This is a genomic window from Streptomyces sp. TSRI0281 (assembly GCF_001905125.1).
Lineage (GTDB): Bacteria > Actinomycetota > Actinomycetes > Streptomycetales > Streptomycetaceae > Streptomyces.
Map to the genome: position 1 here is coordinate 1 of NZ_LWLE01000012.1, position 57,546 is coordinate 57,546.

Here is a 57,546-nt window from a genome sequence, read left to right on the forward strand (position 1 = left end):
CCAGTGGGTCAAAGTTCGACCGCCCAAACTGGGTCAGGATTCAGCCGCCGCCGACACTTGTCCCACCATCCCCAGGCGACGCCGGACTGCCCACGGCGAGCAGCTGTGTACCCGGCCTCGAACTGGAGGGCGCCGGTGATGGCTACCGTGCGATCGTCGGCGTCGGGGAGGAACCGTTCGAGGTAGCAGAGTGCCTCCATCGTCATGGCGTCCGCCGCGTCGAAGTGGGACGGCCCGGTATCCCGGTGCGCCTGCGCGGCCAGCCACGCGGCCACTCCGATTGCGTGCGGGTCCTCGGACTCCTGCGCCGCAACCATGCCTCGCTCGGCCACACGCCACAACAGGGCACTGTCGGGCTGGTAGGCGACGAAGAACTGCGACAGCGAGTACACCTCGGACAGGACCGCCTGAGCTGCCCGACGCTCAGCTGCCGTGTCCGTTTGACGTACGGCCAGTTGGGCGTCTCGGATCAGGCCAGGCAGCAGCTCCCCGATGACCTCTCGGTGGTTCGCCGCCTGGTGGCGTGCTGCCCATGCCGTCGCCAGCCGGGCTGCCAGATGCGCGGTTGACGGTGCCTGCCGGTCGCTGCCCAGCGTCAGTGTGTTCACCGCGGCCCGGACTGCTCCGAGCCTGGGGTGGCCCGGACCGATGAACAGTTCTGTCGGCGTGGACTGGTCGCCCGTCAGGTCGGACAGGTCGCGGACACGCAGCAGCTCGGCGATACGCAGCACGATCGGGAGCTTGGGCATCTGGAGCTGCCCTGTCTCCACCTGCTTCACCCATGAGGGCGACATACCGAGCAGCCCGGCAATAACCGGACGGCTCAGCCCGCGTCGGGTGCGGAGAATTTGCATGCGCTGACCGAATCCCATCGGGTCGGTGTACGGGTCCGGGGTAGCATCATTCGGCATGGCCTTGCCCCTCTCTGAACAGCTCGTCACTGTCAGGGTATGGGGCAAGGCCCTTTCTGTGTGCCGGTCCCAGCGGCTGCCTGGTCGGGGCCGTACCGCAGGCCATCACCGACCACGCAGGTGCCACCGGGCAGAACTGGCACAAAGTCGAGCAGGCGCTGAAGCGCGTGGTCCGGCATCAGGAGCCCCCAGCCGACGCCTGACGCGCGAAAGAGCCCCCTCCGCCCGAAGGCGGAGGGGGCAACCCCGCAGTGCGGGGACCATTTGACCTGCATACCCGAGCTGTCGCCGAAGGTGGGACCATCCCCGCACGTACGGGGACCACTCAACAAGAAAGCGGGTAGCAATACCGTTGATGGGACCATCCCCGCGCCTGCGGGGACCACAGTTCCTGACCTGCGGGTTTTACGCACCCAGACCACAAGAACCGGTGACGGACCACCCCCGCCTGCGCGGGAAGAACGACCGTAGCCACCGGCCGCCAGGACCACTCCCCGGACCACCCCCGCCTGCGCGGGAAGAACGTCGCTTCCACGGGCCGGATGAACGGCTACAGCGGACCACCCCCGCCTGCGCGGGAAGAACGTGAGCGGCGGGGTGCGGTCCATGGTCTGGCCCGGACCACCCCCGCCTGCGCGGGAAGAACAGTTCGACTACGTGTAGAGCCGTGCACCGGCGCGGACCACCCCCGCCTGCGCGGGAAGAACACCAGCGCGTCGTACGGTGCCCGCCGTTCCGGCGGACCACCCCCGCCTGCGCGGGAAGAACCGCCAGCTCGTCGACGGCTTCGAGGCCCAGGGCGGACCACCCCCGCCTGCGCGGGAAGAACTCCGGCGGTGACCAGGTCGGCGGCGACGTTCACGGACCACCCCCGCCTGCGCGGGAAGAACTGGGCCGAGCGCCAGGCCCGCGCCCTCGTGCCCGGACCACCCCCGCCTGCGCGGGAAGAACGCCCCGGCCACGCTGACGACCAGGCCGCCCGGCGGACCACCCCCGCCTGCGCGGGAAGAACGCGGACTGTTCGGTCTCGGTGTCGGCGGCGAGCGGACCACCCCCGCCTGCGCGGGAAGAACCGACGAGGACGAGAAACTGCCCCCGCCGGTGTCGGACCACCCCCGCCTGCGCGGGAAGAACGCCGTGTACGCCGTCGCCCTCAACGAGGACACCGGACCACCCCCGCCTGCGCGGGAAGAACGCGACCGGGGTGAGGACCACGGCCAGCTCGAACGGACCACCCCCGCCTGCGCGGGAAGAACGCGCCGCACGGAGCGTGCGGCGCCTTTGAGGTCGGACCACCCCCGCCTGCGCGGGAAGAACCCGAACTGGTCGTGCCGCCACCCCACCCGGGGCGGACCACCCCCGCCTGCGCGGGAAGAACCCGTCGCAGACCAGCGTGGCCGCCGGACAGATCGGACCACCCCCGCCTGCGCGGGAAGAACTCATGACCGGGTACGGCGGTCTGGTCGACAACCGGACCACCCCCGCCTGCGCGGGAAGAACGCGAACTGGAGGTCGGCGCCTTCCTCGCTGTCCGGACCACCCCCGCCTGCGCGGGAAGAACGTGTCCGAGCTCCAGACGGCCGAGGGGATCGCCGGACCACCCCCGCCTGCGCGGGAAGAACCGGAGGATGGCCAGGCGTTCGCCACCTGGCCACGGACCACCCCCGCCTGCGCGGGAAGAACATCGGTCGGAACCAGGCAACTGGATCCTCCACCGGACCACCCCCGCCTGCGCGGGAAGAACTCCTCCTGGAGCAGCAGTTCAGCACGCACGAACGGACCACCCCCGTCTGCGCGGGAAGAACTCCGGGTCAAGGCGGACCCACAGGATGCGGCGCGGACCACCCCCGCCTGCGCGGGAAGAACGTCCTCACCAACTGCATGGTCCTCACCGAGGGCGGACCACCCCCGCCTGCGCGGGAAGAACGCCGCCTCCCTCCACACCTGCCACGCCGGATGCGGACCACCCCCGCCTGCGCGGGAAGAACATCCTGCGGGACCTCCTCCCCGTGGTGACACCCGGACCACCCCCGCCTGCGCGGGAAGAACGCCATGGCCTCCGGCCAGCCGTCACCCTCGGACGGACCACCCCCGCCTGCGCGGGAAGAACTTCGTGCGGTCCAGCGTCCAGGCGTCCCCGACCGGACCACCCCCGCCTGCGCGGGAAGAACTTTGGCCCCTCAGTCGTGATCGTCTGGGGGGCCGGACCACCCCCGCCTGCGCGGGAAGAACGCCATCCCAGCGCGGCTACGCGGTCCCCAGAGCGGACCACCCCCGCCTGCGCGGGAAGAACTCGAGAGTGGCGCGCACCTCCCGGACATGCAGCGGACCACCCCCGCCTGCGCGGGAAGAACTGGTTGATCGCTTTGGCCATCGCCAGGATGTCCGGACCACCCCCGCCTGCGCGGGAAGAACAGGACCGACGCCAGTCCGCGATCGAACGCGAACGGACCACCCCCGCCTGCGCGGGAAGAACTCATCTCACTGCTCCTCAAGTCTCCCGACGCGCGGACCACCCCCGCCTGCGCGGGAAGAACGATGCCCATCCTCCGTACAGCGTCTCTGAACTCGGACCACCCCCGCCTGCGCGGGAAGAACCCTTTACGAGCTGCGGGTTTTCAGAGGCTTTGCGATCTCTTGACTTGGTCGCCGCTGGCTCATACCGGTCAGTGTGTCAGAGGTCGGTGATGGAATGCCCAGGTCTGACCGATGAGCTTGGCGGAGGGGGAGCGATGGTCGATGTTCGGGTGTGGGGGAAGGAGCACGGGCTCGTGGAGCCCTATCCACTGATTGGGCATCTGCTGGATACCGGGGTGGTGGCCGGGGCACTGTGGGATGGGTTCCTGGCTAGGTCGCAGCAAGAGGCGATCGTGGGGGAGCTGGGGGTCGAGTCGGACGAGGCGCGGTCGTTGGTCGCGTTCTGGGCCGGGTTGCACGATGTGGGGAAGATTCAACGAGGGTTCCAGTTTCAGCGGGATGCGCTCAGGCACGCGTCGTCTGCGGCGCTGCTGGCCGATGATGCGTTCGCGAGCCGTCTGGCGGGGGACAACGGTTCCTTGTCGCTGAGGCATCAGGTGGCGAGTGCGCGGGTATTGCCTTCGCTGCTCGCGGGGCAGGGGTACCCAGAGGGCAGTGGGCGGGCTGCGGGCCGGTTGGTGGTGCGGGTGGCGCAGATGCTGGGCGGGCATCACGGCCGGTATCCGCAATTGCCGCAGACGCGAAACGTGTTCGATCCGCTCAGAGATCTTCCGGAGCTGGGTGCCGGGGGCTGGGCGGTGCAGCGGCGAGAGCATGCGGTGGCGCTACGGGAGGTGTTGGGGCATCCAGCGGTAGTGCCGGACGGTGCGGGGCTGTCGGTACAGGTGGCGGTCGTGGTGGCGGGGCTCGTGGTAGTGGCGGACTGGTTGGCCAGTCAGGACGACTTCGTGTTGCGGCAGCAGACCGTTGCCACCGCCGATGGCGGGCTGGGTACGTTGGACGCGTTGCGTGCGCACGCTGCCCGTGCGGCGGCGGAGGCGCCGGCCCTGTTGAGGGGTGCTGGCCTGGACCGTGCACGGTTCACCGTAGGAGGCTTCCGGCAGCGCTTTCCGGAGATCGAGCAGCCGCATCCGTTGCAGGTCAGTGTGGACACGGAGTTGACGGAAGCGGGAGTGTTCGACGGCGGGCCGGGTGTCCTGCTGGTGACGGCGCCGCCGGGTGAGGGTAAGACCGAGGTCGCGCTTGCCGCGGCTGCCTCGATGGGCCGGGCGGCGGGGTGCCCAGGGGTGGCGTTCCTGCTCCCGACCAGGGCGACAGCCGATCAGCTCTACGGACGGGTGGCTGCGTTCGGTAGAGGAAATCTGCTGGGAGACGCGGCGTTGACGCTGCTGCATGGCGCCGCCGATCTGAATGAGCAGTACGCGCCGGATGAGCTGCCGGAGCCGCGGACACTGACCGACGAACATGACGTATCACAGAGCGGGGTGTCGCTGTCGGCGGGCCGGTGGCTGCGCACGCGCGGCCGGGGATTGCTGGCTCCGCTGTCTGTCGGCACGGTCGATCAGGCGCTCATGGCGGTGCTGCCGCTGCGGCACAACGCGCTGCGGCAGTTGGGCCTGGCCGGCAAGACGGTGGTAGTCGATGAGGCGCACGCGTACGACGCGTTCACCCATGCACTGCTGCTGCGGCTGTTGGTCTGGCTCGGAGCCATGCGGGTCCCGGTGATCCTGCTGTCGGCGACGCTGACCGGGCGTACGGCCGCCGGAATGGCCGAGGCATATCTGACAGGCGCCGGACGGAAGCCGGGTTCGTACGAGCTGGCCGCGCCTTCGTATCCGGGCTGGCTGTACGCAGACGCCGCCACCGCCGCAGTCACGCTGCCGGGCGGGCCGATCGGCACCAACCGGCCGTCCAGGCTCGATATCGACCTGCTGCCCGTGGCCCATACCTATGATCCCGCAGTCGGGGGCGGCCGACTGGCAGCGCTACTCCGGGAGCTGAAGCCCGTTGTGGACGCAGGTGGTTGTGTGGCCGTGATCTGTACGACGGTCGGCGAGGCTCAGCAGACGTTCAGCGCTTTCCGCGACCACCTCCGCCAGCGGTACGGGCCGGAATATCAGGGCTGGGACGACCGGGTGGCATACGCAGACGAACCTGCGAGCCCGGCACGAGGCACCTCGTCGCAGGTGGGACCCAAGCTGCGGCTGTTGCACGCGCGGTTCCCGGCCCGGCGCAGGAGTGCGATCACCCAGGAGGCCGAAAAGTGGTTCGGACGTGTGGGCAAGGAGGGCGTGCGGCGTCCCGCACCGCCGCGCGGCGCAATCCTGGTGGCCACTCAGGTGATCGAGCAGTCCTTGGACATGGACTTCGACCTGATCGTTTCCGACCTCGCACCGATGGCACTGTTGCTGCAGCGGGCTGGACGGGTCTGGCGGCACCGGACGACCGCTCCGTACCGTCCGTCGTGGAGCCGTGGCCCACGGCTGGCGGTACTCGTCCCGGTTGATGGCAACGGGCTGCTCCTCGTCCCGAAGTCGTGGGGTGACGTGTACGCACCATCGCTGTTGCGTCGCACTCTCGAATCCCTCGAAGCCAGGGCGGGAAAGCCCGTCGACGTGCCCGGCGATGTCCAGGAACTCGTCGACGGCGTCTACGACGCGGAATTCGCGTCCAAGACCCCCGAACTCCTGCTGAAGGAGGACATCGATCGGCTTACCGAAACCATGGCGCGCGAGGGACTGGCGAAGCTGGTGACCATCCCGAAACCGGGCGATGTCAGCTCACTTGAGCAACTCACCAGCAGCGACGCCGATGAAGACATCATCGCGACGCGGCTGGGCGTGGACGCTGTCCTGACCCTGCCCGTATTCGAGGACGCCGAGCAACGGCGATGGCTGGACGAAAATCACCGTGTGAGGTTCCCGGAAGACGGTGACGCCTCGGGCGGACGCTTCTCCAGGGCCCTGGTGCGTGAACTTCTGGGCTACGTCGTGCCCCTGGCACACGGCGACTGGCGACTGGCCTGCACGGCCGCCAACGAACCACCGGCCGGGTGGCAGGACGAACCCAAGCTCGCAGGAGTCGTCCTGCTGCCGCACACCACCGGCCCGGACGGGCCGGCCGGGCCCGCACTGGGCAAGCGGCGACTGACGCTCCACCACGAGTTGGGTCTGGTGACCGAGCGGCTCGCCTGACAGGCAAGAGATCCAGGCCGCTCTATCAGATCGGGGCACACCCATAAGCGCCTTTCCCAGGATTGCTCAACTCACCTTGTTTTAAGCGTGATCGGCGCTACCGTCGATATCGGCGCAGGCCAAGGTCTGCTGCGGGTCTACCGGCATCCAGTCATGGGGACCCGTAGTGCGCCGCCCGCCACGGATCCACCTGGCACCCCGTCATGGGGACCCGTAGCGCCCCGCTCGCGCGGGGAGCGGCCTCAGCGGTTGACCGGCCCGCTCATCAGGATCGGTCCACCTCCGCTCGTGCGGAGACGCGCACCACAGTACGCGGCAGCCTCAGGGCGTACCCGTAGTACGCGGCAGCCTCAGGGCGCATCCGCAGTGCGCGGCAGCCTCAGGGCGTATCCGTTCGACGTGAGAACCGGAGTGACCAGCTCGTGTCCACCGAAACACCTACCGCGCAGGCCAAGCCGTCCCCCTTCTACGACCTGCTCACCGAGCCATGGGCCCCCGTCTCGATGCTGCCCACCGCCGATGGGCCGGCCGTCCCTCGCAGTCTCGGTCTCTCAGGGGTGATGCTGGAGGCGCACCGTATCAGCGGTCTCTCCGTCGCGCTGCCGCCGGCTGCTTCCGGACTGATGCGGGTGCTGTACGCCATTGCCGGGCGGATCACCGGTCTCCACGAGGCGGACAATATGAGGGAGTGGGCCGACCGTCGGTACGAACTGCTGGATGGTGGGGGGCGGTTCGCACAAGAGGCTGTGGAGGCATACTTCACCCGCTATGCCGACCGGTTCCGGCTCTTCGATACCGAGCGGCCATGGATGCAGGACCCGAGGCTGCGTGCTGAGTGTCCGAGCAGCTCGGGCGTCAACAAGCTGGTGATGGCGCGACCGGCGGGTAGCAACCAAGTGTTCTTCGGGCACTTCACTGATGCTGAGCAGGTGCCGCTACCGTCCGCCGAAGCGGTGCCGCACCTGCTGGCGCAGCTCTACTACGGGCCTGCCGGTCAGTGCACGCCGCGGACCGTGGCGGGGCAGCGATTCGGTAACTCCTACGCCGGTCCGTTGCGCAAGGTGCTCTCGTACCATCCCTTGGGGCGTTCCCTGTTCGAGACGTTGCTGCTGGGCCTTCCGTATCCGGACAGGTGGCCCGGGGAGCGGGACGCCGTACCCGATGCCTGCCCTTGGGAGCGCGATGAGCTGCCCGACCCGCTCGCCGTGCCGACAGCGCCGACGGGTCCTCTGTCGGCGCTCACCGAGCAGTACCGGCACGCACTCCTCCTCACCCCTGGCCCCGAGGGCCGCAGCGTAGTGGATGCACACATCACGTGGGCGCTGCGCGTCAACCGGCCCCCGCACGAGGACCCGTACCTTCTGTGGGACGAGGGCAAGGACCTGCTCAAACGACCCCGGGAGGCGAACGCGGACCGGGCGTTGTGGCGTGACCTGGACGCGCTGGTCACCGAGACCCGCGACGATTCCGGCCACCGTCCCTCCGTGCTGAGTGACCTGAACAGCGAGCTGCCGCAGGAGGTCGAGGACTCGCTGCGTGTGCAGTCCCTCGGTTTCGACCAGGACGGCCAGACCCGCGACCGTACGTACTTCACCAGCTTCACCCCACCGCTGTTCGCCCTGCTCCGGGTGTCGGACGACGAGGCGGACAAGGCACTCAGGCTCGGCCTCAAGGCGGGCCGCGACGCGGCGGAGAAGGCAGCCGGCCGACTGGAGTACGCGCTGCAGACGGCTTGGCGCGCCTACACCACCCCATTCGAGAGCGACCGTTCCGGGGGCACCGCCAAGGACCGGCGCAAGCGCGGCGGACCCTGGCCCGCACTCGCGCTGGCCGCCTACTGGCCCGCCGCCGAGCAGCGGTTCTGGCAGTCACTCCATGCCCGGGACTTCGCGGGGAGCGATCAGGAGTTCGGATGGATCGCGCTGCGCGAGTACGACGCGGTGACCCTTCAGATCGCCTCCACGCCTCGCGGTGGCAAGGCCCGCGAGGAGGCGCGCGGACTGGTGAGGAGCCTGCTGCGCGCCCGGCCGCCCCTGGGCCCCGCAGGGTCTGCGGATTCGGCTGCCTGAGCACCACCGGCGGCGCCCGACCATCGAACCGTACGAGCCGGAGACGGCGATCGCGCCGTGTGCAACGGACCATCGTACGAACGCAGCAGCATCCCGACCACCAGACCCACGGCGGAAGCAATGAGCGTAACAAACTACGTACAGGACGACCCCCCGACCGACTCCCAGGCCATGTACGGGACTGGGGCATCCACTGAGCAGCAGCCCAAGCCACGGAACCCCGAGCTGGTCAAGTACGACGAGTTTGCCGACCGGGTGCGGAGGCTGTGCCGGGAGTCGCCGGGGGCGCAGTCCGCGCTGCGGGCGGGGCTGGGCAGGCCGGTCACCGAAGTTCCCGCCCGTATGCACGCGGCTTTGCTGCGGCCCGGTCTGATCCGAGAGGACCCCGAGGGCCGAGGCTACGCGGACAAGGAGCGTGCCTACTATGCGGTCGCCGCGCTCATCGCCGCCCGTCCGCGGGCCCAACGCCTGTCCGACGCCGCAGACGCGAACGCGGCGGAACTCGGCGCGAGAGGATCCCTGCTGGGAGACGGATACTCCGGTGCGGTCACTGCGGTCACTGCGGATGATCACGGCGAGGGCACCGCCCTCGCCCCGCACAAGTCCGGTGTGGACGGAGCCAGTACGGTGTTCCGTCCACGCGGAACCAGCCTCGGCGAAAGCTTCGCGGACGCTGTTGGCCGGCGCAGCCCCGACCAGTTCAAGTCGGGCGCAGCCGAGTCACGGCTGCACTTGCTCGTGCGCCAGGACCTCGACGGCGCCCACCGGATGCTGCCCAGTGTTTTCCGCTGGCTGGGATCGTCCGGCGTCACGCCGGACTACGCCTGCCTGCTGCGGGACCTCACCGGATGGCGTTACGGACACGACATGGTCGCCACCCGCTGGCTCCAGGCGTTCTACCGGTCGTTGCGCCGCCAGGAGGCGGCGGCAGAGGAACGACCTCCAGTCCCCGGCACGTAGCACCGGCCATCACGATGGCCCCTCTGCAACTCCACGTGCTGACGCTGCCCCTGGCCTGCTCCCGCGCTCCTTAACGCGTACGCCTCGACCCGTACGCCGTCTCCGCTCTCACCAGAAGGATTCCCGCGATGCCCACCGCACCCGCCCCGGCGCCCCGCTTCCTGGACCTGCACGTCGTTCAGACCCTCCCCTACAACAACGTCAACCGCGACGACCTCGGCTCGCCCAAGTCACTGACCTTCGGCGGCACCACCCGTACCCGCGTATCCAGCCAGGCGTGGAAGCGTCCAGTGCGCCTGGCCGTGGAGGAGGCCATCGGCGAGAAGGCGCTGCGCACCCGGCGGCTGCCCGAGCAGGTCTTCCGGGAGCTGGTCAAGCGGGGATGGCCGGAGGACCTGGCCGCGCTGGCGGGCGCGCAGATCATTCGCTCGACAGAGACCAAACTCGCCCTGGAGAAGGGCGACCGCACCACCGCGTCCCTGCTGTTCCTGCCCGACAGCGCCGCGCCCGCTCTCGCGGACATCGCCGAAAAGCACCGGGAGTCACTGGCCAATGCCCTGGGCAAAGCTGCCGCGACCAAGCCGCTGCTGCCCAAGGACGCCGTCCACGAGATCCTGCGCTCCCGTAACGGGTCCATCGCGCTGTTCGGCCGGATGCTCGCGGAAATCCCCGGAGCGGGTGTCGACGGCGCGGTGCAGGTGGCGCACGCGTTCACCACGCACACCACCTCCGTACAGGCCGACTTCTTCACCGCGGTGGACGACGTCAACCAGTGGGCCGAGGACGCGGGCAGCGCACACATGAACACCGGCGAGTTCAGCACCGGTGTCTACTACCGCTACGCCACCCTCGACCTGCGCGACCTCGCCTCGAACGTAGCCTCCCTGACCAGCCCGCAAGACCGCCCCGCCGCACCGCCGACCGAACACGACGCGGCGTATCTCCGCGACTCCGGCACCCTGCGCGACCTCGCCACTGCCTTCGCCACCGCGTTCATCGGGACCGTGCCCGGCGCGAAGAAGACGTCCACAGCGCCGCACACCCACCCGGACCTGGTCCATGTCGCGGTGCGACCCGACCGGCCGCTGTCCCTGGCCGCCGCGTTCGAGGAGCCGGTACGGGCCAGGGAGCACGGCTGGGGAGGGCCGTCCCGACAGGCGCTGAGCGAGTACGCGGCCCGTATCAACCGACTGTTGGGCACCGGCGAACTCCCCTACGCCGCTCATGCGGGCCTGGACGAGAAGCCGCTGCCCGGCCTGGGCGCTGTGGCCGCCTCCTACCCCGAACTGATCGCCGGCGCGGTCGACGCCGCCTACCCTGCCGACAAGGCGGCCAGCGCGTGACCGGGTTCCTCCTCCACCTTGCCGCGCCCCTGCAGTCATGGGGCGAGCACAGCGCCTTCACTCACCGCGACACCGCCCCTCACCCGACCCGCTCCGGACTGATCGGCCTGCTCGCCTCTGCCCTGGGCATCCCCCGTGCCCAGGCCATCGCGGACGGAGAGGACCGCGAGGCGCTGTTCGCCCGGCTCACCCAGGTCCGCTTCACGGTACGTGTGGACCGCCCCGGCACGGTTATGGGCGACTTCCACACGGTCGGGGGCGGCTACCCCCAGCACTTGACCGTACCCACCGCGAAGGGTGCCCGCCGCAGTGCGCACGGGGCAACCATCGTCTCCACCCGCCACTACCTGTCCGACGCCGCGTTCACCGTCGCGGCCGATTTCACCGACGGGAGCCTCGCCCAACGCTGCGTCGATGCCGTGGCCGCACCACGCTGGCCGCTCCACCTCGGTCGCCGATCCTGCCCTCCCGGCGCCTTGCTGCTGCTCGGCGTCGACCTCGCGGACCCGGCCGCCGAGCTGAGCCGAGTTCCGCTGGCCCGGCGCCCCCCACACACGCCACCGCCGTCAGGCACGGTGGACGTCCGATTTACCAGCGACCAGCCCTTCCCGACCCACGCGGACCCGGTGAGTTCCGCACAGCCGGACGGCCCGCCGACGCCCGCCACGGTGACCGTGCTCAACGATGAACCGGTCCGTCTCACCGCTCGCGACCGCGTCTACCGGGCACGGCCCGCCCACAGCACCACCCGGCCCCTGCCGGTAACACTCTGCTCCGGCTACGGCGCCGCCTACCTCGATGCCGTCACCGACTACCTGCGCCCGCAAGGAGCCACGTCATGACGCCCACCGACACCGCGACGACAGCCGCCGTAATGGCCCAGTCGGCCGCCGATCCGGCCGGCGGAGGAGCGTGGCTGACCCGGCTGCTGCTCAACCCCCGCAACCGCGCCGTCCAGCGCGACCTGCGCAACGTCTCCGACCTGCACCGCACCGTCATGACTCTTGTTCCAGACCACCTTGGCGAGGCTCCCCGAGCCCAGGCCGGAGTCCTCTTCCGGCTGGAGACCGACGGCGTGGGCGAGCCCGTCCTCCTGGTCCAAACCCGTACGCGTCCGTCCGCCGACCGGCTCCCCGCCGGCTACGCCCACGCCGAGGTCCGCTCCATGGGCACGCTGCTCGGCGCACTGTGCCCAGGGCTTCTTGTCCGCTACCGGCTCGCTGCCAACGCTGTGCGCCGCTGCGGCCCCAACAGCACCGCCGGCCGCTGGAAACAAGCCATCCCTCTGCACGGACCGGAAGCCGACCAGTGGTGGACCGACCGTGCCGCCACCGCCGGCCTGGCCCCGCGCACCTTGGTGTCCCGGTCCGCCGACACCGCCACCACCTGGCACACCACCACCTCGAACCTGGCCCCGGCACCTGCTCCATCGACTGCCCCCGGCACAGGAGCCGGTGCCGGGAGCCGCGCCGACCGCCGCGTCGACCGGGCGGTCACCCTCTTCGAAGGAACCGCCCTGGTGACCGACCCCGCCGCGCTGCGCTCCGCCCTCCTGAGCGGTATCGGACGCAGCAAGTCCTACGGCTGCGGGCTGCTCAGCCTCGCACCCGCCACCCCATGGGCGTGATGCCGGCCATGACCTCCAACCGCCGCGCCCACACTCCGACCTCCGCCCGCCGCCGCGTCGCCTCACCCACCCTGGCCATGCTTCCTCGCGTTGGCGACTCGCTGTCCTTCCTCTACGCCGACATCGTTCGCATCGTCCAGGACGACACCGGCGTCTGCGCCGAAACCACCAGCGACGACGGGGACATCACCCGCGTCTACCTGCCCACCGCCTCCCTCAGCTGCGTGCTGCTGGGCCCTGGCACTTCCATCACCCAGCCCGCGCTCGCGACGTTCGCCCGCCACGGCACCACCGTGGTCTGCACCGGCTCTGGCGGCGTGCGCTGCTACTCCGGCACCGTCCCCACTTCCCTCACCACCCGCTGGCTCGAACACCAGGTCCATCAGTGGAGCGACCCCGACCGCAGACTCGCGGTCGCGCGGCAGATGTACATGTCCCGCTTCCAGATCACAGTCCCCGCGGCCACCACCCTGGAGCAGCTACGCGGCATGGAGGGTCAGCGGATGAAGGCGCTGTACAAGCTCCTCGCCCAGCAGCACCGCATCGGCCGCTTCCGCCGCGCCTACGACCCCGATTCCTGGGACACCCAGGACCCCGTCAATCTTGCCCTGTCCTCGGCCAGCACCTGCCTGTACGGAATTGTGCACTCCGCCCTCGTCGCCCTCGGCTGCTCGCCCGCCCTCGGTTTCGTCCACCAAGGCACCCAATCAGCCTTCGTCTACGACATCGCCGATCTCTACAAAGCCGAACTCACCGTCCCCCTCGCCTTCTCCCTCCACGACTCACCCAACTCCGATGCCGCTGCCCGCCGCAGCTTCCGCGAACAGCTTCGCCTGTTCAAACTTTTGCCCCGCATCGTTGCCGATGTCCAGACCCTCCTCGCCCCCGACGAAGCCGAACCCCTCGCCGACGGCCACGCTGTCGAGATGGTCAACCTCTGGGATCCCACCACCGGATCTGTCCCCGCAGGCGTCAACTACGCCACTCAGGAGACCCCCGATGCTCCATGACGGCACCAGTCATTCCACCGCAGAACCGGGCCTGCCATGCCGACCATGACCGTCCTGGCCACCACCGCCGTCCCCGACCACGTACGCGGCGCCCTCACCCGCTGGATGATCGAACCCACTCCCGGCCTCTACGTCGGAACCCTCTCCGGCCGCGTCCGCAACGAACTCTGGGCCGTTGTCGCCGCATCCATCGGTCCCGGCGCTGCCGTCCTCCTCCACCCAGAAGCCAACGAACAAGGCTTCGCCATCCTCACCGCCGGCGAGCGCCGTCGCACTCCCATCGACTTCGACGGGCTCGCCCTCATCGCCTTCCGGCCCCGAGACGAACAGGCCCCGCCCCTGGGAACGGCCGAGCGCAACCCATTGGCAGCCGACTGAGGAAGCGGCTGCATTTATGGACTGGAAACAACCCGCACGGCGCATCAGGTACCGGTGCTGCCAGTAGACCGAACGCCGGACCACACCACCATCTCTGATCTCTTCAGCGTCCCGTGATCGCACCTGGGGCGAATCCGCCCCGTCACCAGTTGCTGTGGGTGCCGGTCAGCGTTCGACTTCGGTTCTGTCGTCGCCCCAGAGGGTGTGGAAGGCGCCATCGCGGTCGATGCGGTGGTAGGTGTGTGCGCCGAAGTAGTCGCGCTGGCCCTGGGTGAGGGCAGCGGGGAGGCGTTCGGCGCGCAGGGAGTCGTAGTAGGCCAGGGTGGCGGCGAAGGCGGGGGTGGGGACGCCCTGGGTGACGGCGGTGGCGATCACGGTGCGCCAGTCGTTCTGTGCGGCGGCGATCTCCTGGGCGAAGCTCTCGTCGGAGAGGAGGCTCGGCATCCGAGGCCGGGTTTCGTAGGCGCTGGTGATTCTGTCGAGGAACGCGGCCCGGATGATGCATCCGCCGCGCCAGATCGCGGCGACCTCGCCGAGGTCGATGTTCCATTCGTATTGCTCGCTGCCGGCCGCGATCTCGTGGAAGCCCTGGGTGTAGGCGACGATCTTCGAGGCATACAGTGCCTGCTCGACCTGGGCGGCGAATGCCGCCGCCTCGTCCTCGCCGAGCTTGCGGGCGGTCGGTCCGGCGAGGTGGCGTGAGGCATCACGGAGAGCGGCGTGGCCGGAGACGGAGCGGGCGAAGACCGCCTCGGCGATCCCGGAGACCGGTACGCCGAGGTCGAGCGCGATCTGTACCGTCCAGCGGCCGGTGCCCTTCTGCTCGGCCCGGTCCTGCACGATGTCGACGAAGGGCCTGCCGGTGGCCGCGTCGGTGTGGGCGAGGACCTCCGCCGTGATCTCGATCAGATACGAGTCGAGGCGCCCCGTGTTCCAGCTGCGGAACGTCTCGGCGATCCGCGTGGGGGAGTAGCCCGCGACGGCCCGCAGCAGGTCGTACGCCTCGGCGATCAGCTGCATGTCGGCGTACTCGATGCCGTTGTGGACCATCTTCACGAAGTGCCCGGCACCGTCCGGTCCGATGTGGGTGGTGCAGGGCGTGCCGTCCTCGGCCTTCGCGGCGATCTTCTCCAGCATCGGCCCCAGCGACTCGTACGACTCGGCGGAGCCGCCGGGCATGATGCTCGGCCCGTTCAGCGCGCCTTCCTCACCGCCGGAGATCCCCGCTCCGACGAAGTGGATCCCGCGCTCGCGCAGCTCCTTCTCGCGCCGTCGGGTGTCCTCGAAGTGGGCGTTGCCGCCGTCGATGACGATGTCGCCCTCGTCCAGCAGCGGAGCGAACTCCTGGATCACCGCGTCGGTGGGATCCCCGGCCTTCACCATGATCACCAGGCGGCGGGGGCGCTCCAGGGCGGCGACGAACTCCTTCGGCGTCCGCGCGGCGACGAAGGTGCCCTCATCGCCGAACTCCTCGATCAGGGCGTCCGTCTTCGCGGTGGTGCGATTGTGCACGGCAACGGTGAAGCCGTTGCGCGCGAAGTTCCGGGCGAGGTTGCGGCCCATCACCGCGAGCCCTGTGACGCCGATCTGCGCAGTGCCGCTCATCTGTGTGCTCCTGCAAATCTTGGGGATATCGGGATGGATCCAGTATGGACAGGGGCCGGGCGGACAGCGCGTTCAGCGGGTACCCGCGCCCGCCCTCACGGCGCCGGTGAGGCGGCCGTGCCCTCGCCGGCGGGGAGCGGCCCCACGCCGGGCACGCCGTCGTCCTCGTCGTCCGGGATCACATGCATGGCCGCTTCCTCGGCCGATGCCGCCGCACCGTCGATCCCGACGTCCTGCGCGGTCAGGGTGGACGGCACGCTGCCGTCCGCCTGCTGGGTGAGGCGCCCCGCGCGGCCGGTGCCCACCTCGGTGTCCCAGAGCTCGCCGTCCCCGTCGGACAGGTCACCGGGACCGTCGTCGGTGGAGCCGGAGATCTCGGGGAGCTCCCTGGTCAGACGGCTGTCGAGGGATTCTCCGGAGTGCTGCTCGGCCGCCGTCGTGCCTTGGCCCTCGACCGCCCACGGACGGTCGGGCGGTGAGTACCCCTCGTCCAGGACATCGGTGACTCCGGAGGTGTCCAGGGTGTCCTCGGCATCGAGCAGGTCGGCGGGGTCGGAGGCTTCCGGCTCCTGGGGCTGGTAGACGTCGTCCCCCCGGTCGGTGTCGGTCATGGTGTGTCCTTTCTGCCCGCCGTCACCACCTTCGGCGGTGCGGACAGCTTGATGCCGAACAGCGCGAGAGCTCTACCGTCCCCTCTACGCAATTCCACTCCGGTCGGGCCGCCGCCGCAAAGGGAAGATCAGCACCCGGCCCGCCCGCGGTGGGGCACCCGTCCCTTCCTCCGCAGCTCAGGGCCCCGGCCTCGACCGGGCGGGCACCCTCTAGGGTTGCCACCCATGTGGTCAGGACATCAGTCGCCCGGGGGCGATCACCATCCGTCGGACCCGCCGCAGCCGCGACAGGGGCAGCCGAATCCGTATCAGCAGGGGCCGGATCCGTATCAGCAGGAACAGCAGTCTCACGGCAGGCCAGAACAGGTCCCGTGGGCGATGCCGACCGTACCGTCGGGCAGCCCGGCACAGCAGCCGCCGCCCGCGCCCGGCGGCGGCGGGAAGAGCGCGGTCATCGCCGTGATCGCGGCCACCGCCGTCGTCATTGCCACCGGGGTGACCGGATTCCTCCTCCTGGGCAAGGACGGGGACGACGGCAAGGAGGCGTCACCCGGACCGGCGGCGTCGACGTCGGCGTCCGCGTCACCTGCGGACGGAGCGCGCGGCGCCGACGGACCGGTCCCCGTCGTGCCCGGCTGGAAGGTGGTGGTGAACCCCAAGCGCGGCATCGCCTTCGACGTGCCCGTGCAGTGGTCGCTCAAGGCGGTCGACTGGGCCAGTTACGTCGCCGAGGACAGCGACCCCGAAGAGACACCGCTGGTGGGCTTCTCGGCCCCCGCGATGCTCAAGGAGAAGTGGTGCCGGTCCGACGAGGACAAGAACGGCACCGAGGAGAACACCCCCCTGGCCACCGCGGGTTCCCGGGGGGAGAGCGAGGCGCGGAGCACCGAGGAAGCCGCCCGGAACAACGCGGAGCTGTGGGTCTACGGGGGCTACGCCCAGCCGGACAGGGACAGGGTGACAACCGGTGCCGCCCGGCCGTACACGACGAAGTCGGGCATCTCCGGCAGTGTGGCGACGGCCACGTCGTCCGGTGCGGTGCGGACGGGCCGGTGCGACAACGACGGAAAGGCGACGGCCTTCGCTTTCAGGAACGCGAAGGGGGAGATCGTCTCCTGGACCTTCGTCGGGGTGCGAGGGGTCGGGGACGAGGTGCCCGAGTCGACGGTGCGAAAGATCCTCGGCACGGTCCGGCTGATGGGTGACGCCTCCTGAACGGCTCCTGAACGCCTCCTGAACGCCTCCTGCGAAAGTGGGTGAAGCGGCCGACGTCGAAGAAGACCTCGACCCGCGGCGCGGTCCGCCCGGACACCCCGGCGGACCCGCGCCCGCCCTCCCCGCCGCACGTCCCGCGCGGGCTCGGCCGTGCCCGGCCGGACGTACACTCGGTCCATGGGTCGCACCGCTGATGTGAGGAAGTGCCTGCAAGAGGCCACCTCCGTGCTGCGCCCGGCCGCTGCCGCTCCGGCAGCTCCCGCAGCGGCGATCGCGCCCGCCGACGGTGCCCCCGGAACGGGCCGCACCGCTCTGCACGGCCACGGTTAGCGATCTTCGGCGGTTCCTGTCCGGGGCACCGCCCCCGACCCGCTGTCCCTCCACGCCCCCGGCAGCGCCTCGGCCGGGCTGAACCGTCGCGCCCGGCGATCGCCGCGCGCGAGATCCACGTCACCGGCTCCACAGCATCACCGCAGCATTCGGCGTACCGCCCGTGCTGCTGCCCGGCGACGGCCGCACGACCGGGCCCGAGCCGACTTCGAAGGGATCAACGTGAAGCTGAGCGAACTACTGGCCGGGCAGGAACACCACGTGCTCCAGGGCGCGCCGGAGAAGACGGACATCACCGCCGGGACCACGTTCGACGCGGACCGGGTCACTCCGGGCTCGCTGTTCGTCGCGGTGCCGGGACACCTCGCCGGTGGCCCGGAATCCGTGGCACCGGCGGTCGCCCGCGGTGCGGTGGCCGTCCTGGTCGACGAGCAGGCACCGCCGCTCCCGGCGGCCGCGGAGAGCGTGTGCGCCGTACGCGTACCGGACGCCCGGAAGGCCGCCGCGGTCATCGCCGCACGGTACTTCGGGGAACCGGGACGCGGGATGGACCTGGTGGCGATCACCGGCACCAACGGGAAGACGTCCGTGTCGTACATGGTCGAGTCGGTGCTCCGGATCGCGGAGGGCGCGCAGGTGGGCGTCATCGGCACGGCCGGGAGCCGGATCGGGGACGAGCTGATCCCGATGCCGCCGTCGGTGCTGACCACACCCGAATCGCCGGACCTGCAGTATCTGCTCGGACGCATGCGGGACCGGGGGACCGGCACGGTCGTCCTGGAGGCCACCTCGATGGGCCTGCTGAACCACCGGGTGGACCGTACGTTCATCGACGTCGGCGTCTTCACGAACCTGACGCAGGACCACCTCGACGACCACGGGACGATGGAGAACTACCGGGACGCCAAACTCCGCCTCTTCCAGGGCCTCTGCCGGCGCGCGGTGATCAACGCCGACGACGCCGTGGGCGCCGGGATCGAGGCGATGATGCCGGGCGCGGTGACCACGTACGCCCTGGACGCCAAGGCGGACTACCGGGCCACGGACCTCCTCGTCGACGCCGCGGGCACCCGCTTCACCCTGCACCACGACGGCCGCAAGTACCCGGCGGCGATCCCCTCGCCGGGACGCTTCTCGGTGTCCAACGCGCTGGCGACCGTGGCGGCCTGTCACCTCCTGGGGCACGACCTGGCCGGGCTGGTCGATGCGCTCGAAAGGATGCCGCAGATCCCGGGCCGGTTCGAACGCCTCCACACCCCGCAGGGCACCTCGGTGATCGTGGACTACGCCCACTCGCCGGACTCCCTGAACAAGGTCCTGACCACGATCCGGGGTTTCGCCCGTGGCCGGGTCATCACGGTCTTCGGCTGCGGCGGGGACCGCGACACCACGAAGCGGGCCGACATGGGGACCATCGCCGGTACCCACTCCGACCTGTGCGTCCTCACCTCGGACAACCCGCGGTACGAGGACCCGCAGGCCATCCTGGACCAGATCACCCCGGGCCTGACGGCGACCGGCACCCCGTTCGAGCGTTTCGTCGACCGGCGCCGGGCCATCGCCTTCGCCCTGGCCGAGGCGGGCCCGGACGACATCGTGCTCATCGCGGGCAAGGGCAGCGAGCCGTACCAGATCGTCGGCGACGAACTGGTGCCCTTCAGCGACATGGCGACGGTGCGTGAGCTGATGGGGGCGTAGCTTCTGACGTAGCCGCAGCCTTTTCTGTAGCTGTAGCTGTAGCTGTAGCTGTAGCTGTAGCTGTAGCTGTAGCTGTAGCTGTAGCTGTAGCTGTAGTCGGCTGCGCCGCCGTGGTCGTGGTCGTCCGCGTTGCCGTAACCGTCCGCGTCGCCGTCGTACGGAACCGGGCGCGGTACGCGGTCGGCGAGACGCCCAGTGTGTGCTGGAACGTCCGCCGCATGGTCTCCGCCGACCCGAACCCCGCCTGCTCGGCCACCGTCTCGACCGGGTCGGTGCCCGCGGCGAGCAGATTCCGGGCCGCCTCCAGCCGTACGGACTCGACGTACTGGCCGGGCGTCATGCCCGTGTCCGTGCGGAAGAGCCGGCTCAGGTGCCGGGCGGAGACCCCGGCCCGGCGGGCCAGCACGCTCATGCTGTGCGGCGCGCCCGGATCGGCGCCGATGGCGTCCATGGCCCAACGGACCACGGGATGCCGTGCCTCCCGGGGCCGCAGCCGCGCGCTGAACTGGGACTGGCCACCCGGACGGGCCATGAACACGACCAGTTCACGCGCGACCTCGCGGGCCAGGGCGGCCCCATGGTCCTCCTCGACCAGGGCGAGCGCCAGGTCCATGCCCGCGGTGACCCCCGCGGAGGTGATGACGTTGCCGTCGCGTACGAACAGCGGGTCGGTCTCGACCGTCACCCCGGGGTAGGCCCCTGCCAGCTCCCCGGCCAGCCGCCAGTGCGTGGCCGCGCGGCGGCCGTCGAGCACCCCGGCCTCGGCGAGCAGGAACGCGCCCGCGCAGACCGAGGCGACCCGGCCGGACCGGCCGGCCAGCTCCCGTACCCCGCCGACGAGTTCGCGGTCGGCCACCGCCCGGCGCCATTCCCGCCGGCCCGGCACCAGCAGGGTCCCGGGCCGCCCGGGCAGCCCGTCCAAGGTCCCGTCCACCCCGATCCGGACCCCGGCTGACGTCACGGCGTCCGCACCGGTGACGGAGACGATCCTGACCTCGTACCCGGCTCCGAACGCACGGGCCGTCGTGAACACCTCCGCGGGCCCGGTGACGTCCAGGAGCTGCACCCCGTCGAACGCCACCACGGCCACCGGATGCGCCGGACCGGTGACGGCGGCGGTCACTCGGGCCAGGGGGAGTCGAGGATCGTGCGCACGAAGTCACCGCGTTCGAAGCCGGGAACGAAGTGCTCCAGCACATCGGCCTTCACATTGCCGAACGTCGTCTCCGGCTTGGGCCTGATCCCGTCCGTGAACGCGGCGAGAATGTCCCGTTTGAAGTGCGGACGCGGATGGAGGGCGACGATCTCCGCCCGGTCGGCCTCGGAGATGTCCCCGTAGCCGATGCCCAGGACGTCGTACTCCACACCGGCAGTCACCAGGGCCACCTCGGGTTCCATGTGGGACGGAATCCCCGGTGTCGTATGCAGGGCGATGGCCGTCCACACCCGCCGGATGCTGTCCTCGGGTACGTGATGCGCCTGGAGGAATCGGCGCGCCTCGTCCGCGCTGTCCACCTCGAAGCGCCTGCCGCTGGAGCGGAACCGCTCGCCGAGCCCGAGGTCGTGGAACATCGCACCGATGTAGAGCAGCTCGGGATCGAAACCGAGGTCGCGGTTACGGCCCTGGAGGGCGCCGAACCAGAAGACGCGGCGCGAGTGGTGGTAGATGAGTTCGCTCGTGGTGTCACGTACCAGCTCGGTCGCTTCGCGCGCGAGCTTGGTGTCGGGTACGTGGACACCGGCTGCGAGGGGCGCGTCGATCGTCATGGTGCTCACCGGCTTTCCGTGTCGTGGGCCGGGTCGTCGGCCGCTCGGTCCGTCGAGGGAGGCGACCCGGCCGGAGATCTCTCCGGGGCGGTCCGGTCGCAGCGCCGCGACCGGTCCACTCCAGCATCGGCGGACCGCGGGTGCGGCGCCATGGCCACTGGGCCATACATCCCACAGATCCGGACATCCCTGGAGACAGTGGTGACGCCCTCCGATCACATCAGGGGCGGGTCAATCGTGGTGATCTTGGTGTTGGCCCGCCCGGCCGGCCCGCTGACATGCTGAACCCGTGCCCGGAGACTCGGCCCCGGTCACGGAGCGGAGGGTGACGGTGCACGTGTACACGACGAAGTCCGGACGGGTACGGGGACGGGCGGCCGTGCGTGACCACGCGGTCCTCGCCGTGCTCGGCATCCCGTACGCCGCCCCGCCGTTCGGCGTCGACCGGTTCCGGGAACCCCGCCCGGCGCGGCCCTGGGACGGGGTCCGGGACTGCGTGGTGTTCGGCCCGGTGGCCCCCCAGTCCGCCGAACTGCCGGGCTCGCCGACCTGGTCGCCCGGGGACGAGGACGTGCTCAGCCTCAACATCTGGACGCCCGGCACCGAAGGTGACGGGCTGCCGGTCCTGGTCTGGATCCACGGCGGTGCCTACGTCTTCGGCTCCTCCGCGCAGCCGGACTTCGACGGCACGGCGCTCGCCGGTAGGGGCCTCGTCGTCGTGACCCTCAACTACCGTCTGGGGTTCGAGGGTTTCGGACACGTACCGGCCGGTGAGGGCGAGACGCCCTGCCCCGACAACCGCGGGCTCCTCGACCAGATCGCGGCCCTGGAGTGGATACGCGAGAACATCGCCGCTTTCGGCGGCGCGCCCGGCAACGTCACGGTGGCGGGCCAGTCCTCGGGAGCCACCTCGGTCGCCTGCTTGACGGCGATGGACCGGGCACGCGGGCTGTTCCGCCGCGCCATCCTCCACAGTGCCGTCAACGCCTGCGCGTCCGTGGCGGAAGCCGCGCGCACCACCGCCGAAGTCGCTGCCGCGGCGGGTGTGCCCGCCACCCGCGCGGGACTGCTCTCCGCGTCGCCGCAGGCCCTCGTCGCCGCCGGTGACCAGGTCGTCGACCGGTACCGGCGCGACCCCGCGTCCGGGCAGCGCCACTACGATCCGGCGATCTACGGGCCGGTCGCCGACGGGCACACCCTTCCCGCCGACCCGCTCACCGCCGCGGCGGCCGGACTCACCCGTGAGGTGGACCTGCTGGTCTGCCACACCACCGAGGAGTACTGGCTCCTGGATGCCGTGGGCAGCAGTGCGAAGATCACCACCGAGGAACAACTGTCTGCCTTCGCGCAGGACTTCGGGCTCTCCGCCGCGCTCGTCGACGGCTGTCGGCTCCGTATGCCGGAGGCATCCGTACTCGACCTTTATCTGGCCCTCTACGGGGACCTGCTCTTCGCCGAGTACAGCAGCAGGCTCGCCGACTCCCACGCGGACGCGGGCGGCACCGTGTTCCTGTCGCGCTTCGCCCGGCAACGCGGAGGCCGGGGGCAACGGGTGCGCGCCTGGCACTGCGCGGACATCCCGTTCGCCTTCGGCAGTCTGCACGAGGAGAGCGTCCACTTCCTGATCGGCGGCCCGCCGGGGGAGGACGACCATGAACTGTCGCGCCGCATGATGAGCGCCTGGGCCGGATTCGCCACGCACGGCGACCCCGGCTGGCCACGGGCCGACACCTCTTCCCGGCCGGTGCGGCTCTGGCACACGGGCCGGGAGGACGAGGGCGCCACGGCGGGCGGGGACTTCCGCGACCTGTGGCGCACGTCCGGCTTCCCGTTGCTGGCTCCCTGACAGGGACGGGGGCGGGGCAGGAACAGAGGCAGGGGCGGGGGCAGGGGCAGGGGCGGGCAGGAACAGAGACGGGGACGGGTGCGGGCCGCACCGGCCGGGCGAGTTTCTGGCCTGCTCGACCTTCGCTCCGAGTGCGCCCCCGTACGATTCCGGGCGCCCCTCTCATTGGCATGGACCTGCCTATCGTTCTGGGCTACAGTCCGTTGCGGTACATCTGAGAGCGCTCCCAATCGGCTGTTCCGGATGCGCTCCCGGACGCCTCCTGTTCAACCCCACGATGCTGGACAACAGGAAGGGTCATTCCCTTGCGACACACAACAGTTGTGCGGACCGGTCTGTCCGCGCTCCTCCTCCTCGGTGCCTGGGCTGCCGTCGGTCTGCCCTCGGCCTCCGCGGCGGATTCCCCCTCCACCGGCACCGCACCCGCCTCCGCCGGCCTGCTCTCGGCGATGCGGCAGGACCTCGGGCTGACGGAAAGTCAGGCACGGGCCAGGCTGGCCGACGAGAAGACGGCGACGGCGCTGGAGCCGACGGCGCGGCGTGCGGCCGGATCCTCGTACGGCGGTTCCTGGTTCGACGCGGACAGCGGCAAGCTGACCGTCGCCGTCACCGACAGTGGGAAGGTCCGTGCCGTACGGGCGACCGGTGCTGCGACGCGGCTGGTCGAGCACACGGCGCAGCGGCTCGACGCCACCAAGCAGCGCATCGACGCCCTGTCCGCACCGCGCGGCGTCAGCAGCTGGCACGTCGACTCCGAGGCGAGCAGCGTCGTCGTGAACGTCGTCGCGTCCGCACATGATGACAACGATGTCCGCGCTTTCGTCGCACAGGCCCGCAAGGCCGGCCCCGTCACGGTGAAGCAGACGGCCGGGGCCCCGCGGACCTTCGCCGCGGGAACGGTCGGCGGCGACCCGTACTACACGGGCAACGTCCGGTGCTCCATAGGCTTCTCGGTGCACGGCGGCTTCGTCACGGCCGGACACTGCGGTCAGGCGGGCGCGGGCGTCAGCGGCTGGGACGGCTCGGCGATCGGCAACTTCCAGGGGTCGTCCTTCCCGGGCGACGACTACGCCTGGGTGAGCGTGGGCAACGGCTGGTGGACCGTTCCCGTGGTCCTCGGCTGGGGCACCGTCTCCGACCAGCTGGTCCGCGGCTCGGCCGAGGCCCCGGTCGGTGCCTCGATCTGCCGATCGGGCTCCACCACGCACTGGCACTGCGGCAACGTGCTGGCCAAGAACGAGACCGTCAACTACAGCCAGGGCGCCGTCTACCAGATGACCAAGACCAGCGTCTGCGCCGAACCCGGGGACTCCGGCGGTTCCTTCATCAGCGGGGACCAGGCGCAGGGCGTCACCTCGGGCGGCTGGGGCAACTGCAGCGGCGGTGGTGAGACCTGGCACCAGCCGATCAACGAGATCCTCAATCGCTACGGACTCACGCTGCACACCGCCTGATGCACCGGGGCCCGCGTCGCCGTCGGGCGACGCGGGTTCCCGTCCCTCCGGAGGCCGGGCGCGGTGCGGAGGTCTGCCGGACAGGGCTCCGCCGCGTACGGCTCCCTGCTGTTCCGTCCGCTCCGTGCGCCCGGAGATCCCGGAGGGGCGGAGCTCACCTCCGTGGGACCATCTACGCGATGATGCGCGCCTACCGGCTGGGCGAGCCCGAACTGACCGACGCGGTACGGCTGCTGCGCAGCACGCTTCACGGTTTCAGCGACCGGGCCGCCCGGTGCTTTTCGCACGGGCCGCTGATCGCGCGTCGACCGGGCGAACCTCGGGGGTATCCACGCCGTACCGCCGCGACGCGGGCGAAGCGGGGCACCGTCATGGGCCGGGTACGCGGGCCGTGGCGCGCGGGCCCGCCCCGACCGCCGTACGGCCTTTCCGCGCAGGGCTGTTGGCCGGTTCCCGATCTCCCGGCGGAGGGCGGAAACCGGCCATGGATGCGCCGGAGGAGGCCGAGACAATTCGGTCCCTTGTCACCGTCCTTCAGGTGGGCCTAAGTTGGCCGCTTGCGACGTGTCCTACCTGTCAGTGGGGGAGCCAAGTCATGGCCGCAAACGGACGGCACCGCCGGTATCAGCCCAGTCGGATCAACCGAGCCTCGCTCACGGTGACGGCGAGCGGTGCGGGCCTTGCGCTCCCGCTCATCACCGCAGCCTCCGCCGGGGCCGCTTCCGCCGATGTCTGGGAGAAGGTCGCCGCTTGCGAGTCGACCGGCAACTGGCACATCAACACCAATAACGGCTACTACGGCGGCCTCCAGTTCACCGGTTCCACCTGGGCGGCGTACGGCGGCACCGCCTTCGCGCAGCGCGCAGATCTGGCGACCAAGGAACAGCAGATCGCCGTCGCCGAGAAGGTGTTGGACGGGCAGGGGCCCGGCGCCTGGCCCACGTGTTCGGTGAGCGCGGGCCTCACGCGCGGCGGCGACGCCCCCGACATCTCCCCGCAGGCCGGGGGCAGCAGGCCGGCCCAGGCCCCGAAGAAGGCCACCCCGGCGAGAGCGCCGCAGACCGGCAAGGTGTCCACCTCGCCGACGACGGCGCCCGGCAAGCACGAGTCGTACACCGTGGCGAGCGGTGACTCGCTCTCCGGGATCGCCGCCGGCGAACGGCTCCAGGGTGGCTGGCAGCGGCTCTACGCGGCGAACCGCACGGTGGTCGGCGGCGATCCGGACCTCATCTTCCCCGGGCAGCGGCTGAGCCTCGACGTGGCCCGTGCACCGAAGTCCGGGGCGAAGCCGACAGCGGACGGCGGCTCGCCTACGGAGCGGGCGAAGCCCGTCCCGAAGCCGAAGAAGCAGGCGGAGAAGGCCGAGCAGGCGAAGCCCGAGCAGTCGGCCGCGCCCAAGGACAAGCCGAAGCAGGCGGCCGCGCCGGTGGCCAAGGCCCCCGTCAGGCAGGCCGCCGAGCCCGCACCGAAGAGCAGGCCCGAGCAGAAGAGCAAGGCCGAACCGAAGAGGAAGCCGGAACCGAAGAAGGAGCACCGGGCCCCGGAGCGCACGGAGAAGCACTCCGGCCTCAGCGCCCCTGTGTCCGCCCGTACCGGAACCCAGTACCGGCAGGCCGGTTCATGGTCCAGCGGCTACCACACGGGCGTCGACTTCCCGGTCCCCACCGGCACGTCGGTGAAGTCCGTGGCCTCGGGGAAGGTCGTCTCGGCCGGCTGGGCGGGGGCGTACGGCTATCAGGTCGTCATCCGGCACAGCGACGGCAAGTACAGCCAGTACGCGCATCTCTCCGCGCTCCATGTGCGCGAGGGGCAGAAGGTCTCCAGCGGGCAGCGGATCGCCCGCTCGGGCTCCACGGGCAACAGCACGGGCCCGCACCTGCACTTCGAGATCCGTCTGGGCCCCGGTTACGGGTCGGACGTCGACCCGCTGGCCTACCTCAGGGCGGGCGGGGTCAACGTCTGAGACGGTCCGCGTCCGCGTGGCGCGCCCCTGCGTTCCGATCCCGGCCCGCGTCCGCGTGGTGCGCTATGTCTCCGTGCCGACAGCGGCGGCTAAATCCTCGCGGCGTGTCCGGCCCGCAGCGGGCCGGGCGTCGCCGAACACCACGCGCCGCGCGCCGCGTCCCAGCGGCACGGTCACGGACAGGGGCAGGGAATGCGGTGCCGGAAACGGCCCCGTCGAAGGGGCCTTCTCCCCGGCGGCCTCGGAGGCAGCGGTCCGAGCCCCACCGGTTCCGGCGGAATCGGTGGAAGGGGGCCGGGGCGGCTCGGGCAGGCGGAGCATCGACCGGCTCCCCGGCGCGGCACCTCGCAACGTCACCGGCGGCACGGACGCCGTACCGGAGTCGGCGCCGGCAGGGCCCTCGGGGGCCCTCTCGCCGCCCCCGGCGCTCTTCCCGCCCTCCGTGGCCTTTCCGGCCTCCTTGGCCTCCTCGGGGCTCGTGTGCGCCCCTGCCCGCACCGCGGCCCCCGCGCGCTCGGCGCCGAGACGTTCCGTCGTCAGCAGGATCAGGCCACCCGCGGCCAGCGCACCGCAGGAGAGCGCCAGCACGGTGCCCGTCCACCCGTAGCGGAAGTGCTCGCCGAACAGCGTGATGCCCACCGCGGCGGCGACCACCGGGTTCACCACGGTCACCGTCGCCAGCGGAGCGGTCAGCCCCGCACCGCGGTACGCGGCCTGGGACAGCAGCAGGCCGGCTGCCGCGAGACCCGCGATCACCAGCAGCGGCGGCAGACCCGAGCGCAACGAGCCGGACGTCCACTCCATGGCCACGGTCTTGGTGAACACCGACGCCATACCGAACGCGACCCCGGCGCCGGTGGCCAGGACCACGCTGCGCAGCATCGGCCGGTGCAGCCCCTGGGCGAGGAGGAAGAGCGCCACCACCGCACCGAACGTCACGGTCGCCAGCATCAGCTGCTCCGGGCCGCCCAGTGTGTGCGACGCCGCGTTCCCGGTCAGGGCCAGCAGACCGGCCAGTCCGACCGTCGCCATGATCGCGCCGCGCCAGGCGGTGGCGCCCGCCCTGCGGCGTACGAAGAGCGCCGCCATCGGCAGGGCGAACACGATCGTGAGGGCGCCGAGCGGCTGGACGAGGCTCAGCGGTCCGTAGGCCAGGGCCACCACATGCAGGAGCGCACCGACCCCGTTCAGGGCCACCGCCGCCCACCAGGCGGCGTTGCGCAGGGGTGCGTACGAGCGGCCGTCACCGGCCGCGGCCACGCGCTCCTGGACGATCGCCCCGGCCGCATAGGCGACCGCGGAGATCAGTGACAGCAGCACAGACAGCGCGAGGGAACTCATGTACACCACGATGTCCCGTCAAGGCCGCCGCGTCGTCGTCCTTGAGGCGGCGATTCGGCGTACTGCTCTAGTAGTACGGACGTAAGTCCTACGTCCTCCTCCTGACGGTAGTCCTCCTGCCCCCAGGGCTCAGAAGTTGTACCCCCTGCGGATACGGTGAGCCGCTGATCCGGTACGTCGAGTGGCCGGAACCGGACGGACGGGCCGCGAGGGGTCCGAGGGGAGCCGAGCATGGATCTGACCCGAGCGGCGTCGGTGGGCGGATTCTTCGCGCTCAGCACCGCCCCGGTGCCCGAGGGCGCGCACCGCCCGCTGGCCCGGCTGTACGCGGGGGACACGGCACCGCTCACGGCCCGTATCGACACGGTCGCCGCCCGGCTCCGGGCGCCCGAGCGCCGGGTCGCCGCCTCCATCGCCCACCTCGGTCTCGCGGCGCGGCTCTGGTCCGTCGCGCTGGGGCCGGCCGCGCTGTCCGGACGCTTCCCGGACATCGCGCCCGGCGCCCTGCTGTGGGACCCGGGACGCACCTCGCCCGACGACCTCCGGCTGCCGGACCCCGCCGCGCTGCCGGGTACCGCCGAGCGGCTCCGCGAAGCCGTCCAGTACGGGCACCTCGTGCCGCTCGCCGACGCGATGCGCCGCGACGGGAACATCTCCTCGCGGCTGCTGTGGGGCAACGCGGGCTCCGCGCTCGCCGGTGCCGTGCGCGAACTCGTCACCTGGTCGCGCGTCAACTCCCGCCCGGACGTCGCGGAGCGGGCCCGCGCGCTGGCGGCCGAACTCTTCGACCATCCGGACCTGCGGGCCACCGGGGCTCCGCATGGTCCGGCGTTCCGGCGGCGCAGCTGCTGCCTGTACTACCGCTGCCCGGACGGCGGTCTGTGCGGCGACTGCGTCTTCGACGCGCCGCCCGCCCCGCGCTGAAACCGGCGGGCCACGGCGTTCAGCTGCTCAGCTCGAACTCCGCGCGGATGCGTTTGCCGACCGGCACCCGCTCGGCGGTCAGCCGGTCGCACACGGCGAAGACGATCTCCATGCCGTGGCCGCCCGGCCGGGTCGGGTCGGGCTCGTAGATCACCGGCAGCGCCGTGCTGCTGTCGTACACCGTGACGCTGATGCGCTCGGCGGTGCCCTCCAGCTCCAGCAGGTACGGGCCGTGGCTGTACCGGTCGGCGTTGGTGACCAGTTCGCTGACCGCCAGCATCAGGTCGTTGCGGGTGTGTTCTCCCAGCACCGCCAGCCACTCGGCGGCGAGCCGCGCCAGAAACCGGTCGGCCAGGGCGCGGGCCTGCGCGATGCAGCCCGGCTCGCCGCCGAACACCTCGGCGCTGTGCAGAACCTCGGTGGGCCGTGGCTCTTCGGAGCGGCCGGCCGGTCGCGAGGTGACCTGTTCGTTCATGAGCTCCAGCCAGGACGCTGCGGGATGGTCGAATACATTTTCTCGCCGGTCGTCTACCCGCGTCCGGACATCTCACTCCGACCGGATTCCGGCAGCCTCGGATCACTCCGACCGGATTCCGGCAGCCTCGGACCGTGACGGCGAAATCCTACGGGGTCCGTCCCGCTCCGTTCCCTCACCTGGCCACCGACGTGCTTCCGGCGGGCGATCCGCCCTCGGCGCCGTCCCCGAGCCAGCCCAGGTGCAGCACCGCCACATCGTCGGCGAGACCGCCGTACGGGGACGCGGCCCGATCCGCGCGGGCGACGAGGGTGTCCACGAACCCGCGGGCGGGCAGCGTGCCGGACTCCTGGGCCATCGCCAGCAGACCTTCCTCGCCGAGCCGCGTATCCGGTCCCGTGTGCCCTTCGAAGAGCCCGTCGGTGAACATCACGACGTGGCTGTCCACGGGCAGCGGCACCACGGTGGTGGTCCAGCGGCAGGTGCCCGGCAGCAGGCCCAGCGCCATCCCGTGCGCGGGTTCGATCCAGCGCACGTCCGGACCGTCGCGCAGCAGCAGCCCGGGGTGCCCGGCCCGCAGTACCTGGACCTGACGGCGGTCGGGGGAGAAGACGAGGGAGTTCACGGTGGCGAAGACCCGTGGATCGGCCCGCTCGGCGACCAGCATCTGTTCCAGCAGCCCCATCTGTTCCCGCTGGTCCGTGCCGCACAGGACCGCCGTGCGCCACGCGACCCGCAGGCACACACCGAGCGCGGCCTCGGCCGCCCCGTGCCCCGACACATCCCCGATCACCGCGTGCACGGTGCCGTCGGCGGTCTGCACCACGTCGTAGAAGTCACCGCTCAACAGGCCGTGGGCCCGGCCCGGTTCGTACCGTGCCACCGCCTGGAAACCGTCGTCCAGGAGGAGGGGCACGGGCAGCAGACCGCGCTCCAGGCGGGCGTTCTCCTGCGCCGTCAGCCGGTTGGCGCGCAACGCGGCCGCCGCCCGTTCCACCTGCTTGCGCTGGAGGGCGTAGCGGACGGCGCGGCCCAGCGACTCCGGGTCGAGCCGGGCCTTGACCAGATAGTCCTGTGCACCGGCCGCCACCGCGGAGAGACCGGCGTCGGCCTCGGCCCTGCCGGTCAGCACGACGATCGCGGCGTCCGGCGAGGAGTCGAGGAGCTGGGTGACGGCGTCCTGGCCGTGCACATCCGGAAGGTGGAGATCGAGCAGCACACAGCTGGGTGTCCGGCAGGTGCTCAGGAACCGCCTCGCCTCGGCCAGGGTCCTGCACCAGGTGAGGCCGGAATCCAGTTCGCTGTCGGCCAGCATCTCCGCGATCAGGACCGCGTCCCCGGAGCCGTCCTCGATCAGCAGGATCGCGGCGTCGACGTCCCAGACGGAGCCGCCGTCCGCCCGCCGCGCCCCGGACTGCCCGGGAAGCGCCACCGAGCCGGAGGGATGCACCACGGCATCCGCAGGGAGCTCGGCCACCCTCCACCCCCTCGCACGACGGCGCGGGTCGCCCGGCGCTGTACCGCAGGGCAGCATATGCGACCCGGTGCGCTCCGGCGTCGGGCGGGCGGGAAGGGCGAGCCGGACAGCGGCGGACGAAGGGGCGGGGCGGACGGCGGGCGGTGGCGAGGAGCGGCGAACGGAACGGCGGTGGTGAGCCGGGGTCAGGCCTCCACGGACATGCCCTTGCGCAGACGCTGCACGATCCGCGACAGCAGCCGCGACACATGCATCTGGGAGACCCCCAGCTCCGCACCGATCTGCGACTGCGTCATCTCGTCCCCGAACCGCATCTGGACGATTCTGCGCTCACGCGCGTCCAGCTGCTCCAGGAGCGGTGCCAGGGTGTGCAGATTCTCGACGGTCTCCATGGCGGGGTCGCGCTCGCCCAGCAGATCCGCGTACGCCCGCTGCTCCTGACCGGAGTCGCTGTCGGCCGACGGTGTGTCGAGAGAGCCGGCCGAGTAGCCGTTGGCCGCCACCAGACCCTCGATGATCTCTTCCTCGGGAAGGTCCAGACGCGCGGCGAGCTCCTTGACCGTGGGCTCGCGGTCCAGCTCCGCCGACAGCTGCTCCTTCGCCTTCGCGAGGTCCACCCGCAGCTCCTGGAGCCGCCGGGGGACATGCACGGACCAGGTCGTGTCGCGGAAGAAGCGCTTGATCTCGCCGACGATGTACGGCACGGCGAAGGTGGCGAACTCGACCTCGCGCGAGAGATCGAAGCGGTCGATCGCCTTGATCAGCCCGATGGTGCCGACCTGGATGATGTCCTCGGTGTCGTCACCGCCGCGATTGCGGAACCGGGAGGCGGCGAAACGGACCAGCGACAGGTTCATCTCGATGAGGGTGTTGCGCGCGTACTGGTACTCGTGCGTGCCCTCCTCAAGGACCTGGAGCCGGTCGAAGAAGACCTTCGACAACGCGCGGGCGTCCTGTGGCGCGACCTTTCCGGTCTCCTCGATCCAGGGCAGTGTGCCCGGGTCGGCTCCGGTGGTTCGCACGGACATGGCCGCCATGGTGTCGCCCTCCCTGCCGTCGGATGTGTCGATCCGCGCCTGCCCAGCAATCCGGGGGCCATGCCACCTGAACGCGTTTCTTCTCGATCCGGCCCGGACACACCGGCCGAATCAAGCCGGAAAGCCACGAATGGAGCAGCGTCCGGCGCATGGCAGACTTGACCGGGGTGTTTCGGCCTGCGGTGACATGTGGCCCGCAGGGACAAATGGCAGAGGAACGGCAATGACGGTGACAGAGGACAGTCCGGAGCTCGCTCCCGGAATCGATGAGTTCGGTGCCGGAATCGACCCGGAGCGCCTGGCCGTCTGCCTGAGCGTGCTCGATGAACTCGACACCATCGAGGTCGACCACCCGGACGCCATCGCCGTACGCCGGGCCACCGCCGGTATCTACCGCACGGTGAAGCAGCGCCGCCGCCAGGAGCGCCGGGCCGCGAAGACCGCGCACGACAAGGCCGTCACCGAAGCCACCGCTACCGGCTCCGCCGAGCGCATCGACGACGAGACGCAGGGCGTCCTGCCGTCGTCCTCGGCCGCCGCCGAGATCGCCGGGGTGCTCCAGCGGCCCCGGTCCTGCTATATCTGCAAGACCCGGTACGTCGAGGTCGACGCGTTCTACCACCAGCTCTGCCAGCGGTGCGCCAAGGAGAACCGGGACCGGCGCGACGCCAGGACCGACCTCACGGGGCGCCGCGCGCTGCTCACCGGCGGCCGGGCGAAGATCGGCATGTACATCGCGCTGAGGCTGCTGCGCGACGGCGCGCACACGACCATCACCACGCGCTTCCCCAACGACGCGATCCGCCGCTTCAAGGCGATGCCGGACAGCGACGAGTGGATCCACCGGCTGAAGATCGTCGGCATCGACCTCCGGGACCCCGCCCAGGTCGTGGCCCTCGCGGACTCGGTCGCGGCCGAGGGGCCCCTGGACATTCTGATCAACAACGCCGCGCAGACCGTGCGCCGGTCCCCGCAGGCGTACAGCGAGCTGGTCAGCGCGGAGTCGGCGCCGCTGCCCGCGGGCGCGCTGCCCGCCGCCCAGGTCATCGGCACCTTCGGCAGCGGCACCGTGGACCGGGTAGCGGCGCTGCCCGCCGCCCGCAAGGAGGGGCTGACCGCGCAGGACGTCACCGGGCTGGCCCTGGTCACGGGCTCGGCGTCGCTGGAACGCATCGCCGCCGGCACCGCGATCGACGCGGGCGGCCTCGTACCGGACCTGCACGACACCAACAGCTGGATCCAGACGGTCGAGGAGGTCGAGCCGATCGAGCTCCTGGAAGTCCAGCTCTGCAACTCGACCGCGCCGTTCATCCTGATCAGCCGGCTCCGCCCGGCGATGGCGGCGACGGCCGCGAAGCGCGCGTACGTGGTGAACGTCTCCGCGATGGAGGGCGTCTTCGGCCGCGGCTACAAGGGCGCGGGGCACCCGCACACCAACATGGCCAAGGCCGCCCTGAACATGCTGACCCGCACCAGCGCCCAGGAGATGTTCGAGAAGGACGGCATCCTGATGACCGCCGTCGACACCGGATGGATCACGGACGAGCGTCCGCACCCCGACAAGATGCGCCTCGCCGAGGAGGGCTTCCACGCTCCTCTCGACCTGGTCGACGGCGCCGCCCGGGTCTACGACCCGATCGTGCGCGGTGAAGAGGGCGACGAGCTGTACGGCTGCTTCCTCAAGGACTACGCGCCCGCAGGCTGGTGATCCCGCCCGTCGTCCCGGTGTCCCCTCCCACGGGCGGGTTCACCGGGTGACCGGCGGGCCGGGCGTGGGGGCTCCGCGGCCCGCCGATGGCGGAAAGTGACCCAGGCCACACGTTCCGTCGAGCGCGATGGCGCTCATTTGGTTACTCTGAAGTGAACGGGCGGCACCGAGGGATCCACGAACCTTCCTCGACCGTCCTGGGACAGGTCTGCAACCAGGCCGCCGTCCCGCCCAACGCCGGCGCCACCGCGACCGAACTGTTCCTGCCCCTGCCCCCGAGGGCGGTCGGCCGAGAGGTCGCGCCGCGACTGTCCGGGGTTACGCGACACAGAGGAGTGCGCGGTGACACCAGAACTGACGAAGCACGAGAAGCGGCCTGCCGAACGACACGGAGAGCGGGCCGCGCGGCCCGAGAAGCTCCGGAACATCGAAGTCTGGGCCAGGTCCGCACCGATCCGGCTGGCCGGCTACGAGGACGACCTCGCGGAGCCGCACATCCTGCCCGGCATCGACTGACACGCGTAGCCCGTACGGCATGGGCGAAGCCCCGCTCCCCGCAGCCGCGGGGAGCGGGGCTTCGTGTCTCCCGCGGCGCGGTCGTGTCACCAGGCCGCGCGGGCCGGGGCGGCCCCGGCGAAGGACAGCCCGACACCCGCCCCGACGCTGACGAACAGATAGGCGCCGGCCGTGGCGACGCGACGCGTGGAGGCCGGGGTCAGCAGCTCGTACGAGAAGGTCGACCAGGTCGACAGCGCACCGCGGAACCCGGTGGCGACCAGCAGGTGGACCCGGGACCCCAGATCGCCGTCGGACGCGGCCTCGGCGGAGAATCCGAGGAGCAGGTCACGCCCGCGAGGGCCGCGACCAAGGTGAGGACCAGGCAGCCGATCGCGTAGCCCGGCGAGCCTTCCTCGAACAACTGCCGCACATCTCCCGGGGGAGTGACCGGAGTGACGGTGTTCGAGTAAAAGGGACTTGAGAGACATTCGGGGACCGTGCACCGGCCGCGTCACCACCATGGGCGTCGTCTCCTCCGCGGTCGCGGGCATGGGCGCCATCACCCCGGCCTGCGGAGAGATCAACACCCTCGGAGCCGTCGTCACGGGTCTGGTCGTCGGCGCCGTCTGCGCGTTCGCCATCACGCTGAACCGCCGAGCACCTGGGCGCGCTGGTCTCCGGCAAGGAGTCACCGACGACTCCGCACTCGTCAAGGAGATCAGCCGGTTGCTGAAGGCCCGCGAGAACGCCAAGTAGCGGGGGCTCCGGGCGCGGTTCCGGACCGGTCGTACGCCCCCGGCCCGGACACGCCGGAGCACCGATCCACGAGCAGTGCGGAGCGCCGATTACGGAGCAGTCATCCGATGGATGCGCGAGAGGAGTTTCCCTCTGTCTGGAAGAGTCCATTGACAGGGTCGCGTCAGGGCTCAATCATCGGACCTCATGACCGAGCCTCGCAGACGACACGTACTCGGAATGACGGCAGGAGTGGCAGTCGGCGCCGCTCTGCTCACCCCCGCCACCGCCGAAGCGGCCCCGCCCGATCAGGCCGCCCACCTCCCCGGGGGCACCGGCGACTGGGGCACCGTCCCGGCGGCGCTCCCCGTCCCCCTCGACCCCTGGTTCGACAACGACGGCATCGACACCGCCGATGCCCCGGGCGGCGACTTCGACGGCTCCGGCTACACCTTCGCCGGCGAGGAACTCCCGTCCGGGGAGCGGGAGATCGACGGCACCCCCTTCCTCTTCCCCGCCGCGACCGCGGGTGCCAAGAACAACATCGTCGCCCTCGGGCAGCGCATCGACCTGCCCCGAGGCCGCTATCTCTCCGGCCTCCTGCTCACCGCGTGCAGCTACGGCGCCACCTCCGGCACGGCCACCGTCCACTACGCCGACGGCACCACGTCCGCCCCGGCCCTCGGCGGCCCCGACTGGTACTCCGGCAGCGGCGCCCTGACCGCCCCCTACCGCTACGGCCCCGACGGCTCCAAGGACCCGCATCAGGTCGCCCTCGCCGTCACCGAGATCGCCCTCGACCCGGCCAGGGAGGCCGTCGCGCTCACCCTCCCGACCACCCGGCCCGCCGAGGCGAACCAGTCCTCGCTGCACGTCTTCGCGCTGTCCCTCCAGCCTGCCGCCACCGGGCGGGCGCTCACCCTGCGCGACGCCCGTTCCACCACCTCGTCCCTGGCGAACGGCGCCCAGAGCGTCGAGGCCACGGTGGTCAACGCGGGCACCGTCACCGTCCTCGCCGCCGATGCGCTCACCCTCTCGGTGGACGTCCCCGGAGCCCGGACCGTCGACCCCGCCCGGATCACCCGGCTCGCCCCCGGCGACCGGGCCCGCGTCCGGATCGGCGTCCGCAACCGGCCGGGCACGGCACCGGGCACGGTCCGGGAAGGCAGCGTCGTCGCACGGGGCAGGGGCGCGCAGGCGGCGACCGTCCGCCGCTCCCTGACCCTCGGCGTGCCCGACTATCTGCCCACCGACGCCTCGCTCGGCTCCCATGAGGCGCCGTACTGGTTCCAGGAGGCGAAGTTCGGCATCTTCATCCACTGGGGCATCTACTCCGTGCCCGCCTGGGCACCGGTCGGGCAGCAGTACGCCGAGTGGTACTGGAACCAGATGCAGGACCCGGGCAACCCCACGTACGCCCATCACCGCGACACCTACGGCGAGGACTTCGCCTACGACGACTTCATCCCGCGGTTCCGGGCCGAGCGGTTCGACCCGCGCGCCTGGGTGGAGCTGTTCCGGGACGCGGGCGCGCAGTACCACGTGCTCACCTCCAAGCACCACGAGGGCTTCGCGCTCTGGGACACCAAGCTCTCCGACCGCAACTCCGTGAAGATGGGCCCCCGACGCGACCTGATCAAGGAACTCTTCGACGCCTCGCGCCGCTACACCCCCGAACTCCACCGGGGGCTGTACTTCTCGATGCCCGAATGGTTCAACCCCGACCACCCGTGGATGGGGCACGCCCCGCGCAACCCGTACACCCTGGAGCCCGTCCCCTACACCGGCCACACGGCGGGCAAGGACTACATCACCGGGCTCCAGGGCCCGCAGATGCTGGAGCTGGTCCACGGATACGACCCCGAGATCCTCTGGTGCGACATCGGCGGCGACAACGACAGCCACCGGGTGCTCGCGGAGTACTTCAACCATGCGAAGAACCGGGCGCGGCCCATCGAGGTCACCGTCAACAACCGGTCCGGCATCGGCCCGCACGACTTCACGACGCCCGAGTACACGACGTACGACCAGATCGTCACCGCGAAATGGGAGTCGAGCCGGGGCCTCGATCCGTACTCCTACGGCTACAACTCCCAGACGCCCGACGACAAGTACATGACGACGCAGGACGTCGTGCACTCGCTCGTCGACATCGTCTCCAAGAACGGCAACTTCCTGCTCGACATCGGACCGAGGGCGGACGGCACCATCCCCGAGATCATGCAGCGTCGGCTGCGGGAGACGGGAGCGTGGCTGAAGACCAACGGCGAGGCCGTGTACGGCAGTACGTACTGGTCACGGATGCCGCAGCTCGGCGAGGAGCTGCGCTTCACCGTCCGGCCGGACCGGGCGTTCTACATCCACTCCCTGGTCAGGCCGGGCGCGAAGCTCACCGTCGCGGCACCGGTGCCCATCCGCGCCGGGGACCGGGTGACGCTCCTGGGCCACGACCGGCCGCTCAACTGGCGTACCACGGGCGGCTCACTGGTGATCGACGTGCCCGCGGCGGCCCGCGGGACGGGGGAGCACGCCTGGGTGTTCAAGGTCGCCTGGTCGGCCTGAGCGGCACCGGGCGGGCCATCGGCCGCATGAACTCCCGTACGTAGGTGCGGTGCCACCAGCGTCCGGTGGTCCGCAGTTCGCGCCAGTCGGTGTACCGGTAGCGGTACACCCTGGCGCGGACGTGCGCGGGAGGTTCGCCGGGGAACGGATTGTGCCGCAGCAGCCGGAGCGTGTCCCGGTCGTTGGTCAGAAGGCGCTCGGCGAACGGCCCGAACCACGAGCGGGCGTAGGCGGGGGAGAGGGCGGCGAACCACATCATCCAGTCGAGCCGCAGATGGTACGGGGCGAACTGGCGCGCCGCCCGGTGCGGATCACCCGGCTTTCCGTGGAAGCCGTACTCCTGCCAGTGGGTGCCGTCGTGGGCGACCGGGTCCCGCGTCCCCTCCACGACGACTTCGAGCCGCAGCCTGCTGATACTGCCGAACGCCCCGTACGTATTGACCAGATGCAGAGGGTCGAAGGACCGGTTCATCACCTGGCGGCGGGAGAGCAGATTGCGTGCCGGGCGGTAGCTGAGGACCAGGATCAGCGTGGTGACGGCGAGAACGGCCACCTCGTACCAGAGCGGTGGAGCCGACTGTGCGGGCGGCGGCCCGGCGATCAGGGACCAGTCGATCGCGGAGAGTGCGAGAGCGATCGTCAGCCAGTTCAGCCAGGCGAAGTTCCCGGACAGGACCAGCCACAGCTGAGTGATGACCATCAGGCCCGCGGCGGCGCTCGCCACCGGCTGCGGGGTGAACAGGAGGAACGGGATCAGGAGCTGGGTGAGATGGTTGGCGGCCGCCTCGGCCCGGTGCACGGGTCGCGGCAGACGGTGGAAGAACCAGCTCAGCGGCCCCGGCATCGGCTGGGTCTCGTGGTGGAAGTCCAGACAGGTCAGCCGCCGCCAGCAGGCGTCGCCCCGGATCTTGATGAGCCCCGCGCCGAACTCCACCCGGAACAGCAGCCAGCGCAGCAGCCACAGCACCAGTACCGGCGGCGCCGTGTCCCCGGTGCCGAGGAAGACGGCGAGGAAGCCGGTCTCCAGCAGCAGCGACTCCCACCCGAAGCCGTACCAGACCTGGCCGACCTGGACGATCGACAGGTACAGCACCCACGGCAGCGCCCAGAGCAGCATGCCGCCCCACAGCGGAAGGTATCCGTCCACTCCGGCGATCAGAGCCACCGAGACCGCGCAGCCGGTCCACGCGACGGCGGCGAAGAACCGGTCGGAGTAGTGGAGCCGGAAGAGCCCGGGAGCCGCCCGCCAGTGGGTGTGCCGCAGCAGCTCCGGTACGGGCAGCATGCCGCGCTCGCCGATCAGCGCGCGGAACTGGAGCGCGGCGGTGAGGAAGGCGACCAGATAAACCCCGGCGAGAGCCCGCTGGAAGATCAGCCTGCTGAGCCAGTAGCTGTCTGCGGTGAACCACTCCATCACCCCCAGTATCGGCCATGGTTCAGCCGGCGGCGACAATCCGGCGCAGGGAGCGGCCCAGCCGGCGCGCGTACCACCGCTGCACCGGCGGCACGAGCGGTCCGGCGAGCCGGGCGTACCAGCTCGCCGGGCGGGAGAACGCCATGACCGTGAACCAGACCGTCCCGTCGTCCGCCAGGTCCACCACGAAGCACTCCTCACCGCACTCCGGATGCCGCTCCAGCGTCCCGTAGCCGAAACCGGTGCGGTCCCTCTCGTACGCCGTCCAGACCACCTCGCACGGGGCGGTGAAGCGGACCGGGCCGAGCCCCAGCGACACCCGTACGCCACCGCCGTCCTCCGCCCGTGCGGCCGAGGCGTTCACACGGGCTCCGGCGGCGCGGTGCACGCGCCACTCGGTGACCGCGGCGCCCGCCGTCGCGAAGTCGGACCGGCCCCGGCCCACCCGGGTGCGGTGGTGCAGATGGTGGTAGCCGTCGGGGAGCGGGCCGAGCCGGGTGGCCCCGACCTCCGGGTACGTGAAGGTGTCCACATCCACTCCCTCTTTGAACGTGTTCAACAGTTGGGTCGAGAGTAGAGCTTCTCTTGAACGTGTTCAAGGTGACGTGTGCCGCAGGGTGTTCGAGGTTCCTCGCGTACGCGGTGTGGGCCGTGTGCGTACGTCGGCTTGCGGGGCCGCACGGGGTGCGGGAGAGATGGGGAAAGCATCCATTCACGAGGTGAACAGGCAGGTCGACGTGGTCAGTCAGGCTGACGCCAGCGCACGGGGCCGATCCGTGCCCGCCCCCCGACGCCTTCGGCGCGCCCTGCTCGGCGCGCTGTCCGTGGGAGTCATGTTCGCCGCGGGCTGCGGCGACGGCGGCGAACGGACACCGCAGGGCGCCATGGGTACGGCGGGCGCCGAGGAGGTTCTGCTCCAGCCGGTCGCGGCGGCGGGCCCCGGCCCGTTCACCGGGTCGACGGCGAGGCCCGTATCCGCCCCCGCGGACACCGCGGCGCCGAACGCGGCCCCCACGTCCGGTGCGCCCCGGAAGGTGCGCGCCGTGTCGGGCGCGGCCCCGGGCCTCTACGGAGCGACCCGGTCCGTCGCCGGGTGCGACGTCGGCCGCCAGGTCCGCCTCCTGACCGCCGACCGGGCCAAGAGCCGTGCCTTCGCCGACGTGGCGGGCATCGAGGCGGTGCAGATTCCCGGCTACCTGAAGGCGCTGACCCCGGTCCACCTGCGGGCGGACGTCCAGGTGACCAGCCACGGCTACGCCGCGGGCACGGTCACCGGCTTCCAGTCCGTGCTCCAGGCGGGCACCGCCGTCATGGTCGACAGCCGGGGCCTTCCGCGTGTCCGCTGCGCCGGTGGCAACCCGCTGGACCGGCCCGTCGTCGCGAAGGGGCGGGTCGCGCTCCGGGGTGAGCGCTGGGCGGGCTACGACCCGTCCCGGATCGTGATCGTCAGTCCCAGTGCGCAGGTGCTCACCGATCTGACCCTCGTGAACCTCGCGGACAACACCTGGATCGAGCGGCCGATGGGCGACGGCGGGGGACGGGACAAGGTCCCCGATGTTCCGCCGCCGTTCGAGCCGGGCGACGACATCTTCCCGCCGTCGTGGGGGACCGGCCCGAGGGAGCGGAGTGAGCCGTCCGGCCCGGCGTCCCCCGCTGATCCCTTTGTCCCCACGCCGTCCGGCGATGGGGGTGGGGGTGACGGCGGCCGGGGTGCCACGACCCCCGATGTGCCCACGGACACTCCGACCGACCTGCCGCCGGACGCCGCGACCGGCCCGATGGATCCCGTCGGGCCCATGGATCCCGCCGAGCCCGCGGCCCCCGGTGACGGTCCCGCCCAGCCCGGTGAGGTCCCGGACGGGGGGAGCCCGGACGGCGAGGCCCCGGACGGCGGTGGCTCGCTGCTTTCGGAGGAGCCCGCCGAGCCCGCCGCCCCCGAGCCCTTCGGGGGCTGACAGGGGCGCGGGAGCGGGTTCGAGTGTTCCGTCCGGGTGCCGCACGGAAGGCTCGAAGAATCGGACAATTGATGGCAGAGTGACCCACATGGATGATCGGGTAACGGGTGCCCTGTCACTCCCGGACGACTGGCCCGCCCACCCGGACCTCAGCCTCGCCCTGAACCGTATGGGCAGCTTCGACTGGGATCTGGACAGCGGCCTCCTGCACATGGACCGGCCCGCCCTCGACGTGTTCGACCTGACCCCCGAGGAGTACGACAACCGGCCGGAGACCCTCTCCGTGCGTGTACCGACGGACGAGGGCATCCGGCTGGACGCCATGGTCTCGTCGGCGCTGAAGAGCGGGAACGCCCATTACGGCGCCTACTTCCGCATCCAGCGGCGCGACGGAAGCCTGCGCTGGACCCACACCCAGGGCTGCGTCCGCCGGGACACGACGGGGCGGCCCCGCCGCATCATCGGGATCGTCCGCGACGCCACCCAGGAACTCGCCGACTCCACCGCCCGGCGGGAGCTGGACCAGGACCGCCGGCGCCGCACCAGCCTGGTGGAGGGCACCACGGCAGCCCTGGCGCACGCCCGCACCGTCAAGGACGTCATCGCGGTGCTCAAGAACTCGCAGGGCCTCGCGCACCTCGGTGCGACCAGCCTGGTCATGGGCCTCCTGGAGGCCGGCCGCATCCATCTCGTCGCCGACGGTCCCGAGGGCGCGTACGTGCCGGGCACCCGGTACACCCGGACGGACGAGCCGTACCCGATGAGTGAGGTGATCCGCACCCTCACGCCGCGCTTCATCGAGTCCGCCCACGACTTCGCCACCTCCTACGCGGGCCTGTGGGCGAACATCAGCCATCTCGGCATCACCGCCGCCGCCTATCTGCCGCTGATCGCCCAGGCCCGCCCGATCGGCGCGCTCGGGCTGCTCTACCGGGACAAGGCGGGTTTCACCGCCGATGAGCGCAATCTGCTGGTGGCGCTCGGCAGTTCGATCGCCCAGAGCCTGCAGCGCGCCATGCTCTACGAGCAGGAGCACGATCTCGCCGAGGGGCTCCAGCAGGCGATGCTGCCGCGCCGGATCCCCGAGGTGCCCGGGGCCCAGGTCGCCGTCCGCTACCGCTCGGCACGCCTGGGCCGGGACATCGGCGGCGACTGGTACGACATCATCCCGCTGCCCGGCGGCCGGGTGGGTGCCGTCATCGGCGACGTACAGGGTCATGACACCCATGCGGCGGCCGTCATGGGGCAGTTGCGCATCGTGCTGCGCGCCTACGCCGCCGAGGGGCACAGCCCCGCCACGGTGATGGCGCGGGCCTCCGTCTTCCTCCATGAACTCGACACCGACCGCTTCGCCACCTGCAGCTACGCCGAGGTCGACCTGACCACCGGTGTGGTGCAACTGGTCCGGGCGGGTCATGTCGATCCGCTGGTGCGGGACGTGGACGGCAGCTGCCGCAGGGTGCCGGCCGAGGGCGGACTGCCGCTCGGGCTCTCGGCCGAGTTCGGCCGGCTGGAGTACCCCGTCAGTACGGTCGAGCTGGACCCCGGACAGACGATGGTGCTCTACACCGACGGTCTGGTGGAGTTGCCGGGCGCCGATCTGGACGAGGGCATGCAGCTGCTGACGTCCATGGTGACGAACGGTCCGCACGACCTTCAGACGCTGGCCGACCAGCTCTGCGAGGCGGTCGACGAGCGCGGGGGAGAGGACGACGTGGCGGTTCTGCTGCTGCGCCGCAGGGCCGCCCACGCACCGCAGGCGGGTGGGCGGCTCCAGCAGCATGTCGCCCAGAACGACCCGCAGGCGCTGAGTTCGTCCCGGCACATGATCCGGGCGGCGGTACGGGCCTGGGGCGCGAAGGACCGGGCCGACGAGATCGAACTGGCCGCCGACGAGCTGATCACCAACGCGCTGATGCACACGGACGGCGGGGCGATCGTGACCATCCGCGTGCTGGCCGCGACCGAACGTCGGCTCCGCGTCGATGTCGAGGACCGTTCCAGCGCGCTGCCGCGCCGCAGGGACGCGGGCGTGTCCGGGGTCTCGGGGCGCGGCCTGATGCTCGTCGACCGGCTGGCCGACGTCTGGGGCGTGGAGTCCCGGGGCACCGGCAAATGCGTGTGGTGCGAGTTCCTCATCCCGGAACGTTCGTGACGGGCGCCGTCCCGGAACGTACGTGACCGGCACCGTCCCGGAACGTAGGTGACAGGCGTCCTGTGCGCCGATGGCGGGCCGAATGACGCACCCTGGCCCATACCGGACAGTAACAATACGTAACATGTCAGCGCTTGACCGTAACCGACCGGAGGGATTGACTGCGGACGTACGGCGGTTCTGACTTCGATGACATGAGGACCCGTTGGGTACCGAGCTTCTGGCCCCTCTCGATCTGGCTTTCTGGCACTTCGAATCCGATACCCACCCGATGCACCTCGGTGCGCTCGCGGTCTTCTCCCCGTCCCCCGGCGTCGCCCCGCACGACATCCTGGAGCTCCTCGGCGCCCGTGCCGCCGCGATTCCCCGGCTGCGGATGTGTGTACGGGACGTGCTGCTGCCGGTCGGCGGCGCGGCGTGGTCCCTCGACAAGGACTTCGACGTCCACCGGCACGTCCGGCGGCTGGTCCTCGCCGAGGGCGACTTCATGGAGCAGGCGACCGGGCTGGCCGGGGAGCTGATGGAGCAGCCGCTCGGCAGGGGGCTGCCGCCCTGGCAGATGTATCTCATCGGCGGCGCCGACGACGGGCCGTTCGCCGTGCTGGTGAAACTCCACCACGCCCTCGCCGACGGCATGCGCGCGGTGGCGATCGGTGCCGGGATCTTCGACGAGATCGCCGCCGCGACCGGTGGTACGGGGGCCGCCCGCCGGCGCGCTCCGGTGCCGCCGCGCTCCTGGCTGGCGGACCCCCGCGAGGTGGTCGGCATGGCGCTGGGGCGGATCGGGGAGGTCGGCCGGGCGCTGAGGGTCGGTGCCTCCGTCGTCCGGGCGGGCCGCCTCGATCTGCGCGGCTCGACCGCGCTCACCGCACCCTCCAGCGGTACCCGGCGCCTCGCCACGGCGGAGCTCGACGCCGCGGCGGTCCAGCGGATCCGCAGGGCCGAGGGTGGCACGGCCAACGACGTCCTGCTCGCCGTGGTCGCCGGGGCGCTGCGGCGCTGGATGCTGGAACGCGGTGAGCCGCTGCCCGCCGCCGACCCCCGCGCCCTGGTGCCCGTCTCCCGGCGCCGGCCGGGCGGCGCGGCGGTGAGCGGCAACCGGCTCTCCGCGTACCTCCTCGGTCTTCCGGTCGGCGAACCCGACGCCCGGCGCCGGCTGCGCGCGGTCCGCACCGCGATGGACCGCAACAAGGCGGCCGGGCCGCTGAAGGGCGCCGGTGCCGTCGCCGTGCTCGCCGATCAACTGCCGCCCCTGGCCCACCGGTTCGGCGCACCGCTGGCCGCCAACGCGGCCAGGGTGCTGTTCGATGTGCTGGTCACCAGCGTGCCGCTGCCGCGCTCCGCCCTCTCGCTGGGCGGCTGCCCCCTGCGCGCCGTCTACCCGATGGCCCCGCTGGCCCGCGGGCAGTCCCTCGCGGTGGCGCTCGCCACCTACGGCGGGCGGGTGCAGGTCGGGCTGGTGGCCGACGGCAAGGCGCTGGGGGACCTCGACCGGCTGGCGGCCGCGGTGCACGAGGAGTTCCGGGAGCTGTACGCGCTGATCGCGTCCCCGGAGCATGTGACCGGGCGATAGATCGGATAGATCGCTGAGGATCTGCCGCAATTCCTGGCAATCGGTCGTGCCGGGAGTGTTGACGCGCCCAAGTGATCCGATGAATATTCGCTCCGTACAGCAAAGCGATCATCGGGGAGGGCGGCAGAGACATGCGGCGCAACAGGCTCGGACGCAGTGCGGTCGAGATCACCGAACTGTCCTTCGGGGCAGCGGCCATCGGCAATCTCTTCACCGCCGTCGCTCCGGAACAGGCCGCGGCCGCCGTCGACGCCGCCTGGGACGAGGGCGTCCGCTACTTCGACACGGCGCCGCACTACGGCCTCGGCCTCTCCGAACGGCGGCTCGGCGAAGCCCTGCGCACCAGGCCCCGCGACACCTACACGGTGTCGACCAAGGTCGGGCGGATCCTCGAACCGCTGCCCCCCGGCGAAGTGCCGCCCGGCGACCGGCTCTCCGAAGGATTCGCCGTACCCGCCACCCACCGGCGCCGCTGGGACTTCAGCGCCGACGGAGTCCGCCGCAGCATCGAGGACAGCCTCGATCGCCTCGGCCTCGACCGCATCGACATCGTCTATCTGCACGACCCCGACGACCACGGGGAGGCGGCCTTCCGCGAGGCGTATCCGGCGCTGGAGAAGCTGCGCGCCGAAGGAGTCGTCGGGGCGATCGGCGCCGGGATGAACGAGACGGCGATGCTCACCCGGTTCCTGTGCGACACCGACGTCGACACCGTCCTGTGCGCGGGCCGCTACACCCTCCTCGACCAGAGTGCGCTGACCGGCCTGCTGCCCGAGGCCGCCGCCCGCGGCAAGAGCGTCGTCGTCGGCGGAGTCTTCAACTCCGGGCTGCTCGCCGACCCGCGCCCCGGCGCACGCTACGACTACGCCGCCGCCCCCCTGTCGCTGCTCGACCGCGCCCTGCGCATGAAGGCGGTCGCCGAGGGGCACGGCGTCCCGTTGCGCGCCGCCGCCCTGCGCTTCCCGCTCGCCCACCCGGCCGTCGCCGGGGTGCTCGTCGGGACGCGTTCCCCCGACGAGGTGCACGACGCTGCCGCCCAGTTGCGCCGCGAGATCCCGGACGGGCTCTGGGACGATCTGCGCGCCGAAGGGCTGCTGAGCACCACCGGACACGAGGACGGGAACTGACATGAGGGTCGCCCTGCACACCAAGATCCGCGCCGACCGCGTCGAGGAGTACGAAGCCGCCCACCGCGAAGTCCCGGCGGAACTCACCCGTGCCATCCGCGCCGCGGGTGCCACCTCCTGGACGATCTGGCGCAGCGGCACCGACCTCTTCCACCTCATCGAGTGCGCGGACTACGCCCGGCTCCTGGCCGAACTGGAGCAGCTCCCGGTCAATGTCGCCTGGCAGGCCCGGATGGACCAATTGCTCGATGTCGCCCACGACTACACGGCGGACGGCGCCGAAGCCGGACTGCCCGTCGCCTGGGAGCTGTGACATGACACCCCCCGAAGCCTCCCCCGCGGACCCGGCGGCTCCCGCGGACCCGGAGGTTCCCGTACCGGCCGTCGACGCCCATCACCATGTCTGGGACCTCGCCGTACGCGACCAGGAATGGATCACCGGCGAGGAACTGGCGCCCATCCGGCGCACCTTCACCCTCGCCGATCTGGAGCCCGAGGCCCGCGCCGCGGGGGTGTACGCCACCGTCCTGGTCCAGACGGTCACCGTCGCCGAGGAGACCCCCGAATTCCTCGCGCTCGCCGACGGCAGCGACCTGGTCGCGGGTGTCGTCGGCTGGAGCGATCTCACCGCTCCCGGCATCGCCGACACCCTCGCCGCGCTGCGCGCCCTGCCCGGCGGCGACCGGCTCGTGGGCCTGCGCCACCAGGTCCAGGGCGAACCCGATCCCGAGTGGCTGCTGCGGCCCGATGTGCTGCGGGGGCTGTCCGCCGTCGCCGACGCCGGACTCGTCTACGACCTCATCGTCCTGCCGCACCAGCTGCCCGCCGCCGCGAAGGCCGCCGCCCTGCTGCCCGGACTCACCTTCGTCCTCGACCACGCCGGCAAACCGCCCATCGCGGCGCGGCGCACCCGTCCCTGGGCCGACGACCTCAGGGCCCTGGCCGCCCTCCCCAACACGGTCGGCAAACTCTCCGGACTGGTCACCGAGGCCGACCCGCGCACCTGGACCGTCCAGGAGCTGCGCCCGTACACCGACACGCTCCTGGACGCCTTCGGGCCGGACCGGCTGATGTTCGGCTCCGACTGGCCGGTGTGCCGGCTCGCGGCGAGCTACGCGGAGGTCGTCGACGCCGCACGTACCCTCACCGCGCACCTCACCGGGGACGAGCGCCGGGCCGTGTTCGCGGACACCGCCACCCGCGTCTACGGAATCGGCTGAGGCACCCGCGACCCCGGGAGACCCCGGCGGACCCGCCCGGGGGCCGTTGGGGAGGCACCCGTCAACGGCCTGCGGCAGGCTGGGTGCATGCCCGAACTGCCGGAAGTCGAAGCCCTGCGGGTCTTCCTCGGCGACCACCTGGTCGGCAAGGAGATCGCCCGCGTCCTGCCGCTCGCGATCAGCGTCCTCAAGACGTACGACCCGCCGCTCTCCGCTCTGACGGGCGGCACCGTCACCTCCGTGTCCCGGCACGGCAAATTCCTGGACATCGGGGTGGGCCCGCTGCATCTGGTCACCCACCTCGCGCGGGCCGGCTGGCTCCAGTGGAAGGACAGCTTCCCGGCCACCCCGCCCCGCCCCGGCAAAGGGCCCCTCGCGCTGCGCACCGTACTGAGCGGCGGCGACGGCTTCGACCTGACGGAGATGGGCACCACCAAACGCCTCGCCGTCCATCTGGTGCGTGATCCCGCGGAGATCCCCGGCGTCGCCCGGCTCGGGCCGGACCCGCTCGCCGACTCCTTCGACCGCGACGCGTTCGCCGCCCTCCTCGACGGGGAACGGCGCCAGATCAAGGGCGCCCTGCGCGATCAGTCCCTGATCGCGGGCATCGGCAACGCCTACAGCGACGAGATCCTGCACGTCGCGAAGATGTCACCGTTCAAGCGCACCAACAGCCTCGGCGAGGACGACATCACCCATCTGTACACCGCGCTGCGCACCACGCTGGAGGACGCCGTCGCACGCTCCAGCGGCCTCGCCGCCGGAAAGCTCAAGGCCGAGAAGAAGAGCGGTATGCGGGTCCACGGCCGCGCCGGAGCACCCTGCCCGGTCTGCGGCGACACCATCCTGGAGGTCTCGTTCAGCGACTCCTCGCTCCAGTACTGCCCCACCTGCCAGACCGGCGGCAAACCGCTCGCCGACCGGCGTCTGTCCAAGCTCCTCAAATAGCGGGAGGAACCCCGGCAGCAGTCGGGCCACCACCCCCTCGCAGCACCTACACTCCGGCCTCATGCTGCGCGTACTCGCCGTCGACGACGAACAACCCGCCCTGGAGGAACTCCTCTACCTCCTGCGCGCCGACCCCCGCATCCGCAGCGCCGAGGGCGCGGGCGGGGCCACCGAGGCGCTGCGCCGCATCGGCGCCGCCGTCGACGCGGGCCCCGACGACCCGAGCGCCATCGACGTGGTCTTCCTCGACATCCACATGGCCGGCCTCACCGGCCTCGACGTCGCCCAGCTGCTGGCCGGATTCGCCGCGCCCCCGCTGATCGTCTTCGTCACCGCCCACGAAGGCTTCGCCGTCCACGCCTTCGACCTCAAGGCCGTGGACTACGTCCTCAAACCCGTCCGCCGGGAACGGCTCGCCGAAGCCGTGCGCCGCGTCGCCGAACAGGTCCAGGACCGCTCCGCGCCCGTCCACGACATCGCCGCGGACCAGATCCCGGTCGAACTCGGCGGCGTCATCCGGTTCATCCCCGTGGACGACATCGCGTACGCCGAGGCGCAGGGCGACTACGCCCGGCTGCACACCGCCACCGGCAGCCATCTCGTCCGCATCCCGCTCACCACCCTCGAAGAACGCTGGCGCTCCCGCGGCTTCGTCCGTATCCACCGCCGCCATCTCGTGGCGCTCGGCCGCATCGACGAACTCCGGCTCGACGCGGGCAGCATGAGCGTCCGCGTCGGCGACGCGGAACTGGCCGTCAGCCGCCGCCACACCCGCTCCCTGCGCGATCTCCTGATGCGTCAGACCAGCCGCTGACCTGGAGCTACCGGGGCGGCGAAACCTTCCCAGCGGGGCCGGGCCGCGCCTACACTCCGGGCTCATGTCCGCAGAGCCCACGTCCCGGCGCGAAGTGGTCACGGGGGAGCCGCGGCGGGTCCGTCCGCTGCCCCGTTACCGCACCCAGTCGGAGATCGACGAGCAGACCGCCCTGGGCGGCGCCTACGTACGCTCGCTGATGCGCAGCCAGCTCCGCGCCGGGATCACCGCCTTCGCCGTGCTCGCGCTCGTCGCGGGCACCCTCCCCCTCGTCTTCGCCGCGCTGCACAGTTCGGCCCTTGTCTGGGCGGTGCTCGGCTTCGGCGCCTACCCGCCGCTCACCCTGACCGCCTGGTGGTACGTCCGCCGGGCCGAACGCAACGAGAGCGACTTCGCCAGACTCGTGGAAGGCCGCCCCGCACCGTGAGCGAACCCGACCACCTGGCGTCGTGGGTGGCGGTCGCCCTCGTCGTCCTGGCCACCGTCCTCGTCGGCGGATTCGGTCTGCGCATCTCCCGTACGACCTCCGACTTCTACGTCGCGTCACGCACCGTACGGCCCCGCCTCAACGCCGCCGCGATCAGTGGCGAGTACCTCTCCGCGGCCTCCTTCCTGGGCGTCGCGGGCCTGGTTCTCGTGCACGGACCCGACATGCTCTGGTACCCGGTCGGATACACCGCCGGATATCTCGTGCTCCTCGTGTTCGTCGCCGCGCCGCTGCGCCGCTCCGGGGCGTACACCCTGCCCGACTTCGCCGAAGGGCGGCTCGAATCGCGGCAGGTGCGCCGGCTGGTCAGCGTCTTCGTGGTCGGCGCGGGCTGGCTGTACCTCGTGCCGCAGCTCCAGGGCGCCGGACTCACCCTGAAGATCCTCACCGGGGCACCCGGCTGGCTCGGCGATGTGCTCGTCGCCTCCGTCGTGGTGATCGCGGTCGCGGCGGGCGGGATGCGCTCCATCACCTTCGTCCAGGTGTTCCAGTACTGGCTGAAACTGACCGCCCTCCTCGTCCCCGCGATCTTCCTCGTGCTGGCCTGGCGGGGCGACGGGCAGCCCCGCGTCAGCTTCGACGGCGAGCTCTCCGTCTTCCGCGCCGACCACCCGCTCTACGCCACCTACGGGCTGATCGTGGCGACCTTCCTCGGCACCATGGGGCTGCCCCACGTCGTCGTCCGCTTCTACACCAGCCCCAACGGCCGCGACGCCCGCCGCACCACGGTCGCCGTCCTCGCCCTCGTCGGCACCTTCTATCTGCTGCCGCCCGTCTACGGGGCGCTGGGCCGGCTGTACGCCCCCGAACTCCGGCACGGACCGGACGCGGACGCCGCCGTGCTGCTGCTGCCCACCCGGGTCATCGGCGGGCTCGGCGGCGATCTGCTCGGTGCCCTCGTCGCGGGCGGCGCGTTCGCCGCGTTCCTGTCCACCGCCTCCGGACTCACCATGGCCGTCGCCGGAGTCATCACCCAGGACGTCCTGCCCTCGCGCGGGGTACGCCACTTCCGGCTGGCGACCGTGCTCGCCATCGCCGTACCGCTGGGCGCCTCCCTGCTGGTCAGCCGGGTGCCGGTGGCCGACTCGGTGGGCATGGCCTTCGCGGTCTCCGCGTCGTCGTTCTGCCCGCTGCTGGTGCTCGGCATCTGGTGGCGGCGGCTCACCCCGCCCGGGGCGATGGCCGGACTGCTGCTGGGCGGCGGCTCGGCGCTGGTCGCGGTGACCATCACGGTCAGCGGTGCCGTACGGCCGCCCGGCTGGCCGCACGCCCTGCTCGCCTGGCCCGCGGTCTGGTCCGTGCCGGTCGGCTTCCTGGCGATGGTCCTGGTGTCGCTCGCCACCCCCGGCCGGATACCCCCGGGCACCAACGCCGCCATGACCCGCTTCCATCTGCCGGAAGCCCTCAGCTCCGGGAGGGAGCGATGACCGGGGCGGGGATCGCCGCACTGGCCGTACTGGCGGTGCTGCTGTCCGGTACGGGCTTCCTGCTCGGGCGCCGCACCGCGCGCCGCGTACGCCCCAGCGATGTCGGCACGCCGGTCGAGCACGCCACGTTCGAGACCCTGCACACCGCGTCCCTCGCGGCGCCACCGCTGCGCGCCGGGCTCACCGAGGAGAGCGCCCGCAAGTCGGCCCGCGGACTGCGTTCACTGCTGGGCACGGACGCGCTCTGCCTCACCGACCGCGACCGGGTCCTGGTCTGGGACGGTAACGGGCACCATCACGGCAAGGACGTGATGGACCAGGTGCGGGGCCTGCTCGGCAGCGGCCGCGACACCGCGTTCCCCAGTGACTGCGGTGACATCGACTGCCCGCTGCGGTGGGCCGTCGCCGTCCCGCTGACCGTCGACCACCGGGTCCTGGGCACGCTGGTCGCCTACGCGCCGCGGGAGTCGGCGGTGCTGGCCAGGGCCGCCGGCGAGGTGGCGCGCTGGGTCTGCGTACAGCTGGAACTCGCCGAGCTCGACCGCTCCCGCACCCAGCTCATCGAGGCCGAGATCAGGGCCCTGCGCGCCCAGATCTCCCCGCACTTCATCTTCAACTCACTCGCCGCGATCGCCTCGTTCGTCCGGACCGACCCCGAGCAGGCGCGCGAACTGCTGCTGGAGTTCGCCGACTTCACCCGCTACTCGTTCCGACGCCACGGCGATTTCACCACCCTGGCCGACGAACTGCACTCCATCGACCAGTACCTGGCACTGGTCCGGGCCCGGTTCGGTGAACGCCTCGCGGTCACCCTCCAGGTCGCCCCCGAAGTCCTGCCGGTCTCGCTGCCGTTCCTCTGCCTCCAGCCCCTCGTCGAGAACGCCGTCAAGCACGGGCTCGAAGGCGCCGTCACCACCAGCCGCATCACCATCAGTGCCCTGGACGCCGGGTCCGAGGCCGAGGTCGTCATCGAGGACGACGGCATCGGGATGGACCCGGAGCGGCTGCGGCAGATCCTGCGCGGCGAGGGCGGCACGTCCACCGGCATCGGACTGCTCAACGTCGACGAGCGGCTGCGCCAGGTGTACGGAGACGAGTACGGGCTCGTCATCGAGACCGGGGTGGGGGCGGGGATGAAAATAACGCTGCGGCTGCCGAAGTACCGCGCAGGGGTGCATGGTTCATGACCCGGCGCACGGCGGTGGTACGAGGACGCGGCGGCGGCGGACGGCGGCGGCGGAGTGTTCAGCAGAGATGGACCGCCAGATGCCCGAGCGGCAGCCCGAGCTGCCACGCGGGGGTCCAGACCTGGTTCTCCTCCCCGTCCTCCGGCTCCACCCCGCCCTTCAGCTCCACCCCATCGGCCCCGTCCACCCCATCGGCCCCGTCCGCTCCGTCCGCCCGGTCCGCTCCGCGGCCCGGCGGCTCCCAGGGCGGCGGGCCGATCGCGTCGAGGTCCGCGGCGAGCAGTTCGGTCTCCTCCAGCCACCGCCAGGCGGCCCGCGCCAGCGCGAGATCGGGGTCCCCGGGTTCGTACCGCCGTGCCGCGTCGTCCAGCCGCTCGCAGACCCACTGCCGCCACGCCGCCCCGTACGCCGTGAGCAGCCGGAGTTCGTTCACCCGCGCCTCCGGCAGGGCTCCGGCCTCCGGCTCGTCGCAGAGGAAGATCGTGAGTGCGAGGGCATCGCGCCCCGCGCGGAACTCCAGTGTCGTCGGCTCCATCAGGTCGCCGGTCCGCAGCAGCTCGTCGGCTATGTACTCCGTGTACATCCAGGCCATCGGAACCAGCAGCCCGCCCCCACCGGTCCCCTCGTCACGTTCGGGACGCATCCCGCCTCGCCTCTTTCCTCACTCGGCACCGGGCTTCACCGAGCATTGAACCGGGGGAGGACGCCCCGCGTGGGCAGAAGAGCAGGATCGTTGAGGAGATACGAGGTTGTGATGGCCGCCGACCCCGGCGATGACCCGCATGTGCGGCAGCTTCTCGGCGCGTACGTCCTGGACGCGCTGGCGCAGGACGAGGCGTGCCGGGTCTCCGGCCACCTCCAGCTCTGCGACGGGTGCGCCGCGGTCTATGTGGAGGTGGCGGAGACCTCGGCCCTGCTCGCGCTGCTCAGCGAGGAGGACCTGCTGGACTGACCGTCCGCGCCGTAGCCGGGCAGATTGCGCGACAGCAGGCGCAACGCGTAGTACGAACGGGACTTGACGGTGCCCGGCGGGATTCCCAGGACCCGCGCCGTCTCGGCCACGCTCAGCCCCCGGAAGTAGATCTGCACCAGCACCGCGCGGTGCTCGGGGCTCAGGGTCCGCACCGCCTCCCGCACATCGAGGGTGCGGACCGCCGAGTCCGCGGTGTTCTGCGGCGCCGGGGCGGTCTCCAGGACGGCGTCGCTCACCTCGACGGGGCGGGCCCGGCGCGACCTGCGGGCGTCGATGGCGAGGCGGCGGCCGACGGTGAAGAGCCAGGGGCGCATCGAGTCGTAGGGGGCGTCGAACGCCTCCGGATGCTGCCAGGCACGTACCAGGGTCTCCTGGAGCAGGTCCTCGGCGCGTTGCCGGTCGCCGAACGTGAGGCCGAGCAGGAAGTGGAACAGCGCGGGGCCGTGCTCCCGCTGCAACGCGGCGAGGGCCCGCTCATCGGTCGTCGTGGTGGTCATCGTGAACGTCCTCTCCCGCGAAGGCCCCTGTCGCCTCGCTGCCGCCTGCCGTATCCGAACCCATTCGGGAGCGGAGGAACAGGCGGTACACCGAGGCGTGCGACGAGCGGTCGCACAGTGCGGCGAATGGTGCGGTGAACGGTCACGGAGCCGTCGGGTGCGAGCGATACGACCGGTTCAGCTACTTACGCGGCTTTGCTCCTTGAATGGCCGGTATGAAGATATGTGTAGTCGGGTGGTCCTCATCATCCGAAACATGGAGCCGGGCAGATGACGAAGCGCAACCGACAGGGCGCGGTGGCCGCCATCGCCGCGCTGCTCGCCGCCGCGACCGGCTGCACGGGCCCACAGTCCTCACCCGCGGGGGAGGGCGGGCCGCGCACCGCCGAAGCCTCCCCGGTGCGCGGGGCGGGAAGCGGGGGCGTCGACAAGCCGCGCGCCTTCACCCTGCTGGCCTCGGGCGATGTGCTGCCGCACTCCTCGGTCATCGACCGGGCCGCCGCCGACGCGGGCGGCCGGGGCTACGACTTCGCCCCGATGCTCGCAGGTGTCGCCCCGGTCGTCTCCCGGGCGGACCTGGCCATCTGCCACATGGAGACGGTGTACGGCCCCGCGGGCGGCCCGTACACCGGCTATCCGCACTTCACCTCGCCGCCCGAGGTCGCCACGGGCCTGCGTGCGACCGGCTTCGACTCCTGCTCCACCGCCTCCAACCACAGCCTGGACGACGGCGCCGACGGCATCAGCCGCACCCTCGGCGCGCTGGACAGGGCGGGCATCCGGCACGCCGGATCCGCCCGCTCCGCCGCCGAGGCCGCCCGCCCCACCCTCCTGAGGGCAGGTCCGGGAAAGCGGGCGGCCCAGGTCGCCCACCTTGCCTACACCTACGGCACCAATGACATCCCGTTGCCCGCCGGGCAGCCCTGGGCGGTCGATCTCATCGACGAGCGGAAGATCGTCGCCGATGCCCGCGCGGCCCGGCGCGCGGGCGCCGACGTGGTCGTGCTGTCCGTGCACTGGGGCACCGAATGGCAGGACGAACCGGACGAGGAGCAGCTCGGACTCGCCCGCCGGCTCACCGCGTCCGTGTCGGCGGGCCGCCCCGACATCGACCTGATCATCGGCACCCACGCCCATGTGCCGCAGGCGTACGAGAAGGTCAACGGCACCTGGGTCATCTACGGCATGGGCGACCAGATCGCCGGGGAGATGATCAACTACGAGGGTGCCCAGGACCCGCGCGGCAATCAGGGTTCCATGGGGCGCTTCACCTTCGCGCCGCCCGGCGGACCCGGGCGGCGCTGGACGGTGAGGAAGGCCGAGTTCCTTCCCCAGTGGTACGACACGGACGCCGGGCGTGTCATCGGTCTCCACCCCGTCGGCGACGGCGACGGGGTGGAGGACCGGCGCGAGATCCGTGACCGTATCCGCACCGTGGTGCTCGGCCGGGGCGCGGGCCGCGACGGCCTCGTCATGGGGGAGTAGGCCGCGGGTCACGGGGAAGCGGGCCGCGCGGAAGGCGGTCGCCCGTGCTCCGGTCCCGACCGGCACCCACGACCGTACGGGGGGCCCACCGGGCGACGGGCCCGCCCGTCGACGGCTACGGCACCACGGTGACGGGCCAGCGGCCCGCCTTCACCAGCCGGATCGCCACCGAACCGATGAACCGGTGCCCCGCCGACTCCGACGCGCCGACCACCACGGCGTCCGCCTTGAGCTCGTCGGCCGCCGTCACGAGCCCGTTGTACGGGTCGCCGCGGAAGGTGTGGAACTCCCAGCGCACATCCCATATGTCCTTGAGCCGCTCCGTCGCCGCCCGGATCTCGCTGACCAGTCCCTCCGCGACCTCCCCCGTCGTATCGCCGACCGGTGCGCCGAGCGAGGCGCCCGCGGGCATCACGGGCTGGACGTACACAAGGGTGAGCATGGCGTTCTGGCGCCGGGCCAGACCGGCGGCGTAGGCCGCGGCCCGCATGGAGGAGTCGGACCCGTCGAGGCCCGCGACGATCACCTTGGGACCGTCTGTGCCACGTTCGAACTGGTGGGGCTGCTGGTCTGTCACGGCACAGAGGTTATCGGCTGGTGCGGAGGGCCTCGCTCCGGGTCTCGCTCCGGGCGCCGCAGGGCTCGTGGCGGACCCGCCGGATGCCGTGGGCGTGCTGCTTCGAATGGGTATAAAACGACCATCATTCGGTGTCGTGGAGCGGGGTACGCGCCCGCCCGTGCGAGCAGTTGGCCATGAGACGTGATCAGACCTCACCCGGGCGCCGCACCGCGCTGAGGCTCGCCCTGGGCCTCGGGGCCGCCACCGCCGTGCACATGATCGCCGCCGATCCGGCCGCCACCCCCGCCCGTCCGGTGGGCACCCGGGCCGTCGCGGCCGCCGGCCCGCCCGCGAAACCGCGCGGGAGACCCTCCGTCTACCGGCTGCAGCCGATGACCGGGAACGCCCCCGCCCGGTTCAGACCGGCGCCACCACCGGTACGCAAACGGCCGTTCGAGGAACTGCCCGGCCTCGGGCACTCCATGGTGCTCAGCTTCGACGACGGCCCGGACCCGCTGTACACCCCGGACATCCTGGCCACCCTGCGCACGTACGGGGTCCGCGCGATGTTCTTCGTCTGCGGCGAGATGGCCGTCGACAACCGGGACCTGCTGCGCGAGATGGCGGACGACGGCCATGTCGTCGGCAACCACTCCTGGTCGCACCCGCTGATCCCGAAACTCTCCCGGGCCGGCATCCACGACGAGCTGGGGCGCACCAGCGAGGTGATCGACCGCACGCTCGGCGCCCCGCCGCTCTGGTACCGGGCGCCCTACGGCGCGTGGAACCGCAACTCCTTCGAGATCGGTGCCGAACTGGGCATGGAGCCGATGGCGTGGACCGTGGACACACTGGACTGGACGACGCCCGGGACCGGCACCATCGTGCGCCGGGTCCTGGACGGGGCCGCGCCCGGCGTGGTCGTCCTCTCGCACGACGCGGGCGGCAACCGCTCGCAGAGCGTCGCCGCGCTCCGGCGCTACCTGCCCGAACTGCTGGACGACGGCTACCGCATCACGGTGCCGCACCGCGACTGACGGCACGACGCCCGGGGGACGGTGCCCCCGAGAATGCCGGGGCACCCGACCGCCGCACCCTCGCCGGGCGGTCCCGCGCTCCTGCGGCGCGTACGGCTGTGCCTTCCGGCCGGGCGCGGGGCGGTACGGGCTCAGCGGGTCTCGACGAGCCGGGCGAAGACGACCACGTTCCCGTCGTACCCGCCGGCCTTGGAGTAGCCGCCTCCGCAGGTGATCACCCGGAGTTCCGCGTGTCCCGTGTCGCCGTACACCCGGGCGCCGGGGAAGTCGTCCTTGGCGAACACCTCCACCCCGTACACCTCGAACACCGCGACCCTGCCGTCGTAGCGGGTCACCTCGACGTGGTGGCCCTTGTCGAGCGAGCCCAGCCCGTAGAACACGGCGGGCCCCGACATGTTGTCGACATGGCCGACGACCACGGCGGTGCCGCGCTGGCCGGGCGCGATGCCGTTCTGGTACCAGCCCGCGAGGTTCGGGTCCTCCGGGGGCGGTGCGTCGATCCAGCCGTTCGCGTCCAGGTTCACATCGACGATCGGTGCGTCGACGTCGATGGAGGGGATCTTCACGCGGGAGGCGGGGGCGTACGGCAGGGGCTGGACCGGTTCGCCCTCCACCGGTGGGCCCGCCGTGTCCCGGCCCTTGTCCAGCGATGCGGCCGCGGCGGGCTGCGGCGGGCCGGCCGGGGTGTCGGCACCGTTCCGCATGAGGGCGAGTCCGGTGAGCATCACCAGGGCGACAGCTCCCCAGGGCACGCGTCCGGTCCGCCCGGCGCCAGAGTGGTCACGGCCCATGGTTCTCCCTTCGTCGCGACGAAGGGAACGCTAGGTGCGGTGCGGCGGGTCGGCGATCGGGGAGGGGCGAACGGGTGGCGGCGATGACGGGACCGCCGAGGGGGACTGCTCTTCGGAGTAATGAGCAGATAAAAGTTCTGACGGTCTGTGACCTGCGGCTCCGTCAGATCGGTGGGTCCTCGTACGGCGTGTCGGCTCACCGGGGTGGAGCAGCGCCGAAGTGCGACGTGCCGGGGAACTGGTGAGGGTTCGTCATGGGGTGCGTTCTCCTCGATCCATCCCGGAGGAAAGACTCCGGGGCGTGCCCCGCTGGAGGTTCACACCATGCGTGCTTCACGCGCTCTCGCGGTCACCGCGACCGCCTTCGCGGCTGTCGGTCTGGCGGCCCCGCTGGCCGCCGCCGGTGGCAGTACCGGCAACACTCCGACCAATGTCACCGTCCACCCCGCCGCGGTCCACCAGGGCGCCACCCTGCATGTCAGCGCGCAGGGGTGCCGCAACGGCGGCAGGGTGTGGTCGAACGCCTTCCCGACGACCGAGCTGTCGGCGGGGCGCACCGGGCACGCCACGGCGCACATCCGCCACCACACCACTCCGGGGCACTACAACCTGTCCGTGCGCTGCCACGACAACGAAGTCGGCGGGGACGGCGGTGACGGGGGCAACGGCGGAAACGGGGGC

Annotated in this window: 48 protein-coding genes, 3 pseudogenes and 1 CRISPR repeat array (1 of these 52 only partly in view); of the genes and pseudogenes, 35 read left to right on the top strand and 16 right to left on the bottom strand. The window is 71.4% G+C overall.

Annotation, left to right across the window (positions count from 1 at the left end):
• Positions 1–47: 47 nt before the first annotated feature.
• A pseudogene (locus A6A29_RS17850) lies at positions 48–911 on the bottom strand (helix-turn-helix domain-containing protein); the annotation flags it as partial.
• Between the two features lie 434 nt (positions 912–1,345).
• Positions 1,346–3,509: a CRISPR direct-repeat array (repeat unit 29 nt; unit sequence CGGACCACCCCCGCCTGCGCGGGAAGAAC).
• A 134-nt stretch (positions 3,510–3,643) separates the two neighbouring features.
• Between A6A29_RS17850 and A6A29_RS17855 the strand changes: the two are divergent.
• From A6A29_RS17855 to cas2e, 8 genes are all read left to right on the top strand, one after another.
• Entirely contained in the window at positions 3,644–6,583 is a 2,940-nt protein-coding gene (locus A6A29_RS17855; protein WP_073721092.1) for a CRISPR-associated endonuclease Cas3'', read from the top strand.
• Between the two features lie 422 nt (positions 6,584–7,005).
• Entirely contained in the window at positions 7,006–8,652 is a 1,647-nt protein-coding gene (gene casA, locus A6A29_RS17860; RefSeq protein WP_241838534.1) for a type I-E CRISPR-associated protein Cse1/CasA, read from the top strand.
• 120 nt (positions 8,653–8,772) lie between these two features.
• On the top strand, positions 8,773–9,612 hold the full coding sequence (gene casB, locus A6A29_RS17865) for a type I-E CRISPR-associated protein Cse2/CasB (RefSeq protein WP_073721093.1): 840 nt from the start codon (positions 8,773–8,775) through the stop codon (positions 9,610–9,612).
• Positions 9,613–9,740: 128 nt separating this feature from the next.
• Positions 9,741–10,955 carry a type I-E CRISPR-associated protein Cas7/Cse4/CasC gene (gene cas7e / locus A6A29_RS17870; RefSeq protein WP_073721094.1) on the top strand — a complete coding sequence of 405 codons (1,215 nt, stop codon included), beginning with the start codon at positions 9,741–9,743 and terminating at the stop codon, positions 10,953–10,955.
• On the top strand, positions 10,952–11,797 hold the full coding sequence (gene cas5e / locus A6A29_RS17875; RefSeq protein WP_073721095.1) for a type I-E CRISPR-associated protein Cas5/CasD: 846 nt from the start codon (positions 10,952–10,954) through the stop codon (positions 11,795–11,797). Before cas7e ends, cas5e begins: the two co-directional genes overlap by 4 nt.
• Positions 11,794–12,582, top strand: coding sequence for a type I-E CRISPR-associated protein Cas6/Cse3/CasE (locus A6A29_RS17880; RefSeq protein ID WP_241838535.1), 789 nt, complete (start codon positions 11,794–11,796; stop codon positions 12,580–12,582). Before cas5e ends, A6A29_RS17880 begins: the two co-directional genes overlap by 4 nt.
• 8 nt (positions 12,583–12,590) lie before the next feature.
• Positions 12,591–13,592, top strand: a complete 1,002-nt coding sequence (gene cas1e, locus A6A29_RS17885) for a type I-E CRISPR-associated endonuclease Cas1e (protein WP_073721096.1) — start codon at positions 12,591–12,593, stop codon at positions 13,590–13,592.
• 36 nt (positions 13,593–13,628) lie between these two features.
• A complete protein-coding gene (gene cas2e / locus A6A29_RS17890; RefSeq protein WP_073721097.1) occupies positions 13,629–13,970 on the top strand; it encodes a type I-E CRISPR-associated endoribonuclease Cas2e in 342 nt (113 codons plus the stop codon).
• A gap of 165 nt (positions 13,971–14,135) precedes the next feature.
• Here cas2e and gndA read toward each other — a convergent pair whose 3' ends face one another.
• Together gndA and A6A29_RS17900 are read right to left on the bottom strand one after the other, a co-directional pair.
• A complete protein-coding gene (gndA, locus tag A6A29_RS17895) occupies positions 14,136–15,575 on the bottom strand; it encodes an NADP-dependent phosphogluconate dehydrogenase (RefSeq protein ID WP_073721098.1) in 1,440 nt (479 codons plus the stop codon).
• 95 nt (positions 15,576–15,670) lie between these two features.
• Positions 15,671–16,186 (bottom strand): DUF5709 domain-containing protein, encoded by a 516-nt coding sequence (locus A6A29_RS17900; protein ID WP_073721099.1) that lies wholly within the window; start codon positions 16,184–16,186, stop codon positions 15,671–15,673.
• 225 nt (positions 16,187–16,411) lie between these two features.
• On the opposite strand from A6A29_RS17900, the gene A6A29_RS17905 reads away from it, so the two are divergent.
• The 3 genes from A6A29_RS17905 to A6A29_RS17910 all read left to right on the top strand — a co-directional run bounded on the left by A6A29_RS17905 (position 16,412) and on the right by A6A29_RS17910 (position 19,429).
• Entirely contained in the window at positions 16,412–17,401 is a 990-nt protein-coding gene (locus A6A29_RS17905) for a hypothetical protein (protein ID WP_073721100.1), read from the top strand.
• A gap of 177 nt (positions 17,402–17,578) precedes the next feature.
• The gene (locus A6A29_RS45275; RefSeq protein ID WP_158074409.1) at positions 17,579–17,731 is read left to right on the top strand and encodes a hypothetical protein; all 153 of its coding nucleotides are present in this window, start codon (positions 17,579–17,581) and stop codon (positions 17,729–17,731) included.
• A 222-nt stretch (positions 17,732–17,953) separates the two neighbouring features.
• Positions 17,954–19,429 (top strand): UDP-N-acetylmuramoyl-L-alanyl-D-glutamate--2,6-diaminopimelate ligase, encoded by a 1,476-nt coding sequence (locus A6A29_RS17910; protein ID WP_073721101.1) that lies wholly within the window; start codon positions 17,954–17,956, stop codon positions 19,427–19,429.
• On the opposite strand, the gene A6A29_RS17915 is transcribed toward A6A29_RS17910, so the two are convergent.
• Entirely contained in the window at positions 19,389–20,552 is a 1,164-nt protein-coding gene (locus tag A6A29_RS17915; protein WP_338012881.1) for a GlxA family transcriptional regulator, read from the bottom strand. The genes A6A29_RS17910 and A6A29_RS17915 overlap by 41 nt on opposite strands.
• Positions 20,549–21,196, bottom strand: a complete 648-nt coding sequence (locus A6A29_RS17920; RefSeq protein ID WP_073721727.1) for an HD domain-containing protein — start codon at positions 21,194–21,196, stop codon at positions 20,549–20,551. Before A6A29_RS17920 ends, A6A29_RS17915 begins: the two co-directional genes overlap by 4 nt.
• Before the next feature lie 331 nt (positions 21,197–21,527).
• On the opposite strand from A6A29_RS17920, the gene A6A29_RS17925 reads away from it, so the two are divergent.
• The 4 genes and pseudogenes from A6A29_RS17925 to A6A29_RS17940 all read left to right on the top strand — a co-directional run bounded on the left by A6A29_RS17925 (position 21,528) and on the right by A6A29_RS17940 (position 26,459).
• A complete protein-coding gene (locus tag A6A29_RS17925; RefSeq protein ID WP_073721729.1) occupies positions 21,528–23,042 on the top strand; it encodes a carboxylesterase/lipase family protein in 1,515 nt (504 codons plus the stop codon).
• A gap of 305 nt (positions 23,043–23,347) precedes the next feature.
• Positions 23,348–24,496, top strand: a complete 1,149-nt coding sequence (locus A6A29_RS17930; protein ID WP_198953101.1) for a S1 family peptidase — start codon at positions 23,348–23,350, stop codon at positions 24,494–24,496.
• Positions 24,497–24,669: 173 nt separating this feature from the next.
• Positions 24,670–24,756 (top strand): annotated as a pseudogene (locus tag A6A29_RS46645) (TetR/AcrR family transcriptional regulator); the annotation flags it as partial.
• 335 nt (positions 24,757–25,091) lie between these two features.
• The gene (locus tag A6A29_RS17940) at positions 25,092–26,459 is read left to right on the top strand and encodes a peptidoglycan DD-metalloendopeptidase family protein (protein WP_073721104.1); all 1,368 of its coding nucleotides are present in this window, start codon (positions 25,092–25,094) and stop codon (positions 26,457–26,459) included.
• 63 nt (positions 26,460–26,522) lie between these two features.
• Here A6A29_RS17940 and A6A29_RS17945 read toward each other — a convergent pair whose 3' ends face one another.
• Positions 26,523–27,800, bottom strand: a complete 1,278-nt coding sequence (locus A6A29_RS17945; protein WP_073721731.1) for a DMT family transporter — start codon at positions 27,798–27,800, stop codon at positions 26,523–26,525.
• Positions 27,801–28,031: 231 nt separating this feature from the next.
• Between A6A29_RS17945 and A6A29_RS17950 the strand changes: the two genes are divergently transcribed.
• Positions 28,032–28,724 carry a (2Fe-2S)-binding protein gene (locus tag A6A29_RS17950; RefSeq protein WP_073721105.1) on the top strand — a complete coding sequence of 231 codons (693 nt, stop codon included), beginning with the start codon at positions 28,032–28,034 and terminating at the stop codon, positions 28,722–28,724.
• A 19-nt stretch (positions 28,725–28,743) separates the two neighbouring features.
• Here A6A29_RS17950 and A6A29_RS17955 read toward each other — a convergent pair whose 3' ends face one another.
• From A6A29_RS17955 to A6A29_RS17965, 3 genes are all read right to left on the bottom strand, one after another.
• Entirely contained in the window at positions 28,744–29,199 is a 456-nt protein-coding gene (locus tag A6A29_RS17955; RefSeq protein WP_073721106.1) for an ATP-binding protein, read from the bottom strand.
• 175 nt (positions 29,200–29,374) lie between these two features.
• Complete coding sequence (locus tag A6A29_RS17960) at positions 29,375–30,631, bottom strand: SpoIIE family protein phosphatase (RefSeq protein ID WP_073721733.1); 1,257 nt, start codon at positions 30,629–30,631, stop codon at positions 29,375–29,377.
• 230 nt (positions 30,632–30,861) lie between these two features.
• Positions 30,862–31,713, bottom strand: a complete 852-nt coding sequence (locus A6A29_RS17965; RefSeq protein ID WP_073721107.1) for an RNA polymerase sigma factor SigF — start codon at positions 31,711–31,713, stop codon at positions 30,862–30,864.
• A gap of 223 nt (positions 31,714–31,936) precedes the next feature.
• Between A6A29_RS17965 and A6A29_RS17970 the strand changes: the two genes are divergently transcribed.
• Together A6A29_RS17970 and A6A29_RS45835 are read left to right on the top strand one after the other, a co-directional pair.
• Positions 31,937–33,421, top strand: coding sequence for an SDR family NAD(P)-dependent oxidoreductase (locus A6A29_RS17970; RefSeq protein WP_073721108.1), 1,485 nt, complete (start codon positions 31,937–31,939; stop codon positions 33,419–33,421).
• A 342-nt stretch (positions 33,422–33,763) separates the two neighbouring features.
• Positions 33,764–33,937, top strand: a complete 174-nt coding sequence (locus A6A29_RS45835; RefSeq protein ID WP_198953102.1) for a hypothetical protein — start codon at positions 33,764–33,766, stop codon at positions 33,935–33,937.
• A gap of 86 nt (positions 33,938–34,023) precedes the next feature.
• On the opposite strand, the gene A6A29_RS43105 is transcribed toward A6A29_RS45835, so the two are convergent.
• Complete coding sequence (locus tag A6A29_RS43105; RefSeq protein ID WP_079182835.1) at positions 34,024–34,407, bottom strand: fluoride efflux transporter FluC; 384 nt, start codon at positions 34,405–34,407, stop codon at positions 34,024–34,026.
• A gap of 13 nt (positions 34,408–34,420) precedes the next feature.
• On the opposite strand from A6A29_RS43105, the pseudogene A6A29_RS44070 reads away from it, so the two are divergent.
• Both A6A29_RS44070 and A6A29_RS17985 read left to right on the top strand, forming a co-directional pair.
• Positions 34,421–34,576 (top strand): annotated as a pseudogene (locus A6A29_RS44070) (ammonium transporter); the annotation flags it as partial.
• A gap of 318 nt (positions 34,577–34,894) precedes the next feature.
• A complete protein-coding gene (locus A6A29_RS17985; RefSeq protein WP_241838536.1) occupies positions 34,895–37,216 on the top strand; it encodes an alpha-L-fucosidase in 2,322 nt (773 codons plus the stop codon).
• Here A6A29_RS17985 and A6A29_RS17990 read toward each other — a convergent pair.
• Complete coding sequence (locus tag A6A29_RS17990) at positions 37,194–38,630, bottom strand: lipase maturation factor family protein (RefSeq protein WP_073721110.1); 1,437 nt, start codon at positions 38,628–38,630, stop codon at positions 37,194–37,196. The genes A6A29_RS17985 and A6A29_RS17990 overlap by 23 nt on opposite strands.
• 22 nt (positions 38,631–38,652) lie before the next feature.
• Entirely contained in the window at positions 38,653–39,162 is a 510-nt protein-coding gene (locus A6A29_RS17995; protein WP_073721111.1) for a DUF1990 family protein, read from the bottom strand.
• A 244-nt stretch (positions 39,163–39,406) separates the two neighbouring features.
• On the opposite strand from A6A29_RS17995, the gene A6A29_RS18000 reads away from it, so the two are divergent.
• The 11 genes from A6A29_RS18000 to A6A29_RS18050 all read left to right on the top strand — a co-directional run bounded on the left by A6A29_RS18000 (position 39,407) and on the right by A6A29_RS18050 (position 51,523).
• Positions 39,407–40,585, top strand: coding sequence for a DUF6777 domain-containing protein (locus tag A6A29_RS18000; protein WP_073721735.1), 1,179 nt, complete (start codon positions 39,407–39,409; stop codon positions 40,583–40,585).
• An 88-nt stretch (positions 40,586–40,673) separates the two neighbouring features.
• Positions 40,674–42,740 carry a SpoIIE family protein phosphatase gene (locus tag A6A29_RS18005; protein ID WP_073721112.1) on the top strand — a complete coding sequence of 689 codons (2,067 nt, stop codon included), beginning with the start codon at positions 40,674–40,676 and terminating at the stop codon, positions 42,738–42,740.
• Between the two features lie 205 nt (positions 42,741–42,945).
• Positions 42,946–44,313, top strand: coding sequence for a wax ester/triacylglycerol synthase family O-acyltransferase (locus tag A6A29_RS18010; protein WP_073721113.1), 1,368 nt, complete (start codon positions 42,946–42,948; stop codon positions 44,311–44,313).
• Positions 44,314–44,444: 131 nt separating this feature from the next.
• Entirely contained in the window at positions 44,445–45,440 is a 996-nt protein-coding gene (locus A6A29_RS18015) for an aldo/keto reductase (RefSeq protein ID WP_073721114.1), read from the top strand.
• 1 nt (position 45,441) lies between these two features.
• Positions 45,442–45,753: an L-rhamnose mutarotase gene (locus tag A6A29_RS18020; RefSeq protein WP_073721115.1), complete on the top strand. Its 312-nt coding sequence runs from the start codon at positions 45,442–45,444 to the stop codon at positions 45,751–45,753.
• 1 nt (position 45,754) lies between these two features.
• Positions 45,755–46,660, top strand: a complete 906-nt coding sequence (locus A6A29_RS18025) for an amidohydrolase family protein (RefSeq protein ID WP_073721116.1) — start codon at positions 45,755–45,757, stop codon at positions 46,658–46,660.
• Positions 46,661–46,747: 87 nt separating this feature from the next.
• Entirely contained in the window at positions 46,748–47,608 is an 861-nt protein-coding gene (locus tag A6A29_RS18030; RefSeq protein ID WP_073721117.1) for an Fpg/Nei family DNA glycosylase, read from the top strand.
• Between the two features lie 61 nt (positions 47,609–47,669).
• The gene (locus A6A29_RS18035) at positions 47,670–48,422 is read left to right on the top strand and encodes a LytR/AlgR family response regulator transcription factor (protein WP_073721118.1); all 753 of its coding nucleotides are present in this window, start codon (positions 47,670–47,672) and stop codon (positions 48,420–48,422) included.
• A gap of 64 nt (positions 48,423–48,486) precedes the next feature.
• Positions 48,487–48,849 carry a hypothetical protein gene (locus A6A29_RS18040; RefSeq protein ID WP_073721119.1) on the top strand — a complete coding sequence of 121 codons (363 nt, stop codon included), beginning with the start codon at positions 48,487–48,489 and terminating at the stop codon, positions 48,847–48,849.
• Complete coding sequence (locus A6A29_RS18045; RefSeq protein ID WP_073721120.1) at positions 48,846–50,336, top strand: sodium/solute symporter; 1,491 nt, start codon at positions 48,846–48,848, stop codon at positions 50,334–50,336. Before A6A29_RS18040 ends, A6A29_RS18045 begins: the two co-directional genes overlap by 4 nt.
• Positions 50,333–51,523: a sensor histidine kinase gene (locus A6A29_RS18050; protein WP_073721121.1), complete on the top strand. Its 1,191-nt coding sequence runs from the start codon at positions 50,333–50,335 to the stop codon at positions 51,521–51,523. Before A6A29_RS18045 ends, A6A29_RS18050 begins: the two co-directional genes overlap by 4 nt.
• 58 nt (positions 51,524–51,581) lie before the next feature.
• Here the strand turns inward: A6A29_RS18050 and A6A29_RS18055 are convergent, their stop codons facing one another.
• A complete protein-coding gene (locus tag A6A29_RS18055) occupies positions 51,582–52,166 on the bottom strand; it encodes a hypothetical protein (RefSeq protein ID WP_073721122.1) in 585 nt (194 codons plus the stop codon).
• A gap of 111 nt (positions 52,167–52,277) precedes the next feature.
• Here A6A29_RS18055 and A6A29_RS18060 point away from each other — a divergent pair, with 111 nt between their 5' ends.
• Positions 52,278–52,475, top strand: a complete 198-nt coding sequence (locus A6A29_RS18060) for a zf-HC2 domain-containing protein (RefSeq protein ID WP_073721123.1) — start codon at positions 52,278–52,280, stop codon at positions 52,473–52,475.
• Here the strand turns inward: A6A29_RS18060 and A6A29_RS18065 are convergent.
• Complete coding sequence (locus A6A29_RS18065; protein WP_073721124.1) at positions 52,409–52,993, bottom strand: sigma-70 family RNA polymerase sigma factor; 585 nt, start codon at positions 52,991–52,993, stop codon at positions 52,409–52,411. The genes A6A29_RS18060 and A6A29_RS18065 overlap by 67 nt on opposite strands.
• Before the next feature lie 270 nt (positions 52,994–53,263).
• On the opposite strand from A6A29_RS18065, the gene A6A29_RS18070 reads away from it, so the two are divergent.
• The gene (locus A6A29_RS18070) at positions 53,264–54,478 is read left to right on the top strand and encodes a CapA family protein (RefSeq protein ID WP_073721125.1); all 1,215 of its coding nucleotides are present in this window, start codon (positions 53,264–53,266) and stop codon (positions 54,476–54,478) included.
• 115 nt (positions 54,479–54,593) lie between these two features.
• Here A6A29_RS18070 and A6A29_RS18075 read toward each other — a convergent pair whose 3' ends face one another.
• Positions 54,594–55,055: a universal stress protein gene (locus tag A6A29_RS18075; protein WP_073721126.1), complete on the bottom strand. Its 462-nt coding sequence runs from the start codon at positions 55,053–55,055 to the stop codon at positions 54,594–54,596.
• Positions 55,056–55,231: 176 nt separating this feature from the next.
• On the opposite strand from A6A29_RS18075, the gene A6A29_RS18080 reads away from it, so the two are divergent.
• Positions 55,232–56,074: a polysaccharide deacetylase family protein gene (locus A6A29_RS18080; RefSeq protein WP_073721127.1), complete on the top strand. Its 843-nt coding sequence runs from the start codon at positions 55,232–55,234 to the stop codon at positions 56,072–56,074.
• 131 nt (positions 56,075–56,205) lie between these two features.
• Here A6A29_RS18080 and A6A29_RS18085 read toward each other — a convergent pair whose 3' ends face one another.
• Positions 56,206–56,865: a class F sortase gene (locus A6A29_RS18085; RefSeq protein ID WP_073721128.1), complete on the bottom strand. Its 660-nt coding sequence runs from the start codon at positions 56,863–56,865 to the stop codon at positions 56,206–56,208.
• A gap of 324 nt (positions 56,866–57,189) precedes the next feature.
• Between A6A29_RS18085 and A6A29_RS18090 the strand changes: the two genes are divergently transcribed.
• Positions 57,190–57,546 carry the 5' portion of a hypothetical protein gene (locus A6A29_RS18090; protein ID WP_073721129.1) on the top strand. The gene runs 222 nt beyond the window's last position, so only the first 357 of its 579 coding nucleotides appear in the window; its start codon is at positions 57,190–57,192; its stop codon lies off the right edge, out of view.

What these genes read in the sequence shown, in the direction of transcription:
- cas1e (WP_073721096.1), top strand. Translation starts at nt 12,591, where the DNA reads ATGACCTCCAACCGCCGCGCCCACACTCCGACCTCCGCCCGCCGCCGC.
- casB (WP_073721093.1), top strand. Translation starts at nt 8,773, where the DNA reads ATGAGCGTAACAAACTACGTACAGGACGACCCCCCGACCGACTCCCAG.
- A6A29_RS18085 (WP_073721128.1), bottom strand. Translation starts at nt 56,865, where the DNA reads ATGGGCCGTGACCACTCTGGCGCCGGGCGGACCGGACGCGTGCCCTGG.
- A6A29_RS17990 (WP_073721110.1), bottom strand. Translation starts at nt 38,630, where the DNA reads ATGGAGTGGTTCACCGCAGACAGCTACTGGCTCAGCAGGCTGATCTTC.
- gndA (WP_073721098.1), bottom strand. Translation starts at nt 15,575, where the DNA reads ATGAGCGGCACTGCGCAGATCGGCGTCACAGGGCTCGCGGTGATGGGC.
- A6A29_RS18080 (WP_073721127.1), top strand. Translation starts at nt 55,232, where the DNA reads ATGAGACGTGATCAGACCTCACCCGGGCGCCGCACCGCGCTGAGGCTC.
- A6A29_RS18020 (WP_073721115.1), top strand. Translation starts at nt 45,442, where the DNA reads ATGAGGGTCGCCCTGCACACCAAGATCCGCGCCGACCGCGTCGAGGAG.
- A6A29_RS18065 (WP_073721124.1), bottom strand. Translation starts at nt 52,993, where the DNA reads ATGACCACCACGACGACCGATGAGCGGGCCCTCGCCGCGTTGCAGCGG.
- A6A29_RS17905 (WP_073721100.1), top strand. Translation starts at nt 16,412, where the DNA reads ATGTGGTCAGGACATCAGTCGCCCGGGGGCGATCACCATCCGTCGGAC.
- A6A29_RS17920 (WP_073721727.1), bottom strand. Translation starts at nt 21,196, where the DNA reads ATGACGATCGACGCGCCCCTCGCAGCCGGTGTCCACGTACCCGACACC.
- A6A29_RS17945 (WP_073721731.1), bottom strand. Translation starts at nt 27,800, where the DNA reads ATGAGTTCCCTCGCGCTGTCTGTGCTGCTGTCACTGATCTCCGCGGTC.
- A6A29_RS18060 (WP_073721123.1), top strand. Translation starts at nt 52,278, where the DNA reads ATGGCCGCCGACCCCGGCGATGACCCGCATGTGCGGCAGCTTCTCGGC.
- A6A29_RS17965 (WP_073721107.1), bottom strand. Translation starts at nt 31,713, where the DNA reads ATGGCGGCCATGTCCGTGCGAACCACCGGAGCCGACCCGGGCACACTG.
- A6A29_RS18015 (WP_073721114.1), top strand. Translation starts at nt 44,445, where the DNA reads ATGCGGCGCAACAGGCTCGGACGCAGTGCGGTCGAGATCACCGAACTG.
- A6A29_RS17955 (WP_073721106.1), bottom strand. Translation starts at nt 29,199, where the DNA reads ATGAACGAACAGGTCACCTCGCGACCGGCCGGCCGCTCCGAAGAGCCA.
- A6A29_RS45275 (WP_158074409.1), top strand. Translation starts at nt 17,579, where the DNA reads ATGGGTCGCACCGCTGATGTGAGGAAGTGCCTGCAAGAGGCCACCTCC.
- A6A29_RS18050 (WP_073721121.1), top strand. Translation starts at nt 50,333, where the DNA reads ATGACCGGGGCGGGGATCGCCGCACTGGCCGTACTGGCGGTGCTGCTG.
- A6A29_RS17900 (WP_073721099.1), bottom strand. Translation starts at nt 16,186, where the DNA reads ATGACCGACACCGACCGGGGGGACGACGTCTACCAGCCCCAGGAGCCG.
- A6A29_RS18070 (WP_073721125.1), top strand. Translation starts at nt 53,264, where the DNA reads ATGACGAAGCGCAACCGACAGGGCGCGGTGGCCGCCATCGCCGCGCTG.
- cas2e (WP_073721097.1), top strand. Translation starts at nt 13,629, where the DNA reads ATGCCGACCATGACCGTCCTGGCCACCACCGCCGTCCCCGACCACGTA.
- A6A29_RS17940 (WP_073721104.1), top strand. Translation starts at nt 25,092, where the DNA reads ATGGCCGCAAACGGACGGCACCGCCGGTATCAGCCCAGTCGGATCAAC.
- A6A29_RS17970 (WP_073721108.1), top strand. Translation starts at nt 31,937, where the DNA reads ATGACGGTGACAGAGGACAGTCCGGAGCTCGCTCCCGGAATCGATGAG.
- A6A29_RS18055 (WP_073721122.1), bottom strand. Translation starts at nt 52,166, where the DNA reads ATGCGTCCCGAACGTGACGAGGGGACCGGTGGGGGCGGGCTGCTGGTT.
- A6A29_RS43105 (WP_079182835.1), bottom strand. Translation starts at nt 34,407, where the DNA reads ATGTCTCTCAAGTCCCTTTTACTCGAACACCGTCACTCCGGTCACTCC.
- A6A29_RS17855 (WP_073721092.1), top strand. Translation starts at nt 3,644, where the DNA reads ATGGTCGATGTTCGGGTGTGGGGGAAGGAGCACGGGCTCGTGGAGCCC.
- A6A29_RS17985 (WP_241838536.1), top strand. Translation starts at nt 34,895, where the DNA reads ATGACGGCAGGAGTGGCAGTCGGCGCCGCTCTGCTCACCCCCGCCACC.
- A6A29_RS17950 (WP_073721105.1), top strand. Translation starts at nt 28,032, where the DNA reads ATGGATCTGACCCGAGCGGCGTCGGTGGGCGGATTCTTCGCGCTCAGC.
- A6A29_RS18005 (WP_073721112.1), top strand. Translation starts at nt 40,674, where the DNA reads ATGGATGATCGGGTAACGGGTGCCCTGTCACTCCCGGACGACTGGCCC.
- A6A29_RS18025 (WP_073721116.1), top strand. Translation starts at nt 45,755, where the DNA reads ATGACACCCCCCGAAGCCTCCCCCGCGGACCCGGCGGCTCCCGCGGAC.
- A6A29_RS18040 (WP_073721119.1), top strand. Translation starts at nt 48,487, where the DNA reads ATGTCCGCAGAGCCCACGTCCCGGCGCGAAGTGGTCACGGGGGAGCCG.
- A6A29_RS17880 (WP_241838535.1), top strand. Translation starts at nt 11,794, where the DNA reads ATGACGCCCACCGACACCGCGACGACAGCCGCCGTAATGGCCCAGTCG.
- A6A29_RS18035 (WP_073721118.1), top strand. Translation starts at nt 47,670, where the DNA reads ATGCTGCGCGTACTCGCCGTCGACGACGAACAACCCGCCCTGGAGGAA.
- A6A29_RS18030 (WP_073721117.1), top strand. Translation starts at nt 46,748, where the DNA reads ATGCCCGAACTGCCGGAAGTCGAAGCCCTGCGGGTCTTCCTCGGCGAC.
- cas7e (WP_073721094.1), top strand. Translation starts at nt 9,741, where the DNA reads ATGCCCACCGCACCCGCCCCGGCGCCCCGCTTCCTGGACCTGCACGTC.